The following is a 56,751-nucleotide window of genomic DNA, read 5'->3' on the forward strand; positions in this document are numbered from 1 at the left end:
GCCCGATATTCAGGACGGTTCGATTGTGTTGTATCGCAAGTTTCAGGTTGGCGAAATCATGCAGGTACGGCCGAAAACGGATTCCTTTGAGGTGGATGTCTATATCCGGCCGGAGCACCGCAAGCTATTGACGGATAAAAGCGTTTTCTGGGCTGAAGGCGGCGCCCGCATCCAGTTGAACACCTCCGGGCTAACGGTGCAGGCCTCGCCGCTTAACCGCGCGCTCAGGGGAGCCATCAGCTTCGACAATCTGGCGGGCGCGCCGGAAGTCAAAGGCGGCAAGCGAGTCCTTTACAACAACGAAACCGCGGCACGCGCCGTCGGCAGCCGCATTACCCTGCGAACCTTTGATGCCGGCAAGCTGTCGCCGGGCATGCCAATCCGCTATCTGGGGATCGATATCGGTCAGCTTGAATCCCTGCGGCTTTCCGAGCAACGTAATGAAGTATTGGTACAGGCGGTGCTTTATCCCGAATATGTGCGCGGATTTACTCGCGCGGGAACTCGCTTTTCGGTCGTTACGCCGGAGATTTCAGCAGCCGGGGTTAATCACCTAGATACCCTGTTCCAACCCTATATCAATGTTGAACCCGGCAGCGGCAGCGTAACCCGCAGTTTTGAACTGCAACAGGCCAGCATTTCGGACTCTCGCTATCAGGATGGTTTGAACATCAGCGTGGATGCGCCGGAAGCGGGCGCATTGCAGGTAGGCACGCCGGTGCTGTTCCGGGGAATTGAAGTGGGAACCGTCACCGGCCTGTCGCTGGGCACGCTGTCCGACCGCATATCCGTCGCCCTGCGCATCAGTAAACGCTATCAGCATCTGGTGAGAAACAACTCGGTCTTCTGGCTGGCCTCCGGCTATAACCTGGAGTTCGGCCTGACCGGCGGCGTGATAAAAAGCGGGACATTCCAGCAGTTTATCCGCGGCGGGATTGCATTCGCCACCCCGGCGACTACCCCGCTGGCACCGCGGGCCCAGGAAGGGAAACATTTTCTGTTGCGCAACGAAGAACCCAAAGAGTGGCGGCAATGGGGAACGGCGATCCCCGCGAATTAAGCGCGGCAAAGGGCAGTTTGACTGCCCTCAGACCGTTGACAAACCTATCACCCTTTATCGAACGGTGATAATGGAATGGAAGAGTAAAGCGTCCGCGCCAGGGATGGCGTGGTTCGAGCTTACAGGGACGTACTTGCAGCGTCTTTACGATCCATCCATTACCGCCGCTCACCAGACTTTGTCAGCAAACTCAGGGCAGTTTGACTGCCCTTTTTCTTCCCACGCGGTAAGCCCTGCAAATATGTTACACTCCACCACTTAATCTTTATCGCGGTAACGGAACCTCTTAGCGTGGCTAAACAGACCTCAGCCCATTTACCCCCGGAATTTCTCTCGGCAATCCAGACGATCATGCCCGCCCATCTGACGATGGACGATTTTATCGCCGCCTGTCAGCGCCCCTTGCGCCGCAGTATTCGCGTCAATACGTTAAAAATCAGCACCGCGGAATTCGTAAAGCTGGCGGAGTCCTATCAATGGCGTCTCGAACCGATTCCCTGGTGCAGTGAAGGTTTTTGGCTGCTGAACGGCGATGATGAAACCGTGCGGTTAGGTAATACGCTGGAGCACCTGAGCGGCCTGTTTTACATTCAGGAAGCCAGTTCCATGCTGCCGGTCAGCGCCCTTTTTCATCAGGATACCGCCCCGCGCCAAGTATTGGACATGGCGGCGGCGCCCGGCTCCAAAACCACGCAAATCGCCGCCGGAATGGATAATCAGGGCGCCATCATCGCCAATGAATATTCCGCCAGCCGGGTGAAGGTACTGCACGCCAATATCAGCCGTTGCGGCGTCAGCAATACGGCGTTGACCCACTTTGACGGACGGGTCTTCGGCGCCGCGTTACCCGAATATTTCGATGCGATCCTGCTTGATGCGCCCTGCTCCGGCGAAGGGGTAGTACGTAAAGATCCTACGGCGATGAACCACTGGTCGCCAGAAAGTATCGTCAGCATTGCCGCAGTCCAGCGCGAACTGATCCTCAGCGCCTTTCATGCTTTAAAACCCGGCGGGGTAATGATTTATTCCACCTGCACGCTGAACACGCAGGAAAATCAGCAGGTATGCCGCTGGTTGCAACAGGCTTATCCAGAGGCCTGTGAATTCGAGCCGCTGACCGATCTGTTCCCGGATGCGGCGCTTGCCGCCACGGAAGACGGTTTTTTACACGTCTTCCCACAAATTTACGACAGCGAAGGCTTTTTCGTCGCGCGTTTGCGTAAAACGGCCAGCGTCCCGCCGCTGCCTGCGCCCGGTTACAAAGTCGGGAAATTCCCTTTCTCGCCGCTGAGCGCCAAAGACAGTGCGTCGGTTGTTCAGGCGGCGCATCAACAGGGACTGAGGTGGGAAAACGAACGGTTACAACTGTGGCAACGCGACAATGAAATCTGGCTGTTTCCCGCCGCTCTGGCATCCGCTTTCGGGAAAATCAGATTCTCACGCATTGGCCTTAAACTGGCGGAACGGTTTCCCAAAGGCTATCGTTGGCAGCATGAAGCCGTTGTCGCCCTGGCGAACGCTGATGTCGGCCACGCCTATGCGCTCAGCGATCGACAGGCATGTGAATGGTTTCAGGGCAAGGACAGCTATCCGGAACCCGCGCCCGCGGCCGATGAACTGTTGCTGACCTATCATCGCACGCCGGTGGGACTGACCAAGCGTATTGGCAGCCGGATAAAAAACAATCTGCCGCGCGATCTGGTACGCGACGGCGCCTGTTCCGCGGTACAGATTAATAACCGCTAAACCTCGCATCCGTCTATCCGATGGCGATAAAACCACCTGATAGACGGCATCGCCTCACTTCTCCCTGATTTTCATCTACAATTGCCTACATAGCGACGAGGCAACAGTAGCACGATTTATTACGGAGAGTTGAGAGCATCATGTTTGCACTGGTGATATTTGTTTGTTATCTCGGCAACGGCTGTGATGAATTGATGATCGGTGCTTACAATACGGAACCGCAGTGTCTCAAGGCCATGGATGAGCAACGATTACGTCACGCCGGGTGCTATCCTATCGAAGAATTTATCGATGGTTTTTGGCTGCCCGCTCAGGAATACGCGGACTTTTAACCCGTGCCTGCCCGATACTCAGTTAGCGACACACGCCAAAACCGCGCATCCCCAGATGAAAATGATTGGCATGGGCCGCGTTGTATTCCGGCCCCAGCGAATTGCCAAAAAAACCACAGCTTTGCTCAAACGTGGTTCGCAGATAATCGCCGGTTTCATCCGTCGCTTTCCACTGATTCAACACGCTGATGCGTCGCCCGTCCGCTAGCCGGAAACCGGCTATATCCCAGGCATCCGCCGTGGCGTGTTCGCTTAGCCGGCCTTCGGGACGATGATAGATATTACGACACGCATAGCTGCCGAGATGATCAATGCGCGACAGCGCGGCGCCAAGCCGCTGCGCCTGCGGTATCGCCGATTGCGTGACGAACATCGTGCTGCTGAGCGCCAGCGGGCAACTGGCTAAAAAGCTTGAACCGAGCGTCACGTCGCCAAAACGCTGAACGCGAACAGGAGAAGATAACGGGCATTGCCCGTCAATATCGCCTGGCAAAGAGAACGTAATGCGGCCCTGATCCTGCGCCTGCCTTAATACCGCCAGACAGGCAGCGGGATCGTCCGCCAACTGCTTTAGTTTGATACGGGTAATGAACGTTGGCGGATCGTCGACAGACAACGGCGAGAACGGATCGTAACCGGGCGGAAGGTGCCGTTGGAGTACCGGAAAAAAAGCAATCAACGCCCCTAAAACAACCAGGCACACCAGCAACTTCCACATTTACCCTGTCTCCTCGGTTATCGCGCACCCTTAAACAATACTAGGTTATCGGCGTAAGGGCGTAAAAAACGCGCCTGTTCGGAAACATGGCGGCAACAACGTCACCGGCTTTATAAAGTAAAATCCTCAGCGGACATGCCCAGCGAAACGCCGGCTTCAACGATCTTTTGCCACTCCTGATCGGAAATGACAATCCCGTCGGCCTGCCGCCGCGCGCGGGTTTTTATCTCTGGTTCACCGGCAATCAGAATCGGCTGTTCAGGATCCGGCGCTGTTGAAGAGCGGACATAGTCCAGCATCGCATCATATTCTGTCTGCAACCACGCCATCGACACCATACTGGCCGGGTCAATCACAATAGTGGTCATGTTATTTACGATCGCCCCCCGGCGTGGATTTTCCGGCTGGATCGTCCCACCGCCGGACAACAATCCCGCCAGCAGTTCGGCGGCAATAATCAGTCCACCGCCTTTGTGCCGGGCGATAGGCTTCAATGCGCCGTGTTTTTCCCCTTCCCACATCACCCGCGGGTCGTTGGTGGAGATGCCGTTGGCGTCAAGCATAACCTCTTCATCAAACTTTTTTCCCGCCAGATAGGCTACCCGGGTTTTCCCCAGCGCGACGATGCTGGTGGCGAAATCGAGTACGAAAGCGGCATTGTTTTCACTCCCTGGAAAAGCGATACAAATCGGATTAGTGCCAAACCGCGCTTCGCTGCCGCACCAGGGGGCGACGATCGGGTCGAGGTCATTCACATTAACAAAATGAATCGACACCAGCCCCGCTTTGGCCGCCATTTCGCCATAGGTGCCGATACGGCCCAAATGACAGGTTGACGAAAGCGTCATCAAACATACGCCGGTGGTCTTCACCCGCTCGATCGCCGCCTGCATGGCCTCTTTACCGGTGCGCTGACCAAATCCGCGCTCACCGCTAAACTGCAACACCGCGCCGCCGTCGCGGATTTTACGGGCCGGGGTGTTCGGATGCATCACCCCATCCGCAATAAAACTTACATAATGCGGCAACATCCCCACACCGTGACTGTCATGCCCTTTCAGGTTGGCCGCCACTAAATGTTCGGCCACACAAGCGGCCTCCTGTTCTTCACAGCCCACTTTTTGCAATAGCGCCTGTGCAATACCCGTTAAGCGACTTTCTGAAATCTGCATCTGTTTCCCTTCGCATTTTGCTAACGAATTAAGTTATCTAGCTCTACTTATCCTACTGCTGAATTTATCAGCATGAAAACCTTTAAAATACGCCATCCGCCCGGTGCTTGATCGATAGAACACCACGGATGGATGAATCGATCGCTACAACCGATCGATAACGCAGAATTGATCTGTATAAACGTTTATAAAATACACAAATCCAATGTCATGATAATGCTGAAACTCAAACAATAACGATGACATCAGGGAAAGCAAAGCCCATCCTCTGTAGGTGGGCTTTTTTTATATCGAGCGGTGGCCGGGAGCTCATTGATGAGATCCGCCAACCGTTCATGCGATAGGAAATCTTGCCTGGCGACGCGAAGGGAAGGAGAAAGGGAAAGAGTTTGTCCGGAAGTTACCATATTTATTGCTTTCGATCGGTTTTGCGTCCACACCTGAATCTGCCAGTTGCTATAAAGATGGCGAGAACGTGCTAAGTTTGACCACCGTTTTTCCACAAACATGCCAACATTGTGCTAATGCCTAGCACAACACTGAACTTACCCGCCGAGTCGGCTAATTGGATTGCACAACTGTTAAGACCTGTCATTTTTATCAACATTCAAAGGTGAATGGAGCAACTTATTTACCAAATTATCAATAGATAATTTTCTATGCTGATATAAAGCAAAGGTTTACAATCTTTGCTATAACAATAAAAATCCGGGCAACAGTCTTATATCAAGGCTTACTGAATTGAATAACAAAGGGCTTTCTAAGTCCGATATGACTCGCATCGCAATGAGTGTTAACAGACAATTACTGGTTGGATTAGAACTGGAACAATCAGTAAAACATCCGCATTGGCAGAGGCTAATTGCGTTTCATTCGCATGAATTCGTTGGTGAAAATACCGATGAAGGTTCTGGAGCAAAGTAACGTGAACGGCAGATGCTCAATTTATCTCGTCAGTTTCCGGTGTATATGCGAGATCGCATGATCTATCTGTTTCAAGTGTGACTAAAGGAATAGACGAATGTATCGAGAAATATTTGCGGACAGATTCAAACAGGAAAACAACCAATATTTATTTACTAACAAATAATTACCTCTGTGGGAGGGATGAATGGAAAGTTTTAAGGCTCGGCTCAAAAACCACATTGAGCATGTTAAGAAGGTCTGTGAACACTGTACGACAGAAGAAACGACCAAGCAGGCATTGATTCTACCATTCTTAGATATTTTAGGTTTCAATGCATATGATCCGCAAAAAGTAAGAGCTGAATATGGAGCAGATTTTCCCGGAGTAAAAGCAGGTGAGCGCGTCGACTATGCGCTATTTTGCCAAGGCGTCCCCGTAATGTTTATCGAAGCAAAATCTTATCGCGAGAAGATAGACAACCACTGTCCACAACTCTCTCGATATTTCAATTCAACTCCTGAGGTTACCATCTCAGCCATTACCAACGGTGTAGAATGGCGGTTTTTTACTGACCTGAAAGAAAAAAACATTATGGATCCAACACCGTTTTTGCGGATACGGATGGATGATGTTACTGATTCAGATGCAGAGCAATTATTTCGATTCCGGCATGATAAGTTCAAGCCAGAAGCTTTACGTACTTTAGCCGAAGAGAGTGTTTACATATCGGCATTTGTGAAAGTTATAAGTACAAGCCTTAAAGAAGTTGATACTGAATTTGTACGTTATGTAGCTGGACGAGCAAATATCGGACGACAACTCAATCAGCGATTTATAGATTCGATAACTCCTCTGGTGCGGCAGGCTGTCGAGCGCTCAGTTAGCGCGATGGTTGTATCTGGTTTATCTTCGAAGTCACCAGCTACTGAGGAAGCACCTGGCAGCAAAGTGGAAGAGACGGCCTATGTGGACGAACGATCTGATCTCATCGATCCAAATAATCCAAATATCATCACTACATACAATGAACGGGTGTTATTTGAGAAGATTGCATCAATAGTCGGGCCTGAGTATGAACTGCAACCAAAGGATACTGAATCCTACTACTCTATATTGTTCCAGGGTAAGACGAACCGATGGTTGGTTCGCTACCATGACAAAAAGTCCCGTTCCTCAATTCAACTCCCAATTGATATAACGCCAATTATCAGCAATGAAATCAAGAGAGCAGGACTTGAATGTGATAACAGTAGAATATTCATAGAAAATCCAGAAGATGTTTTAAGGATATCTGGACTAATACTTGATTCCTTACAGTACGCGCAAAACGACGAAAACTTTAGGAAACGCCGATCATAACGTAGTAATAGATACGCTAACGCTTCAAACTGGCGCAAAGCTGGTTTCCTCCAATTCAGCGGAGGTTGCCAGCTGGATTGCGTCAGACGTTTTTTATTAACGCGTTCCGCTTTCAGTACATCATATGGGATGACGTGCCAACCATCACTGACTGGGCATCTTCAAGTCTAAACTCTAGCCTGAAATTACGTCTGGTTATGATGCCACCTGTTTTATATTCTAAGATGGTAATATCACTTCTATTCAAGTGGCCAAATTTACTATGCCACTACAAAATGACAGATAAGTATCTGGATACACGGGCGAAAAGAATCGCCTATTTGTAAAAAGACTGGATATTGAATTTCGGACAAATTTCGGACATTCAAAAATAAAATCATTAAATATCAATAAATTAAAAAAAGACCGAATACGATTCCTATAGCTGAGAAATTATAAATATTTCTTTAAATATCAATTAATTATCATGATTTTTGAGCTTTAGGTACCTATCAACACCGTTCTTTCATGATCAACAATATCAAATAGTTATGAACTATTTCGGAAAAATTCGGGAAATTTTCGTTCAAGCAAAAGGATATTTATGTCATCCACCGCCTTTATTATCTGCCTAATTCTGGCCGCCGTCATGGTCACTATTCATCCCGTTTTTGCTATTCCGTTTGGAGTCGCTGCGCTGGTCATCACCGGAAAGAGCAAAATGCACATGGATAGCGAGGGAAGTATTATCGTCGGGATCGTGGGATTTATTTTGTTCCTGGCGCTAGTTATGTGCGTCAGGAACTGGTTGAAGTGAGTTCCATATTCAGATGGTTAGCGCTTTTTGTTATGACAGTGATAATCCCCCGTTTTGTGATTTGTATGGCAACCGTTGGCATCTGTCCCACCAGAATGAGCGAAAGCACTGCTTGCTGTCATAGCCAGAAAACCAGAAGTAATAATAGCGACAATCAATTTTTTCATTTTGAAGTCCTTGGATTAACCCATCGCGCCCTAACGCGCATAACCAAAATGACACACATTAGGCCTGCGATTATTTAATGCCGGTCATGTTTTTGTTCTTTCAGATGCTGGATCACTCAAAGTACGGATTAACCCTCTCCACTGCCTGGCTATACAACTTATTCCGCTGCGCCATCATGTGATCGATTCTCACCCTTTTCTCATCAGCCGATAGCGTACGATCGATACGTACCATCTCGATACGGTCGTTTAGCTGACGCACCACCTTTTGCGTATTGGTCAGCTTTTTACGTTGCGCCAGGATGCTACGGTTTTCTTCCAGCAGCTCGTTGGCATCATCAACTTGCCCGCGCTTACGGTAGGCATTAATTGTGCTATTGATCTGGTTAGCCTTGGTCATCATCTGGTAGAAGTCATCCGCAAACTGGGTAGACTTCGCCGGGTCGGAGCCGCGCAGGAAAGACTTGATTACCGGCAGTTCGTCCAACCGCAGCGCGGGCGTTTCGCCATTATCTCCGAACTGGCGCGCCATGATATTGGTCGCCCCCAGAACGTACGCGCCCAGCGTACCGGTGTAACCCTGCACTACGTGATCCAGCATCTTCGGTGACATACCGGTGGCTTCACCAATGGCTCGCATCATCAGGCTGGTCTGATCGTTGTAGCGAGCCTCGGCCAGCAGATTCTGGTCTGCCATATTTTCGATCGGCCCACCGCGGAAGAAGTCATAATTCACGTAGGCTTCAGCGATCGGTTTGACAACTTGCGGAATGGGGTTAAATGCCATGGTTTCTGCAAAATTACGCGCCATAACCTTGCCGAATTTTCCTGGCGTCTCCTCACCGCCGAGAGTACGGACAAACCGCTCAGGCAACGTGCCAAACATCAGGCCGATCTCGAATGGTTTCGGGAAGCGGATATGCTGACCACCGGGCAGCCACGCGTGCCAGTATGCGTTTTTATCCCAATCGGGTAATTCTTCATACCGCTCATCGTCCCAGTTCATAGCCAGCAGGCTAAGCGATAGCCCCGCGATATATCCGCCGCGTTTCAAGACTTCTCGTGGATCTTCTGCAATTGCCCGGCCCAACTTGCTCATACCCTGTAACCGCGCATTAAGGAACGGTACAACGTCCGTCAGGCCGATAATAACCTTACTGGCCCCCATCATGCTGAAGTCCATCAAGTCACGCGCTTCAAACGCGGCCTGCGCCCGGCTTTTCCCCGCCTTTATCGCAGCATCATAAGTCGCCACGCGATTGGCGTTTTCCGCGCCCTCGCTCACCTTCCGGTATTTATCCCAACCCGTTTCTAATTTACCCAACACTTCTTTGCTACTGCGAACGATAGTGGATTCGAATTCCCGGATCTGGCTGTCGTTATAACCCTTGCGGCGCAGCACACGGCGAATATTGGCAGCAGTGCCGGCCGGATCATACACGTTGACATACCCGCCACCGAACGTCGCGCCGGCAAACATCATATCGACCAGCGTATCATCGGTTTTCATAGCCTTGCGCAACCCTTCCCACGATGAGCGCACAGCCTTGAAGCCGTCTTTATTGATGGCCCAGGAATGCAGCGAGTCACGCATAAAGTTTCGAATGATGAAATCCGGCATAGACGTGGTGCCGATGGTCAACACCCGTTTGGCCTGCCGTGCAGCTCGCATAAATACTGAATTGCTGCGCTCAAGGTCAATCATGGTGAAAGCAAGGTACAGATCCGGATCATTAACCTGAACCAGTTGTTCCAGCCCATCGACGTATACCTTGACTACATTTTTCCCAATCCGTTGGTAATCCATCTTGTTAGGGCTTTCAATGACTTCCAGCATGCCGGTATCGACCAGATTTACCACCGACCGTCGCATTGCCTCATTCTTCATCGAGGCATCAACAGATTTAGCAACGTAGTTAAACAGGTTTTCGATCGGGTCTTTGATGGTCAACTCAGAGCCTTTCAGTTTGCGCACAGTGCTGCTCTGGTTGGCAATGCCGCGCGTTGTCCAAGGACCATGCGTCTCGCCGTTCTCGGCTTCGCGGAAATACGGCAGATACCAGGCATCCTCCCACGTTGCGCGACTTTCCGGATCAATCAGTCCTGTATCCTGCTGAAAATCCAGAATCGACTTAATGAAGGCGTCATATTTTTTCTTCTGATCGGCGAACAACTTTTCGTTACCCTGATTCAAAGTCTTCATGTAGGCGATTTCATCCGCCGTAAAGTTGTTCTCCCTGCCCTCCGCCATCAGCCGTTCGGAGCGATGACCAGCGATCCATTTGAGGAAGTTTTCACGATGATTGCCGAGTCCATCGAGAATGCCCATCAATGAATCCGCCTTTCCGGTACCGGGAATACGCTCAGTGATGCCCTCGGCTTTGTTGTAACGCACCAACCCATGCTCCAACACCGCCGCGGTGACGGAACCGGAACCCGCAGACATGCGCGCCGCCGTGTAGCCGGAAACCGTCGCATCAGATTTACCGGCGGCATCCTCGGCGTACTTTAACGGTGCCAGACCATCAAATGTTTTAGTATTCAGTTTGCGGAAGGTTTCGCTCCACCACTGCTTAAGCTCCGTCTTGTCCTTGTCGGTCGCTATCTGATAGAAGTCTTTGGCTTTATCAAACCAGCCCTTTTCGACATTGAAGCCCATTTTACGGGAGGTTTCAGCGTCCATTGTCGGGTTGCCGGAGCGGGAGTAGAGCGCCTTGTTCTTGCGGATATCGTCGGAAGAGAGTATATTTTTATCTGAACCGACATCTGGTGAACCACGCTGGGGCAATTGCAGCCCTTGGGTCGTACCAGATGAAGGCTCAGAACCCTGATAAGAACGCTCCTCCTTGGGCAATCGAAGCCCCTGCGAATGAGGGTTATCAGGGTTTTCTTTTTCTCGGCGATACAATGCCAGCCCAGCATCTTCCATTCCCTGAATTTTCACCATCCCCCCAACAGTTCCGTAGACAGATGCTATTCGATTCACATCAATGCGCTTCAAGGTAGCATTCATATGGACAGCGGAAACCACCGGGTTCCCGTTCGCGTCGCTGGCCTCCAGTAGCACCACCACCGCATTATCCTGCGTAGCCGATCGGTACACCGCCACCGGGTCATGCATCAGTTCCGGCAATCGTTCAATCACATCCATCGGAACGTCATGCTTCACGCCATTGGTGGCCTTACGCACCGTGTCGCGCGAGATAACCATATTCAGATTCGGTGCGCCCAGCGCCCGCAGTACCGGCGGCGTCCTGCCGATTTTGATGGACATGTCCCCGGATTTCAGCGACCGCATAGCCTTATCCAGATCGGCGCGATACTGCTCCGCCTCCGCTGTCAGCGGCTTGAGCGGATCAACGTTATCGTTGCTCTGGGAATAAAGCGCATCGGCACGAGAGAAGGTATCTTCATAAGCCCGCGTACCCGGCTGCTCGTTGGCGTACATCGCCGTCTTCTGGAACCGACCGGTGATGGTACGTAGGATACTGCGGATCTCCGTCGGTGTAACATTGATGCCCGCGTTGATAATACCCGAGCGGCGCAGCGCGGCAGTCAGCATCGAGACGAACCGATCCCACACCGCCCCCAGCCCGGTAAGTTCCGTACGTTCAGCCATATGCGCCAGAAACTCATTGGCCTGTGTCTCCAATGACTCCTGTCCATAGGATTGTTCTACCTGGCGCCAAACATCCTGAATGGTTTTATTCTTGCTATCGCGTGTCTGGTGTAGCACCCGCATAATGCGGTCGTACTCCACGTCGCCAATCACTGACGCCAGGCCATGATGAGCAATAATTTCATGTCGCAACTTGGCACGTAATTCGCAGGGATTGGCGATGTTGTCGGCGATGAGGATCACCCGGCTAAGCTCCGGCTGATAGATGGCATGCACCGTGCCGAACTCTGCCGGAATACCGTTGGGCATCATGGCCGCCGCTTCGGCCTGCGTCTGGACGGCCTTCACTTTGATTTTGGCGGCACCGTTAAGGTTGGAGACGAAAAGGTCCGACGCCAGTTGCACCCGATCCCGGGTCATGCCCTGAGCAGGTTTGCTCCCGTCTCTGCTAAAACTGCCATCGTGAATGATATTGCCGCCGCCGATATCGGTGCCAGCGCCACGCACGCCGATGTTGTCACTCTCGCGGGAATAGAAGGCAACGCCTTTATCGGTTTCCCGAGTTTTCAGCGTCTTAAACAGATTGTCGAACGCCTGCCGGATACCGCCGTCCATTTCCGCTTTGGTCGGGTAGGCGTGAGTATCTGGATCGGATGCTTCGGGATCGCGGATGTTTACTAGGTAGTCATTGGTGATGCCTTTCGACGCAGCCTTATCTTTCGCATACGCCTCGAATGCGCGGGCGGCCATTTCAATATCGGTTGACCAGTAGGCCTTGCTTCGCGCCTCATCAAGGACAGAAGCTCGCTTCGTCATTCCGCTGTCGCCGACCGCCTTCATGACGTCACGGAACGCTTCACGGACTTCGATCCGCACGTTGCCGTGAAGGAACCTGTCTCTTGTCTGGTATGCATCGCCACGCCCTGCATTGTCGTGACCATTCCGGTTGGCCTGGCCGAAATAATTGTCCAACGCATGGAACCACTCATGCGCCAGCGTGCCGGAACCTTTCGCTTTGGTGATATTGATCACCACTTCGTCCGGTTCATAATGCGCTTTGGCCGCGCCCTTACCGCCCTTACCACGCGCGCCGAATGCCAGCCCCAGTTCACCATTCAGGGATAGCGCCTGCGCCGGCACATTCACAACGTCGGCCAGATCGCTCAGTGCGTCGTAGGCTTCATTCAGATCGGTCTGCCGGCGCGCGCCCTCAACGTAGTTGCCGAATTGAACGCCGCGGAAACCAAATTTCTCCGTGAACTGTTCGGGAGAAATGTCACCTTTGCGCGGCGACGGCCCAACGCGCTTGCGGTTTTCCGGATTGCGCTGTTCCTCGCGGGAAATCTTGCGCAGTTTTTCCAGCTTTTCTTCCAGTTCAGGGCGGTTATTTTGCAGGTATGCGCGCGCCTCACCTGCGTTTTTAAACCCGGATTTCAGCGGCAAGACACCCGCGCCACCTTTGTACCCTAAGAAGATCTGCCCGTCGGCACGGCGAACGAACGTTTCGATTTTCGACTGTTTGCCACCTGCTTCGCCTTTCGCCCCGATTGCCATCTTGATATAGGTCTGCGCCTTAGGGAGAAATTTATCCATGGAGTCGGCAGTTATGCCAGATGATCGGCCGTCCGGGCGAACCAGCGTGTAGAATTCTTTACCGTCGGGATAGTCCTTGCCTTCAAACTTTGTGAAGCGCCCGTGATCGACTCGATACCTGGACGCTTCACGCATTTCAGACGGAGGGAATTTGGATACCAGATCGATTGAACTCAGAGTACGGGATAAGGCCGGGCGGGACTGCATATGCTGGCGGAAGGTTTCACGCGAAATATTGCCACTCAACAGGTCATTAGCCATACCCTTGATGGTTTTAACGGTACGGCCCCACCCGCCAACCTTATACGGGGAACTGGGTTTGTTGGGGATCTGCCCGCGCAACACCGCCAACGCCGCCAGCGTGTGGTTGTCCACGCCGTCCTCCGCCATTTTCTCGTATTCAGGGTGTGGGAATATCTTGGACAGCGGCTGCGCCTTGATATCATCGTCAGTGTCGGACCTCTCCATCGCGCTGGAGAACTGCCCCCATCGATGTTTAGCCGCACCTTTGATTTCTTCGCCAAAGTCGGTGAGCTTTGGTCCTCGCTTCCCTGTGGCCACGGTATCTGTTGCTGGCAGGCGCACGCCGTAACCATTCCCGACAGGCTCTACTGTTGCCCCCGGCATTTTCGCCCAGCGGGACGCCTTGGCGACTCTTTCATTGGAGTACGGTTGACCAGGCGCGTACAACTTCAACTCACCGGTCAGTGAAGCGTCGCCGTCGGCGGCTGCGCCGACAGGAAGAACATCAGTTCGGCCACCGGCAGCAGGTTGTCCGGCAACGGATGCCATACCGGTTCGCTGTACAGGATCTCCGCCTTCATCTGGTTGAACTGCTTCCGGGTTATCAGTCCCTTGCTGCGCAGGAACTTGAGGCAACGCAGACTGCTCATTTCGTACGTTCGTGGTTTCGGCATTACGGCTTCCTTCAGTTGGTTCCGGTGGCAAGCGGACGCCGTAGCCATCGCCGACCGGTTCGATAGTCGCGCCAGGTACTTTCGCCCATTGCGTGGCGCGTGCCACCCGCTCGCTGGAATAGGGCTTGTTGCCCGCGAACAATTTCAACTGACCGACCGGCTCCCCACGGGCATAGGCTTCCGTCTGTCCATCTACAGGCACACCACCGATGCGATGGCGATTATCTGGTAGACCAGCAGGAGCTTCACTGTCAGCCCCCATCGCTTCGGTAAATTCCCGTGTCTGCCGCTGGGCGCGCGCCTCGCCCTGGCTGAACTGCGGCGGCTGCGCCGTCTGCCCTTCGTCGATCGTCGGCGCGCCAGCGAAGATGATGTTTTTGTCTTCAATGGCATTCGTTGGCACCGTTTCGCCCTCGATGGTACGGGCGGCCCGGCCGACTTCGTTACCGCCTGCGGCGGCGCGCTCCGCGGGGATGTACTGCTGTCCGCGCACCTGTTCGCCAGCATCAAATTGCGGTCCATCACCAGCCTGAACCTCATCGACTACCTGGCGCACCTCTCCCGGCATGGCAATAACGAAGGTTTGCCCCGGCGATGGCAGACGCGGGTGACGCGCGGCGATAATCTGCTCTGCGCGCTCCAGCGCCGCCAACTCTTCCGGCGTGTAACCCTGGTCGCCCTGATCTATTTGCTGGCGAATTAGCTCGTCGGCGGTCGGTGCTGGCTGCTGCTCGGCCAATGCCTGCTGAACTTCATTATCTTCAGCAAACCCCTGAATGCGCGGATCCTGGCGGAGATAGGCGGGAGTATCACGGAATTCATCGATACGACTTTGCGGCGTGCCGGCAACATTCTCCGGAGCGAACTGCTCGCCCGCTGGCTCGGCCACCCCGGCGACAGTCCCGTTTCCCGCCAGGGAGTCACTTGTCGCAGGCTCTGGCACCTCGCCACCGACAAGTTGCTGCCCATCTGTGGGCTGATTGGCATCACTAGATTGCGGGGTTTCTTGCTGCTGACCGGATCGCCCGCGCGCGCCGCCCACCGCACCAATTGCACCGCCCATACCGGCGCCAACCACCGCGTTGTTCGCCCCGATTTCAATCACGTCCTTCATCGGGTCAATATTCTGCCCGACCGTATCAATGAGCTGCTGGTTTTGGGCGTAGCGTTGGCCGGCCCCCTGCGCAAACTCCGTTGCCCCCTCCACCGCAGCGCCGGTTGCCATTCCAGACAGAACACCGGATGCAGTCCCCTTGCTGGTCAATAATTTGAGTAATGTATGGTCACCCAATGTTGATGCGGCGATATTGATAGCCAGCAGACGAGGATCGCCGGTTACTGCGCTGGCCGCCTGATCTGCTACCTGATTACGGGCTAAAGCCAGCTTTTGGCTATCGGATAAGGCTACATTGTTGGGATCGGCATCAATACCATTAAACGCCGTCTGGAAAGTCGGACTCTGCATGAGTTCGTTAAATGACAGGCCATTAATCTGCTCACGCATATCAATACCGCCAGATCCTTGAGCGGTGCCAGCCATTGCGCTAACAAATGTTGTTTTGCCTGCAACGGCGGCGGCGCGATCGGCTGTCTCTTTTGCAATCTGCCGGGCGGCTTCTTCCGGCATCGTCTTGCTCAGTCGATTAAAGACGGAATGCTCAGCCATTTCTCTGGCGGCACTGGCACCCAACTTCGATAGCGCACCGCCTGTAATAATCTGAGCAACCGGAGGAACCGCATTCATAAACCAGGCGTCTTTATCAAAGAGCCCAGCACCTGCTTTAAGATTGCCATCCTTATCGCGTTCAACAAACGGCATTGCCGCCGCTTCTTTGGCGCCGTCACTGTAGGTATCTTTGATTACTTTTGAGGCGCCGCCGGCCAGTTCGCCAACTTTCCCAATCACAGCATTACCAACAGAAGATAACGGGTTACCCGCATTATCGCGCATGACCTGTACCATTTCGTTGCTCAGGCCAAGAGGATTAGGGTTATCCGCCGCCGCTTCAGATACTTTTTGATCGATAGCCTGATTACCCGCGCGAAACATCTCACTTCCCGCATTAATCATATCCAGCGGAACTGTTACGATGGCTTTACCGATATCACCCAGCGTCACGCCCGGGTCTTTCTGCACAGTTTTGCGGCCATAGGCTTCGCGGGCTGCCCTGACCTGTTCCCAGTCAAAACCCGAACTGCCAGACTCGCCTGGTTGCCGGATGTTAAGCGTTTCTCTATTACCGTTGTTTTGTTGGTCTTCCGGGCGTTGCTGCTGCGGATCATAGGCCATTGCTGACTCCAGAATGTGGGCATAAAAAAACCGAGTCAGCCCTTTAGGGCGTAACTCGGTATCTTTGGGGAATTTAGCGCGTTATAAATAGGGATGGAAGCGTCACCGCTGATTAAAATCTTTCATCTGCCTCAACTGGTTGGCAATAGCAGAATCACCACTTTGTGCTGCTGGCTGCTGCACCTGTTGCTGCTTATTCCCCGATGCTGATTGCTTATACTGCGCAAAAAACGCCATATCGTCGGGATTATTTGGATCGGGAGCCTCGCCAAACTGCTGTTGATACTGCTGGGCGAACATCTGGAATTCCGGATCTTGCGTAGCACTCTGCGGCTGAACTTGTCCGTATGATTCCCTTACTTGCTGCTCCAGTTGGTCATATTGCGCATTGATCGCCGCCATAGCCTGCGGATCTTGCGCTAATGGGTCTGCCAGTGCTTTGGCTCTTGCCTTTCCAACATCCAGCAAATCTTTACGCAGCCCTTTCGCTTCTTCACGCACTGCGGCTTTATCTGGCGGATTGACCATGTTATTGATGAACTGTGCGCGGCCGCCATGATTTAGCTGACCGACCATCTGTCCGTAACCGCGAACTTCATCCATCAATCGTGTGACAGGGATTGGCGCTATAGTATCCTGCGGGTCAGATGAACCATATCGAGTCATAGGCTTGAGCGCTGCCGAGCCGTCGCTGTATGTGACTTTCAAGGTTGGGATTACGCGCTGACCATCTTCAGTTAGACCTATGTGAGCAAGCTCCTTGCCCTTGATGGTTAAACCAGTAGCCGGATCTTTATCACCGATACCACGTTGAATATGAGGCGATAACACTTCATTGACGGCGCGGATCGCTGCTGGATCGTTGTAATCCATATTACCATTAATAACCGCAGGCATAATTCGGTTGATTTCCATGACGTTCTTGATGGCCTTTTCGCCAAAGAAGCGCTTGGGATGAAGAGAGTTATCCGGTGAAATTTGCTTGTAGAGATCGGGATCAATGTTTCCCGTTTTTTCAAGTTGATCATATAGCATTTTTACTGCCGGCATTTCATCTTTAAGGCGCTGATCCCTCTGCTCCTGGTTCATTTTGTAGTTGTATTCATCTTTGCGCATCTTCAGCTCTTGGGCGCGCATACCCAAACCGGCCCGTTGAATGCCCAACTGTTGCTGTTCCAGTGTTTGCCGTAAACCAAAACGGCGAGCATCTTCTTTGTCCAGATTCGTCTGTCTCTCAAAATTACGACTATCAGTTTCCTTACCATGATCGAACTGCTCACGCGCTAAACCAAACCGCCGATCTGAATCCTGCTGTTGCTGCTGAACCTGCAAGCGCCGTAACTCCGATTCTTCTCGACGGTTAATGGCCGCATCTGTGGTATTGAATCCCGCCAAGAATCCATCAGCCAATCCTCTTAAATCTGCCATAATGCCCCCTTAAAAAAACCGGCTGGCCAGCAGGCCGATAGCCGCGCCGATACCCATACCGATAGGCCCGCCCCATGAACCGGCTGTTGCTCCGGTCGCCGCACCCGCGCTCGCTCCACCGGCTGCGGCTGCCGTCCCTGCTCCGGCGGCTGCACCGGCCCCCGCACCTGCTGCTGTACCTGCGGCGGCACTCCCCGCGCCTGCGGCCGCACCATACCCGGCGCCAATGGCTGCACCAGTGCCGGCACCCATGCCAACCATTTGCATCTGCCCCTGCTTTTGAGCTGCCTTAATTTGCTCATTGGCGGCCTCTCGCTGTTGTTCCAGCTCGGATGCCTGTTGCATGCCCTGTAACGCCTGCTGGCGTGTCTGTGCCGCGATATCAATTAACCCGTATGCCATTATGAATCACTCCCAATGTCCAGAAGGCTACGCAACGACGTCGAACCGCCGGTCAAAATGCTCATTTGCCGATCGGTTTCAGCCTCACGAACGCCATTTTTCGCGCCAGCCGTTGCCAGTGCTGACTTCAACCCCAGGCTGTTATCCTCACTATTAGTCTGTGACGAGGCGCCATAACGAGCCTGCTGATTTGCAGCGCCAACCGTTGCCGTATTGAGTGCCTGCGTCTGGGTGGCGTCAGTACGGGCAAGTTGGTTGTTCATCAGTTCCCCGCTGGTTGACATCTCCATCAACTCTTGCAGTTTGGGATAATATCGATTCACCCAGTCCGCATATTGCTGCCGGGTAATACCGGCAAACGTATCTGATGCATAGCCCATGAATTACCTCAATATTTCAAGTTGGAATAGTTGTTTCCATTCCATGAATTGTTACCGCTTAGCCCGCCATATACACCGCTTGATGATGCTGTCGGCGTAGTCGTTTTTGCATCTGACAAGCCATACGTCCTCGCTGCTGCGCCGCCCAGCGCGCCAACCAATCCTTGCGTCGCTTGCGTCTTGGCTAATGAGTTTTGCGCGTCAGATATCGCCTTTTGCTGAGAAGCGGCCGCAATGCTCTGATACCCTTGCAAGGCTTCGGCCTTCTGACCTGCTCCCATAGCTTGAATATCCTGCAATCCGGCGACATATTTATTCTGCTGATCGGTCTGCGCCCGGCTGGTTGCGTCAATAGTTCCTGATACCTGGTCTTCCGTCAGATCGCTTAACGCCGACTGGAACTTACCGCTGCTGGGATCAACGCCGGCAGACGCTAATCCGGATGCAGCCTGCTGTCTGGCGTGGGAGAATTCCTGCTGATAGCCCAGATTGACATCACCCGCGATGTTGTCGTATTTCTGTTCGTCATTCAGCGCATCGACCTTTTCCATGAACAGGTTTTCGTAAGGTTTCAGTTCGCTCTGATAGAGATCCCACTGTTGCCTTGCTACATCCGCAGCGGCATGCTGCTGGGATGTTTCCTTAATCTCGTTACTACCCTTGCTACCGCCCATTGTTCACCTCATACCGGTATCTTGAATGTCATTGATCCCTCTTCATCAGGTAATCGCTCAAAGCCTAATTTCTCCGCAATCCGAATGAAGCCCTTTCGCGCAGTATTAAATTCAATCCATCGTCCGCCAGCCATCCGGGTAAGTGTTTTCACCTCATCCAAATAGCGGGAAATACTTTCCGGTTCCTCACTGACCGCCAGCCAGATAAAAACATAGGGAACCCCGTTCCTCATTTGTGGGCGTAACACTATTCGCCCCCGATCAGTACCAAAGCAAAACGCCTGCTTTTTACGGCAGGCGCTTTGGATTTTGGTAAGCAACTCAGGTTCTCCGACATCGGCAGATACCTGATTTATTAACTGTTCGATAGACATTTACGCTTCCAGGTCATACGGTACGGGGTAATTGGTGGTGTCGATCAGATAAAGCAACGTAGTTCCGGTGTTATTGTAGATATATGGATAACGTTCCCATCCTCCTGTTAAATCAATCCCAACAGGCACACCAGTCAATGTTACTGTGCTGCCTTTCATCCATGCGCAAACTTGAAAGTGATAACCCATGACCTCCCCGGTATTCTCTTGTCCGTCATTAAGATATTCCGAAGCCATCTGCCGATGAGTAGATTGCGCAACAGCATATTTAGAATCTGTATAGGCCGTTGATATTTGATAAGGAGTAAAACCTACAGATGGACTATATGCTGGTTTGCCTGCCGGTATCTCAATAACATCAGTGATATTCAATATGTGCCATGAGCTATCGAATATTAGCCCGTAGTTGGGTTTAAATAACTGTAATCCTGACTTCCCTTGCCAGTTCGGTGTAACACGAGCAAACACATAAACTTCGATATACTGACCAGACTGAATAGACAGGTCATGCCACATGCAGAGATTTCCCGACAGATCTACCGTACATCTGGCGTCCCATCCTTCAGTGTGAATGGCGAAAAGCAAATCTCCGTATTCCCCAATACGTTTTTGAAAATTGAATAGCCGCCGGCTACTTATCGCTTTCATGCCCCTCGTATAATAAATCCAACTATCAGCAGATGTGATCTTTATGCTTTTAAGCAATACGTAAGGTTTGTCTTCATTGGTAATTTGCAATGTTCTGCTGTTATTAAAAAGCTGGACACCCGCCGGCATTACACCACCCCATAAACAATTCTATGTCCGCCAATAAAAATCCATGAATAATCGCCTAATACATTATCTCTCCATCCTGACAGATAACGATAGCTGAGCGTCGTGCCTTCTATTACAACATCCGGTTCACAAAAACTGCGAAATGGGCCTGGAAAGTCACTTGGCCCAGCATCAAAACTCATTGTTGCACCATTGGAGTAATATCTTATGCCCTCCTTTATTGCACACTCTGCGGCATTAATACCTTGAGAATTTAGCCATTGATAAGCGGCATTTTGGGTAGATATAGCATTATTGAGATAGTTATATTCATTAAGAGAAATATTGTAAAAAGGCTTTCCATAGGCGAATTCCGGTACAATTATGCTGCGCCAACTAAAAATATCATCACTGTTGTATCCCTGTCCGGCCAATTCGCTCGGCATTTTGTCCCATGAATTAGGAGCCATCCATACCCCCGTTTCAATTTCTCCCAAAATATTCAAGCAGCGATTAGTTATGTCGATCACCGCTTCGCTGGGATCTATCGCGTCAGGGCTCCAGATTTGCAGACCAGCAGGCATTTTTAATCCCAGATACCAAATCGTGCGATCATAAAATTATCCGCATCAAAAACCTGTATTATTCCGTTATTCCAGATCATTCGCTGACCACTCAAAGCTGATTTTATTTCTATCTGCCCCGTCGCCGAAATACTCACCAACTCCCCAAACGTCGCATTCCCATGTTCATCAACGGTAAATCCACCGCTCTCAATTGTGGAAGTTTTGATATTGACAGCGGTCAGCGTGGCGCCGACCTTTACGGTATCGGCCGTAATGGTCTGGGCTGCCAAGATCTTGACTACCGCGTCCTGCGCGATCAACTGATCCAGAACCACTTTGCCATCGACCACAGCAAACGGAATGGCATAGGTGCTGTCATCATTCGGATTGTTGGGATCAAAGATAAAAAACTGGTTGGCCGCCACGGCCACCTGTGACGTGCCATCGCTGTTTGCCACGATGCCGATTCCGGCGGAAATTTGGCCTGCCTGGGTCTTGGCCGTCCACATGGCCTTAACGCCATCAAGAGTGGCAATGGCCTGAGTGTTTTCTTGGACTGCTGCCTCGTTAGTGGCAGTTCGTTCTGTTAATTCCTCAATCAGCGGCGACTGATTCAACTGCTCCTGCACCATTTCAACTATTGCTGCCGGATCAACATGAGTTTCCGCGTAACTGCCGGCCGAATCGTTATACGGGCCGGGTTTACCGAGGATGTTGACGTGCCGAATCCAATAGTAATAGCCCGTCGCCGGATCAACCGGGTCGCCGTATACGCCCGCCGCAGTGGTGGCGATCAGCACGGCATTAGCCAGATTATCTTCCGAGTAGCGGTAGATTTCCGTCAGCGAGCGTCCCGAATACTGTGGCATATCCCATTCCAGCAGGATGTAGGCAAAACCGCCTGTCGTCTTAAACCCCGTTGGACGCGTGGGCGTCTGCACCTTGCTGTTTGAAGATTCGCCACTGTCGCTGGTTCCGGGCGTCAATTTTGCTTTGCCACCCAGCATCCGCAGGTTCGCCAGCCCGAGCGAAGCTAACTCCGCATATGTCACCGCACGCTGGCTGCCGTCGCCACGTTGGCCTGTCATGGTCTGAATGTTTTCGGCTACCGCATCTATGTCAGTGCCGGAACGCCACTTACTGCTCACGCCGGCATCTCCTGCATTGATGTAGACAACGTGATGCGTTCCACCTGCGCACTGCCGAACACTTCAACCTGCCAGCGCTTGCCACGCAGCGGCGGGAGTTTCAACAACGGTTCCCGCAGGCTTCCCGGCGGCAAGCTCACTACCATTCGACCATCTACGTATAAAATCAGCCCAACGGCGACCGGCGCATCGGTCATCACCCGTAGACAGGAAAAGGACGTATTCGATGGAGCCAGGTAGATCTTTGAACGCCAGCGGAAATTAAGCGGCAACGCGCCATCGCCCAGCGTGTGGAGAGCCTTTCCTTTGACGATATACAGCGTATCCCCTGCTTCATCGTTATAGGCTGCGTCAAACGTAGTGGAAATGCGCCGTATGTCCATATTGACCGGATCGAAAATAAACCCGGCGACGCCGGTATCCGTGTCATAGAGCGCCAGATATTCGTTTTCAACACGCCATGCCCGGATGGATGACGGGTTGAAATCACTGCGCCACTGTTTCGCCTCGATGATGTTTGCCGTGGCGATCTCTGCGGCGCCGGCGGCACTGATCGACACCAGTCCGTTAGGTGAGGCGTACAGCGCGAAACCGTCCATTGTGACCATGCTCTGCCGCGATACACACGACAGGGCTATGATCGGGTGATTGCTGGTAATGTTAGACGGTGCGATGCCGGAGAAAATATAAGGTATGCCCTTGGTGCCCACCACCAGAGTAGTGCCGACCGGGGTAATGGCGACGATTTCATCCTGCGTGGTCTGCTTATTGCTGTCTTTCCACGCATACGGAAGGTAGGCCTCGCTAAACATCACCTGATTGCCCATGAAACCGGCTGCTATGCCATTGCTCATCATGCACAGCCCAATCATTCCGTCCGGCGGCATGTAGTAATCGTAGGTTTCCAGCGACGCACTCAGATCAGCATCGCTCTGATCATCAACAAACGAGGCAACGGCAATTTCCAGTTCCGCGACCAGCAGAAAATCAGCGGATTCGGTGCTGGTCGCCGAGCGATAAATGCGCCGATGTGTGATGTTGTTGTTCTGCGATCCAGGCGGTTGCAGCGTCAACGTCACAGTGCTGTCGGGGTAAACAATGGTTATCTCTGCCGATGCCGGGCCGGGTGGTCCCTCTTCGCCGTACGCAGTGACATAGGTTTCCGTGTAATAGCGAGTCTCATCGTCTGTGGCATCATCTTCCCCTGCATCCGCTGGCGGCGTGATTGATGCAATGACGATCGGGTTTTCCGGAGCAGGAATGCCGAGCCGGAAATAAGCGGCTGGATAGTTGTCGTTGCCCGCAGTCGCTATCTCTGCGCTGGTAACCTTTGGAAATTCGCCGTCGGTATAGTACACCCGGTCATAGTCGTCATTCGCCACCGGACTACGGATGGCGTCGACAATCTTGTTCCATGCGAACCAGAAATTATCCCGGTAGTGGAATATGGTTTGCGGCGCGATAGAGAATGCCTTTTCCCGATCGGTATCATCCGACGTCGGCGTGATAACGCCGTGCCGAAAATGACAGCCCTGCGCCAGCGTCGCGTTGGATTCAGGCAAAAGATGCCCGACGACACGCGGCATCTCGCCACGCATCGTGGTGATATCAATGGTCGCCATGGGGATCCTGATGATGGTATAAAAAGGGCATAAAAAAAGCCCCGCGGTTTAAGGCGAGGCTTGGTATCTTTGGGAAATTTAGCGCGTATTGTGGATCATGGTAAGACTTAACAGATAATGGATAAGTTGATCGTTTCGGTGTTCAGCCGCTCGCGAATTTTATTCTCCAGTTGATCCACCTGCCTTTTAATTGCTTTATCGCGCATTTTATTCGGCAAAAATTTTGTCCACCAGCTTTCACCAATATCATCAATGTACGCCCATTCAGTAATACGAATATCGATTATCCTTATTAACTGTCTATCCGTTCCGGCCGGTATATAACAACGCCATGGCATTTCATCTATAACTACAGAAGGATCGCACTCCAACGTTAACATTGCACCATAACCACCAAAGATCTGCTCCTCATTCGTTTTACGAAGTGTTGGGCTATCGAAGCAATTTAATCCCTGATCTCCACTCACTGTCGAACAACTATAGATTCCAGACTCAACGATGGATAGTGCTGACGACGGGGATGTAACATGGTAAAGCCTCATTCATAATTCCTTATTTACTGGAAAATGTTTGTAAATCGTTTTTGTTGTCACGCCGCAAACATTTGCGACTTGGTAACGTGTTGATCCATTCTCAAGCATCTGACGTGCATGTTCAATAACGGTTCCCCTCATGACGCGCTTGCGGCCACCAATGCGACCTTGCTTGCTCGCAGCGGCCAGTCCGGCGCGTGTGCGCTCGACTATCAGTTCGCGTTCCATTCCTGCCAATGCCGACATAACGTGGAAAAAGAATCGGCCCGCCGGTGTTGATGTATCAATGCTGTCTGTAAGGCTGCGAAAATGAATGCCACGATTTTGCAGATCGGAAACCATCGTGATCAAGCCACGCACACTGCGTCCCAGCCGGTCGAGTTTCCAAACCACCAACGTATCGCCGCGTTTCAACCGCCGAATTGCTCGGCGCAGTCCGGGCCAGCCGATTGATATCCCCACTGGCCGCTGGATTGATATTCGTGTTCAAATGCCAGTCTCTGACGAATCGGAATTACTGCCTGATGAATCATCAGACAAACCGTCAGACTCAGATTGATCTGGCTCCGGTGTATCTGGCATAGACAGACGTAGGTCTATCCACCGGCCAGCCGGTGTGTCCATTGGCTCTCCAGTTACAGTATTTCCTGTTTCAATATCAAATTTGCGCGAACTAACACGCACAGTGATGTCGCCGTTCTCCGCTGTTTCTGTATCAACAAAACAGAGACGGTTGCCGTTCACGTCTTGGGGAATTTCGATCGTCCAACCTGTCTTTGCAAGACCAAGTGAACCGCTGACGAGATACATTCCAATGTCTTGACGTTCCGCTGTAGCTCCGCCCGCTTCATCATTTACTGCGCCGCATCCTGCCAGGACAAAATTATCGGATAACCAATTGTCCGGCATTTCATCTGAATTATTTACCAGTCTCATAATCGGTGATGCGGTTTTCCAGAACCCATTTGTATCCGCCACAATCCCTGCCCCATTAATTTTGGGGCTACCGGTTAGTGCGGGGCTGTTCAGCGTTTTGTTGTTCAGCGTTTCAGTACGGGCCAATGTTGCAACGCTTGTAGATGTGTCAAGTGGGATACCCAATACAATTTGACCCGTTGCGTCACTACGTACAGTTCGGCAAAAGATCTGCATAAGGTTAGCAGATGAGCTGTAAATCGCTTTCCACTTTCCTACAACACCATCTGCAACATTACCAAGCGTCATTTCTGGCCCTGGGTATGATGGCGTAGATATCGACGGATTCGATGTGAATGTTTTTACGCCTGCAACAGTCTGTTCGCCGGTTAGCATCACTGCTGTACCGGAAGTCGCTACATTTACACCGTTGAGACTAAAGGTGCCTGCAACAACATTAAGTGTACCTGACCCCGGGGCGCCCGTTCCGCCGCTGGTAATTAGCCGTGCCGCATATACAGAATTACCATAACTGTAGAAATCGACATATGGCGTGTTTGCCACACCGTCGATTCGTCCGATCGAAACACCGCTATTCCCCACTGCACGTAGTGATATTTGCTGTGTAAACGTTTTAGCCCCAGAAATCGTCTGATTAGTATCCGTCAGAACAGCATTACCCAAACCCAGGTTTTCGCGACTTTCAGCCGCATCGGCCAAATCAGACAAATTTGCAGACTTTTTCATCGCGCCGTCGAGCGTATTCTGTGCGCTCGCCGCGGCGGTCTCGGCGGCATTTTTCGCGTCCGTTGCGCTATTGGCGGCAGCGGTCGCCGATGCGCTGGCGTTCTGTGCCGCAGTGACGGCGGCGCTGAGATTCTGGGCGTATTGTGCCGCGGCATCCCGCGCTGAAACAGCAGTCGCAGCAGCATTCGTTGCGCTGGTAGACAAGGTCTGCATCTCTGCCAGCTTGGTCGTGACGTCTGCCTGGATCTCTTGAAAATAGACGATTATCTGCGGCGTTACGGATTGCTCCAGCGCAGCTTGCGCCAGCAGGTCGTTTATCGTTGAAGGCGTGGTGTCTTTAGTGATCGATACAGAGCCGTAAAGCATGTTCTGACCGTTGGCCTGGATCGAAATTGAGTATGAACACAATTCCAAAGGAATCGAATACGCGCCGGCGTCATTGGTGATTACCGACGCAGAAAACCCGTTCAGCACGCTGTCGCCGTTGGTTAATGCGGTAAATGTGACCTCCGCATTGGGCACAGGGACGCCGTCCGGCGTCACCAACACGCCGCTGATCAATACGCTCATTGTGCGCTACCTCCCTGCTGTTGCGGCGGGGGAGCACCGGCACCAGGCGCATTATCAGTCTGGGATTTCACACCCAGCAGATCAACAAAGGTTTGATAGTGCTGCGAGGATAATTGCGCATTGGCGCCGTTCTCTGCATCTTTGCCGAAGGCGCGGAACAAAATCCACTCAAGAACGGGGTTGATATACAAGTCGTCAAGCGGAAACGCCTGGTTTGTCGCCGAGTTGAGATCAGAAATAGTGGCAGTTGACGGGAGCCGGGAAACATTGATTTCCAGTTGTGTCCCCTCTTCTGCACCGGGGAAAACAAAGAAAGTACGCGGCGTTTTCCAATCGTAGCAATAGCGCTCTACAGGGCCAATCATGCTATGCCAGTCAGGGAACTGGTAATCGAGAGATTCGCGTGGGAATGGAAGCACGGCTTTGCCGCCAGCAACTCGGACAACGTCGAGTAATCGAATAGCGCCTTCCGGCAGTTCCTGCCGTGTACCTGCGGCGCATGTGAACGTTTCTTCCGATAACCCGGCATCCGGACGAATGATGATGACGGCATTGATCGCGTCGTTGAAATAATCCAGCAGCTCAGATTTAGTCCAGCGCAACCATTGGGGATCAATTAATTGCGCATTCGCTCGTCCAATCACATCATTGATTGTTGTCATATTGGGTATCAGTAGAATTCATGTCGACGTACCGGATTATGAAAACCGGTTTCATGAGAGTTATTGAGGGCGTCGCGGTAGGCACGACGATAGCCATCAATGAATAGGGTGCGGAAATACTGCGCCCGCTGAGGATCGCTCCACGGCCTTCCTGGCATCAGATACAAATCTTCTAGCGCGCCAGCGACGATTACGTCCATATAATCGTCTGCCAGCACATCCGGCACTACGCTGGCATTGCGTCGTGGTTCAACGGCGAAGATAATTTCAACCTGGGCGAAAGCGTGGTTAAACGCCAGATGATTGGCCGATATCACAGTAAAGTCGATACCGGACACCAATGTATGCCCTTTCGCGTTGGCGTTGCTCACGCTGTAGTCTTTCACGCGCAAACGCTTGACGCATTTCACCTGTTCGCTTTCCGTTAGCACATGCGTAACGCCTGGCACAACATCTGTCAAAGTCAGACTATCCCGGCAAAATAATGACTCACGACAGAATGTTATCGCAGCCTCCAGCACAGACTGCCGCATCATCAGATCCAGCGGGCCGCTGATATGCTTGCGGATCGCAGGCAGAAACACGTCAAGCGCAGCCATGATTTACGCCTCCGCTGCGGCTTTGGCTTTAACGGCCTCACGGACGCGAGCACGGAAATCATCAACCTTTTCCTGCGCACCCTTGGTCAGATCCAGATCTTCCGATTCAACCAGCGTTGCCAATTGCGCAGACGTGAGCTTCGCCAGGTCAATATCTTCGCCGCCGATAGTCACCACCCAACTGTTGGTTACGGCTTCCGCCTGCAAACGCGCTAATTCTGCGGCGGCCGCTGCGGCTTTGGCTTCTTCATCGGATACCTGTTGATTCAGCGCGGCGTCTGCCCGGGCGGACTCAACCCACACAGAGGGAAACGCCAGCAGTTGATGCGCGATGTCGCTGTCAACATCGACGGGTTTCAGACGCGGAAAAATAAGACGACTACCGGTTACGGTATCGCGTTTCTGCTTCTTCCCGCCGATATAAGTAATTGAGATTTTCTCAGCCATGACTCTGATCCTTAAAAAGATGAAGCCCGCACAATGGCGGGCCTCATAGGGTTAACAGGAACGGCGGTTAGTAGCCGACGGCGGTGTATTTAACCAGCACCACCAGTTCGCCGGTCGCCGCGCCTCCGGCAATCGTTGCGGTAATTTTTTCACCTGCAACAACTGTGCTGTACGGTGCAACCGGAACAGACTTAGCGACAGCCGCGGCGTGAGAAGCAGCAGCAACCAGCACATGATCGCCACTCTTGATTTCAACGGTGACGTCAGCGCCCAGCGCAGAACTGATAACGTCCACGCCGTAGATACGCATACCGATCGGCAACTCAAGCAGTTCGACGACATCGTTAACCGCCGCTGCCGCCAGAGTAATGCGGCCCTCAGCAATCGACAGATTGCCCTGTGGACCCTGATAAACCGCGTCACGAATGGACGGGGCTAAAATGGTAGCCATAGTGTTTTTCTCCAGAATTCGGTTTATAAAGCGGGCCGGAGCCCGCAAGAGGTGACAGGGGTTAGATGTTGATCGCCGAGTCTACAGCGATGATGCCGTGGTCATTCAGGCGGCCATCTTTCTGCTTGAACTGGATCTTTTTCAGACCGTTCACCCAGCGAATGGACACTTCCGTACCGTTGCCATGATCGACTTTCTCTTCGTGATAACCGAAGTGACCACCACCTTCACCCGAACCGTAAGCATTCGCCAGCGCCTGGCCGCCCAAAAGCAATGCGCGGTCAATCGTCGTACCGGCTTCTTTCTGGGATACCGTGCCCGCCAAATCATTGTTGGACACGCTCACAGTCGAACCCGCATTAAAGCGGATCGGCATCCCGGTGTACTTACGCACCAGAATATTTCGCCACATTGCGCACTCGCCTTTGAACAGCGGATGATCAAAGCCTTTGGAGCGTTGAACTGCACGGGACAGCATAGCCTGCCAGTCCTTGCCAGATGTGGATGTGTACCAGTCATTCCACTGGCGCGGCGTAACGTTCAGGATGTAGTACGGATCCTCATTCGCCAGTTCGTCTTTCGACATTTTGACCGGCTGAAGCGGATGCGCCATTTCATCAATGAACAACGACAGGTTATCAACTACCGACAACGAGAACAGATCGGCAGCGTCCAAACCTTCAAACGTGGTCGCATCACCGGCATAGAAATGGCGGTCATATGTTGGCGGCAACACATCATTGATCATGATTTTGCCAAACTCGTTGTGGCTAGCCAGTGGCAGAATGGTGTCGTCAGCAATAAAATCGCCACGCGCACCGGCCAGATGAACTGTTGCACACTGATCCTGAAGGTCATTGAAGTACGTTCCCAGCAGGGTACGCGCCGTTTTGTTCAGGTTATGCTTGAAGCGCTGTTCCGACATTTTCCCGCCGGCATCCACCAGGTGACGCCCCTGATTGATTTTGAGCGCGAAGTCGGCGAACGCCAGATTTTCACCGCGTCCCGCCAGCTTCTCATCCCCCATCGTCGGGCGCTTAGACAGTTTGTGGACGATCTGCATATCCACTTCATCACCTTTGTTCTTTTGCAGATCGGTGATGCGCACCACCGGTGCGGTATAACTGGTTTGTTTAACGCCTTTTTTATCCGGCGTAACCGCCTTTGGCGCTTCCTGCTGCTCGGTCAGGATGTTGACGAAAGAGCGGTTGCGGTTGGCTGCGGTAAACAGCGCAACCTGCATCAACTTATTCGCCTGGGCAGTGGTAATCGTAGTCATGGTGACTCCCTAGAAATGAAAAAACCCGCACGGCGGCGGGTTTATGGGGTTTCGGTATTTCGTCAGAGTTGTTCGAGCAACGCCTCAATCTGCGCATCGGTCATACCGGCGAACATTGCCTGTAACTGCTCAGGATCGGCATTCGCGGCCTGTTCGAGTGGTGACGCGGCGCTGGTGCTGGTTGTTGAACCGATATCTGACGGTGAAGCGGGTAATTGTGCGGCCGCGGCTGCTGTTGCCAGCGCGGCGGCGGCCTTTTGCTGAATCTCTTCGGCTGTCGGTTGCTTGGCATCCTGCGCCGGCGGCGTCTGCTGCTGAGTCGCGCTCTCAACAGTCTCTCCATAAGCGGCGCGAGTGCGCTTAGCAACTTCGCCAAATCGTTCAGCGAGTGGTTTGTCTTTCCATGCAGGGTCATTTTTGAGTGTTTCATCAATGTGGACAGCCAACGTAAAGCGATCCGGATCATCGGTTTGCCAGGCTTTTAAATCCGGAGTTGCGTCCAGAGCGGACATAATCGGATCTGCACTGGCTGCCTGCTGCACCGGTGCTGGCTGCGCGGATTGCAGATATTCCACTTTCTGGACCAGCGAATCTAACACGCCGGCCAATTCAGGAAATGAATCACGTACGCTGGCTATCTGCTCCGGCGTAATCTGGGTTTTCTCGGGTAACTGCGCAGGCTGTAATCCAGCGGCATTGATCTGGCGCGTAAGAACCTCAAGCTGACGCCTCGTTTCGGCCAGTTCAGCGGCGGTGCGCTGGCTGGATTCCGCGACGCGGCGTTTCTCTGCGCGTTCCGCTTCCAGCACGTCGTACGGAATGACGTGTTTACCGTCTTTACTCAGAATGCTTTTCGGCTGTTCTGCCTGCTGGCCCTGCCCCGCATCTTGCTGTTGCTCGGTAGTCGCGCCCGGCGTCGGCGTGTCGGTCTTGGTATCGCCCGTATTCGACTGCGTTGCATCAGCCTGTCCGGCAGTTCCCTGCGTTCCGGTACTCTCTGGAGCGGTCGCTGTATTGCCTGGTGCTGGCGTTGCGTCATCACTGACGTTGACATCACCGAGTTTATCCAGCAGCGCTTCCAGTTCTTCCGGGGTTTCATCACCCGTTAAATTCAGTTCCACGTTGTCCACTTATGACTCCTGCATGTCTATTTGTCGGATAGATCCGAAGGTGTTGAGGCGTATCGCTGCCCATGCGAATAAGCGCTCTTGTCAAAGAACACTTATCGGCACAAACAAAAACGCCCACCGTAATTGGCGGGCGCTGATTTTGTGGTATAAAAAAACCGGAGCTGCTTTTGGGGCATACTCCGGTATCTTTCTGGAATTTAGCGCGTATTAACTTCAAGCGCAAGATGAACGTTGGTTATCTTATATAACCGTTACCATTTATCACGGTAATCAAATGCCACCTGATAGATGTGGTTTTTTAAATCAATTTTATGTGTGATATATGGTTGAAGGATTGGAACCCAATCTTCAGTAACATTAAAGAAGCCATTATTCATGGTGTCATCTAACGGAAGTCCACACTGTTCAATAATTGCATCGTCATCACCAAAGTCTTGTGAGTACTCATCGCCAACAAAATCTTCTGTAACCTTATCGAACCAATTCAATTGCAGCTTTAAGCCCATGATATTCTCCTCAAAGATATTTTTTAATATTGCGTTTAGGTTCAGCTGGTTTCAATTGATTCCCGGTTTTTGGATCAAAGGCTCCCAAATGCTGCCCATCACTGGCGCGATACCCCTCCAGCTCACCATGCTGAGAGTCCCATTCGTAAACCTTGCGCCCTTTATCACCAATCCAGCGCGGCCGCATTCCACCACCACCCTGTTTAGGCGTTTTGGGATTTCCTTTTTTCAATTCACCTAAGCCACCAATCTCTTCTGTTTTTGGTGCAGGATGATATTTATGGCCTTGTTCTGCGACACCTTTGCGTTTTTTCTCATTTTCATCCTTGGCTTTTTTCTCCGCATCTTTTCTGCGTTGTTCTGCATACGTGATGGCTTCTTCTGCCTTGGCGAGTTTGACCTTTTCCTGCTCGATTTTACCGGAAAGCTTGTTTATGTACCCCGCTCCCGCAGAGAGAATATCTAATATTTCCTCTTCTGGCATTGCATGTGATGGCGTGGTTGTCGCTAACGAGCGTTTAAAGTCCTCAATTTGTCTCTTAGCGTCTAATATATCTTCATTCAGAGAAGCTATTTGAGCGTTTATATTATCTCTATTTGTTTTTGCTCCGTTGAGATCCTTGACTCTTTCTGCCAACTCCCGTTCAGCCACCGCTTCAGGATGTTGTTTCAGCCATTCCTGTTCACGCTTTTTCGCCTCTGCAATCTGTTTCTTTTCTTCTTGTGCCGCAATCACTTTGGAAACAGATACATAAATCGGTTCATGACTTCCACCAAAATCAACGAAAGCGTGGTGTGTATCTGGCGCCGGGGTGGAAAGAAATGATGATACTGCCGGATTATCTTTCACTTTTGGAGGGTTCTTAGCCAAGACTGTCGGGGTATTTTCCACCTTGATCTGGAAAGCTGGTTCTCCGTCGATAATTTTGGCAGAAAACACGCCGGATACTTTTGTCTTTTCCGCTTTAACTACCGGAATATTGGCAACAAGTGCATTTGTTGCTGGTTGGGTAAGGGTAAGTTGACGTTTGGAGAGAGCGGGATCGATCACTGCTTGAGCCAGAAGATTCGATGGCACAGTAGGTTGTTTGCCAATTTGATTGACAGGTAAACCAGTTACCAACTTAGCAGGCAACGCAGTAACATTATACCCTTTATTCATTACGCCCTGTTTAGCCGCCAACTGAGCCAGCTTTTCCTGCTGCATTTTGTTGAATGCCGGATCGATACTATCCGCTGCAATACTGGAAGGCCACAACGCCCCGGCGGTAAAACCAATAAGACGACCAGCAACCGGAAGAGCCTGGCTAAGCAATGCGCTGATTTTGTTAAGACCTGTGTCGATTACCGCTGTATTAATCGTGAATCCCCACGTGCTATTGATGGGGTAAACCGTCATGGGTACTGCGACCGCCAGATAAGGATTTACAACAGCTTGCTTTTCAGGATTTTTACCAAAATCGACCGACGAACTGTTGCTACCTTTATCACCCCCGCCACCACCTTTACGATCATCACCGACTGGCGTACTCCAACCGCCTCCGCCACTTACCGTCATCGTATCTCCATTATTAGGAGCGCATAAGCTGTATTTTATCATTGAAATTCTCCATGTGAATAAACACTAAAAATACTGTATATAAATACAGTATTTTTAATGATAAAAATTTTCACAGCTCAAGTCAAAGCTCTTTTGAAAGTTTTTAAATATATATAATTAATTGATAATTATATATTTATCTAATCAAACCGGAATCGCATCAATCTGTCCCTGAATAGTCTGCATCATCTGCGCACTCAGCGCGTCTATTTCCCGCGTCGTGTTCTCCATATCCTGAAGAATACGACCGGTTTCTGCCTGCGTCTTAGCATCATCAAAGCGCTGGCTGTTAGTCAGCGTCTGTTCTCGTTGCGCAGCGGCTGCAATACGTTGCGCCTCTGCTTCCAGTTTCGCCACCTTCCCGGCAATTTCGCGCATCGCCAATTCCTGCTGTTGCGCCTGCATCTGCTGTTGCTGCTGGGCGGCCTGTTGCTCTTCCGGCGTCATCTCATCCGGCGCCTTCGGCGTACCAAGCGCGCTGCGGATCCGCTCGATAAACTCGGCTTTCTTCGGTACATCCAGCAGTTCTACCCACATATCCAATACAGTGGCCTGCACCTGTGGCGGAAGACCGGTAATAACCTGAGACATACGTTCGGCCAATTGTGATTTGTATGCCGGCGTCTGCTGAATCGGCGCCAGCGCGATATGCGCGCGCAGGCGGGAAATATCGTTAGTCATCCCGCTTTCAGTTTCTTCATTGATGGTGACGGACTTGCGGCGGCGTGGATCGTCACGGTTAACCACCACGGCATAATTACGGCGGCGTTTGAGGTCGTCCAGCAGATAGGAAAGCAGCAATTGCCCCACCTGCTGGCAGGCAAACTGATAGTTATCGTTGATTTCCGCCAACGTCGTCGCACCCTGCTCCACCAGGTTACTGATTGCTACACCAGAGGATGCGTTTGATTCCTGTCCCAGAAAAGCGGAGTACACGCCCATGCCGTCCTGAATCAGCTTCATGCTTTCCTGCATGACCTGGAACTGTTGCTGGGCAACCTGAAAATCCTGCTCAATTTTCAGCGCATCTGATGCGGTAGTTTTGTTGGCTCGTTTGGGATTGAGATTGATCACCCCGTCCGGGCGCTCAGCTTCCTCTACCAACTGCTTGTCTGTCATATTGGTAGCGTCTTCGTCTTTGATAATCCGCTTGGCCTGCAACAGCCAGGTCAATTTAATGCGGCGGAAATTCACTTCATCCTGCGCCGGGATTGCACGGCAGGCCAGCCCATAGGGTGCACCCGTTTTATCTTTGCGATATCCCCAGAATGGGATCAGCGGAAACATGCCCTGCGGCGCTTCACACGGACGATCGGCAATAAAATGCGGACCGACAAACCACGCCTCGCGGATCCGGCTGACTCGCGCCATTGACACGGAAACTCTGCCCGTCGCCAGCGCCACCGCGTGCATCACATTGTTTTTATCGAACTGGATAACGCGCCCGCTCTGTAACTCCATCACCGGCATACGCTGATAGGTACGATAATAAACCACCTGCAACAGCACTCGCTTACGGTTCGATGATATCCATTCGCTATCCTGACGGCTCCATGAATGATATTCCTCATAGCCGCTGATCAGATCGGATTCCTGCCCTTCAGCCAGATCAGACTCAACAAACCCTTTCCACTCATGTACCGAGTAATCAATCACATCAGCTTTATGCGGGAACGTGCCTTTTACTTCATCAACATCCATCCAGCGTTTGCGCATCATCCAGCGGCAATCACTCAGATCCGCCTCACGGCTGAACCAGTCCCAGAACACTTCGTTACGGTGAACCGTGCCGACCTTGTAACGGTTGCCGAACGGATCGCTGTTCCGACGCACTTCAACCCATGATAGCCCGGCTTTAATCTGCTCGGCATAGGCATCAGAACGTGCTTTGTTCAGCCCTGACAATCGACAGGCATCAGAGAATTCGGCATTCACCGCTTCGGCCAGTTGTTCCATTTCTTCATTAGGATCGTCAGCAATAACCATCAAATCGGTACGGGTCTTGGCCTCCATCCCCAATACACCGTCAATGGTCGGCGCAATCAGGTTATGCATGGTCAGCGGCTGCCCGCGCTCACGCAGTTTCGCCACCAACTCAGGCGCCAGTTGATCGCCATCGTAATAAGCACAGGCGGTATTCGCCGTGGTGCGCCAGTCTGGTTGGGCGTCAATGTCCGATGAAATATCCAGTAATTGACGCTGCGTAAAACGATCGCGATTATCCTGCTGCTGTGGCCGGGCCTCAGCTTCAATAATGGCTGTATTCATCAATGTGACATCCAGTGAGAGGGTTTAGATCGGTCGATGGGTTTTGGTTTCGGGCGCGCTGGCATACGGGCGCGCATTTCCTGTGCAATCGCGTAGCTCATTACCTGGTCGTCGAAACAGTCAGTCTGCGCATTCATCCGACCTTTCGGGTCATAAACATAGGTGTTCAGTTCGTTGATGGTGCCGATCCAACGAATGCCGGAAGCAGTTTCACGCAAAAGCGTTTTCAATCCCTCAATCACAATAGGTTTGCTTTGCTTCGTGGTGAGCCAGCCGAGTTTAGGCGTCTCATCATCGTTATCGCGATCAAGGTATTGCTCGGCGTAAATAGCGCGCACCGGATAAATATCACGCAGCTTTTGCAGGACAGCATGGCCGTGATTGTTGCGCTCCGGGCCAATGAACGCGGTGTTGTAACAGGTGCCAATGTGCGCCAGCAGTTGGGCGAACAACTCCGCATCCAGATGACCGAACCAGTGCGCCACTTGCTCGCCGGTGGATTTCTTCACTACGTCAAATGAAGATCGGTCACCGTTTTCCAGCCCCTCGGCCACGTCCGCGCCGATCGCGTAATCCTCATCCGGATCCGGTAGTTCCCAGACCAGCAGATGATTTAGCAGCGTGCGCTGGAGTTCGTCTTTGCTGCCGTCGCGCAACGCTTGCACTTTGGTGCGCTTGCCGGTTATAGGGTCCATATCGTAGACAATGCGGGGCGGTCGGGTTGCTCCCTCGGCTTTCATTACTGTAATGGCCGTGAACACGCGGCGGCCAGAGGTCAGAAAGGCTTCCTGCGGCGTGGACGGGAATTCCTGCTTCATTTCCTCGCCCTGCTCAACCTCTTTCCTGATATACCACTGCTTTTGCTGATCCGTCAGTGTGATGCGCATGGCGGCTTCCACCGCGGCGAAATATTCCTGATGATATTTGCTCAGGCGTGGGCCGCCGGCCGGAACGGATGCGACATATTTCGGATCGTCAAACCACGGATAGAAATGAAACTTGTAATCCTGCGTCGTCAGCTCAATGCCGGATTGCGACAGTTCAAGTGCGCGGGTGCTCATGGTGTAGAAATCCCCACCGACACCCTCGGCGGTTGATTCATCAAAGATGATACAACCGTCGTGAATGGCGTTGAGCGTACCGGTGCGCAGTTCTTTCGCCTTTGCCGGGTACTTAGCGCAGATCTTACCGTGCTCGGAAATATGCAACCGTTGAACCGTGCCGGAGCGGAAAGACGTCGCCACCTGGATTGAGCTACCGTGCGAAAACAGGATGTACCCGCCGTTGGCGCCGCTACGTCGCTCGCTGATCTTGAATGTCGAACGCAACCAACCAGGCAGATTATCGAAAGGTATCGATATCTTGGTACGGAAGATTTCGCCGGCGGCAACTTTGTCCTGCGCGATAATCCCGCATTTCAGATTGCGGTTGAACAGCGCCTGGTCAAGCAGGTAGATATCAATCGCCGTGGAAAATCCCAACTGGCGCGCCTTGAGAATGATGTTCCGGTAATGCATGTTCTGGAACAGCCGACGCTGCGCCGGACGCATCCGAAACGTAACCAGTTGGCCTTTCTCGTTCTCAATCTTGTACAGATTGTTGAGCCGCCACCACGGATTGCTCAACTTCGATAAAACAAAAAGGCGCTGCTGCGCCTCGGTCATGCTGTCCAGTTCGTCTTCAACCAAACCGGTGTCGTAATGTGGTGTGGTCATTGCGCCAGCATCCCATCATCAGGCATGTCGTGAATATCCCTGACAACATCGGTCAACGGCGTAGTCACGTCTTTGCTTTCCGCCGTAAGTTTCTCCGTCTCTGCTTTCAGCTTGGCGGTGGCCGCCTTGATACGGAAGGTGTCGGCTGCCAGCCGGGGAACATTCACCGCATCAAGCTGTAATCTACTCAGACTGTTTTCCAACGATTCGATGCGGGCAATATTGCGATCAAGCCCCTGTTCGGCCTTGAGCATTTTGTCATACAGATCGATACGAGTTTCAACGTCCGGCGCGTTCTGCAAATCCTCCATGATTTTGTTCAGCGTCTTGGTGACAGACAGCGCGCGGGCGCGGGTGAAAATCAGTTCATCGCGCAAATCGGACTCTTTGGCAGCGTCGAAAAGCTCGTCGGCGTGGAGGTATTGGGCGTAGGCACCGTGCTTTGTGGCGTATTGATGACCTTTCACAAACGGGCTGACGGCATTGGGATTGCCGGGATTGCCTTCAGTAAACCGGCCCGCTGAGTCCCTGCCGTTTAATTTCGCGTCTGGTTGTGAAGACTCGCTGCCGTGATCGTCTGTATCTGCCGCTCCATCATCTTCTTCATCATCATAGTTATCAGGCTTTTTCGCTTGTTTGCGATTCGCACCTTTCTCTTTGCGAATCTGCGAATCCTCTTTTTGCGAACTGCGAATTTGCGAATTCTGCTCAATGACGTCAGTTGCAGCCTTTATCGTGATGTAACGCTTCGCAGAACTATATGGCACGTCATTCTGAACACACCAATCCGCTGGGGAGATTCCCGTCGCTGAATATGCAGAGGCATAATCGGCCAGCAGCTTTTTCCAATCGTACTTTGCCATAACGTCCTACTGAATAAGCATTATCGAACCACCTCTGGGAAGTGGTTCTGTAATGCCTTACTCCGAGTATTCTGGTTGAGGTTCGAACGCCAGGGCGATATTACCTTTGCTGCCGCTATAGGCTTGTACATCACCCAACAGGAAGAACGGGATGCCGTTGATGCTTACCAGTTGGTCGCGATAAAGAGTAACGGGCTCCGCATTTGAGGGCATGGTTGCGGATTGCTCATAAAGACGCTGCTTCAGCAGATAACCTTCCAACTCCCAAATTTTATTGATGGCTTTCTCCCGGGCATACTTCCGGCCAAGCTCCGCATTGAAATTATCGGGGCTGACGCAGGCGCTTTCGCCAGTGACGGTGAAGCCGTTGCGCAGCACCAACACGCAGGTAGTTAACTGATTGAGGCTTTTGGCGATACCTGCCGGTGACGTCCCCATATGAGACTCGCCACGTACGCCGTCACCTGCCGTGAAATAGAATTCGCTACGGATAACACTCGCAATATGCTCCGGCGTGACGCGTGGCGCGGTTAAACCTTTGGTCTGAATTTCCTGTTCAATCTGTTGATCGTTGGTCGGTGTCATGGGGATAACCTTTGTTTGTGGGCATAAAAAAGCCCCGGCGAATGCCAGGGCAATGGTTCGGTTAATGACATTACTATAGGTCTACCTATGGTGATGGCGAGAAAAAACCGCCCGAAGGCGGTTTCCATTAACTTTCAATCTCGGCATCTAAAAAACCTCTGATTGATGTTTCATCAATCAGATTCAGTTCCCGCTGCAAGAAGGCGGTCTTCTCACCTTCGGCTGTTTGATTTACGAACTTTAGCCCAATGTCCCATATTTCCACTCGTGTGTGTCCCTTCGGAAAGTAATCGTGAGCGATGGAATAAATTTTTTCGATTGTGATTAAATTTTCTTTCACTTCCCCCCCTTACATAATTTTGTTGGTTACAGGTTACCCCTGAAACTTATTGGGTGACAGCATTATCACTGGCGCTCAGTGAAGCCGACTTACCCCATAGAACTACTCCTCATAACTTTGCACGCTGACGTCAGCTTACCCGTTATTTAAGTGCTATCCTATCTTTGCACTTTACATAGATGCATGGAGAAAATGAATGACTACACCAATCGATTTAGAACAACGTATTTCGGATCTTGAAACGTCCAATGAAACTCTTAAGTTTGAACTACATGCCGCTTATGTCGCCATAATAGCGATTTCTGTCGCTATGAATGGAACGTCAGGTAAGCCAGGAATGTTAGCCACAGCATATGAAGAGGCAATTAAATTACCCCATCAGCAGAAAGTAACTGATGAGAATCCTGAATACTTCAATAAACTTCACGACCAAGTAGCAAAACTACTTGCCAGAGCCAATTAATATTTTATCTGTGTTTATAGGGAGAGGGAACTCTCTCTATTTCAAAACCTATTTCTGATATATTTTTGTAACCCGCTTATTTGCCTTTTCTAGCTGATTCAACATCACTAATACTGACCAGTTGGCTATTTGCCAGGTCAATCGTCGTCAGCAATGGTTCAATCCAATAAACCGCCTGCCCGTATGTCAATCGGCAGCCGGCGGCAGCGGTACCAGTACCGGCTGCATCAGCTCCGCTGGCAACGGTACGCATTGCGCTGGCACGTAGACTGTGCGCGTAGTCGAGCAGGCGCTTAGCAACATCATCAGGCACACACTGACGGCCAGCCGGATCACGTTTGATGATTGTCCGGTAGATAATTTGTTTTTCATCGGATTGACCTTTGATGGTGATCGCGTCCTGATTGGCCTGCCTGGCGATTTCGTTGTATCGCTGAAACTGGAACGCCTGCCCGGCGATGATCGACTTCTGACCGGCGCTAATATCATCGGCCTGGACTTTACCGCGCTCGGCAATATCCGCATCCCAACGCAATCCCTGCACATACCACCCGGCGCCGAACGCAGCCGCCAGCGTGCCGCCGATCAGCAGCGCTTTCATTTTCGTGGATAACATGGTTTGCCTGTTAAAAAGTGAAGAGATTGATGATGGTGAGTGATTCAGATTTTACGTAACGCTGCCAAATCACGGTTAATTTGAACATTTACTAACCAAACTGGAGCAATATTCAGAAGTTTAAGCAAAGTGCCTTTTCTTTCTCCCGCCGAATAACCAGCCCTGCCAGGATTTCTTTTCCCGCATAAACCCATCGAGGTAATTGGTTGCAGGCCGCCGTGTATGCCTGGTTAATCAAGTGGCGATACATCGTAGACCTGAGAAATTTCGTGCATCCGATATTAAAAATAAAACTCCCAATCCCATCGAACACACCTTGCGGCAATTGCTTTCCCAGCTTTCGCTCTATATTGGCCTCTATACAATTCTGTGCATCCAGTTGGTCCTCAGCAAACCACTGCGCGATTTGCTGATCGCTGGCCTGGGCCACTAGGCCTGAACCTTTACCTGTGTGGCCGATGCCTTGCGTAACGATTTTTGCCGGACACAAATACGGTTCCCGGCGGCAACCTTCAGCATTGCCCATCACTTCCATTGCAGCCAGGCTGAAACGTAAGCTGTTTCCCGTCGCCGATTTATATTGATCGGCATTGTTCAATACAATGCCAATAATCACGCTGACGGAACAGACAATGGCCGCCGCGATTTTACGCTTAGCCATTGGCTTATCCCCCAACCTTCAGATTAAATTCCTTGCGTTTGTAATACCAATTCAACGCAAATGTACCGATGGTGCATATCATGCCGACGATTATTGCCCAATCACTCAGCGTTAATACTGAAATAGCATCAAATAACTGCCACGATGGTTGATTCGTTACTGATGAATATGCCTTTTCTGATACGCCTGCACCTGTTAATGCGGTCCCGGATCCATATGATAGCTTGCTATATATCGCGCTCATTCGCCTCATAGCCTCACCCCCGATTGTTCGGATGGCGCTGTGGTAGGAAATAAAAAAGCCTGCTGGGCGAACCATGCAGGCTTGAGGACTGACCAATAAAAAACCGGAGCTGCTTTTGGGGCATACTCCGGTATCTTTCTGGAATTTAGCGCGTATAGCGGGACAGGTCAATCGAGTTTATATCACGTCTTCTATTTCATTATGAATTTGATTGCTCAGAACATTAGCCGCTTGGGATTCTTCGATATACAGCCATCGCATACACCGTTTCGCCAGATCCAGATACTCCGACCACTCGCCCGCTGGTATCACAGCCCCTGAGATAAGCATCGATTTTCGCAGATGCTCAAACGTTGCCGTAATCCGCCCATGCCCGCCGCATTCATTGCATAGCACAACGGCTGGCCGTAACGTTTTTCCGGTACCACTACAGCGAGGACAAATATTGTTCTGTGCCGCCTGATGCTTCGCCCATGCACGCAATGCTACACGTTCAGCTTCAATCCTGGCCGATAATTGATCTATCTGCTGGCCGATACGTTGATATTCATCGTCGCTAACGCGATCCCGACTGCGCTGTTTTTCCTGTTGCTTAATTTCAGCCTGAAGCACATCAGTATTCTTACGTGTTTGTGATGATCGGGAGCTGTATCTGCGCAATAACTTGGCGATATGATCAATTTGCGCGGGTAAATTTCGCTCCAGCACCATACTTAACGCAATCTGGCAGGCGGTTATGGCATGTTCTGGATGAGGTCGGGCATTTACCCAATCGGTAATAGCTGTCCGAATCCGTTGTTCTGCCTGACTATCGTGCCGATACTTTGCCATTAGTAAATCAAAACCAACAGAATGATGGTGCTGGGCGGTGGCGAATGCCCCTAATATTTGCTCTTTGGTAAGGATTGCACGCCCGCGCCCGATGTTCAGTGATTCAATACTCATGCAGCGCGGATCGTGCATCTTGATAAGTTGTTCTATAGCTATGGTCATTTGGTCAATCCTGCGCGGTGGTCACTGGACTGATTGTATTAATTAAGGGCTGACACACAAGGAAATAAACAGATCATTCTATTTCTGCTTTGGTGAAAGCCTTTCCTTGCCTAATTAATGTTCTCAATGCTGTTTTCGCTGCATTAATTTCTTTCATGCCATTCAAAAATATTGTTTCTGTTTTCCCATTCCCAAGTACAACAACCTCATTATCTGAACAAATATATTCAGCAGCATAAATGACACCATCCTTTTCAACCTCTATGTAACTCATATCTCCCTCACAAATTTAAATATCTCTCTAACACGTTAACTGCCTGAGTAAAACCGAAGCAGTAAACAGCATAATATCCCACTGATTCCAACCTGCTCAGCCATATCACTTGCTGTGTTGTCAACTTACCATCCCTCGCTTTCATCTCGATCCACAGACAAGCATAACCACCGCGTGGGAGTGCCAGAAGCAGATCTGGCACACCAGAACGAACACCAAGCCGTTTTGCATCACGCGCAGCTTTCGGCCCACGCTTTCCCTCGTTTGGGATATGCGGCAGATAATCCCCGATCTTTATTCAATCAATCACTGTCTTATCTGCCCACTCAATCAATGACGCTTGCTCTTCAAGCTCGGCCTGGTGATAGACTTTGCGCACCTTTCCGTTGCGAGTTTCCAGTTTGGCTTTGGTCTTAATGGCGGTTAGGGCGTTAATTGAGTTGAATAGTATCATTATTTTTTAGCTGCAATGATCTTTCCAGCAAGTTCAGCTATAGTTTCTACACCATCAAGCACTGCGGGGATCTTATCTTCGTTAGCTTGAATGGGGCTAAATATTAACGACTCAAAAGCTTTCCAAGCACTATCTGTTTTTTCGCTACCATCCCTTTTTTCCACATAATCATGGATAAACTCACATAGGCTAAGTCGCATATCTATTTGTAGCAGCTGAGATTTAATATTTTTTAGTTCCCCATAAAATAACCGCATGAAATAGAATAACAATATTTCCAATGTAAGCAATGGGCCGAAAATAAACACATCCTTTAACGCCGGGTCTCCTTTGTCATAACGAAAAAAAATAGAAACCAAGGGGATTAAAACCATAAATAGAGTGGGGATAAAAAATCTAACATAAGAATAAAAGAGTTCTTTCTGTTTTTTCTTCCCTATTTTATTAAAGGCATCAGACAATAGTGCAAAATTTAAATTTGAATTATATTCCTTTAATTTACCAATCTTACCATCAACATCTTTCAATAATTTATCCTGATTTGCTAATTCTTCATCCACAGTTAAATTCATATTTATAAAATCATTTATTTTTACCCATACTTCATTTTTCTTTATATTATCAATATTCATTCTAATTGCCGAAAGCTCGCTATTAAAATCATCAACCATCCCGGACTTCAATTTATATGGGATACTATATTCTAAAGAACTTAGGCAATGGTATTGAGTCTGGTTAAGCTCTACAGTTATTTCATCGATCTTTCCTAACAAAGATTTGACCTTCCCAACTGCATAAAGTGAACCATCTATTGCTCCTAAACTACGAGTTACATCACTCCGAGAGAAAAACTCCATTAAAGATAAAACAATATAAAACAAAGCGCTATTAGGCCTCTCTTTGAATAAATTAACATCAAGGTATATATTATTTTCTTTCATTCTGCTGTATGTGTATGGCAGCATTGATAACGTAGCATTACCCTTATCCAAAAGATTAACCCGCAGAATTCTCCAGCAATACATGAAATATGAAAAATAGATTTCTTCATTGGAAAAACCTGCCCCATCACAAAGTAAAACTTTTACAATATATTTGTTGTCATAATTTTTTGGTAAAAAAGCTGAACACCATTTTTCCAAATAATTATCTATCTCTTTTATATCACCAACATATCCAGCAGAATTATCCATATTCTCATCCTCTAATAACTATTTAGTTTTATTGTCAAATACAACGCCTGAAGCAAAACCTCTTCTTTTTCCCCAGTCAGCCAGTCATACGACACTCGCCCATCAATCACATCATGACAAGACGAACAGCCATAGACAGCCCAGAAGTCATCCCCTTTATATCCCATGCCGTGCGTAGGGCTCGGAAGATGGCACAACACCGTTGTTTCGGGATTGCCATTGCATATGCCCGGTATCTGCAAAGTGCACATCTGCCCACGAGCAGACTCACGTAATTTTTTTGAACGGTATGCAGGTGATTTAAGCATTTTCCTTTCCCCTCATCAACTTAATATCGCCCACCCTTTTCAGTACAAATTGAAGTTCCTGATTCGCTGTATGGATCTGCCCATTAATCTCATTGAGCCGATTCTGAGCATTTCGCACCCGCCCTTTGCAATTGGTCTCTTCGCGCCTTAACTTCTCCAGCCCTTCGCGGTGCGATTTAATTTCCATTCGCAAAGAGCGCAGTTCCCATTCAACCTTTGTTTCCTGTTTAGCCAGCGCCAGCAGGTGATCGAACGGTTCCAGAATTGCGCCGCATAGACGGCATTTCACTGAACGCTCATGTTCCGAGACAATAACCCGCTCATGGCGGCACGTTCTCCCTTCCGGCTTCGGCGCCTCAACGAAATTCCGCATTTCTTTGATGTCGGCGTTGTCATCAAAGCGTTTGGTAAACTGCAAAACGTTATCGCTGTCGTCTGGAAAATCCACATTATCGGTCATTGGTCAGCCCTCAAAAATTCATCAACTGGTTAACGGCCTGCTCCATTTCGGCCTCATCAGCAAAATAGCAGCTCAGCGTTTCAGCCCAGATCACCCCGGCCACGCCGCGGTAAACGCCATCAAACGCCGCCTGATCCATATTGGCAAACGCGATGCTCCAGCGTTGTTTCAACGTTCCGCCGTCCGGGTTGGGCACCAGATCATAAAATTCCGCCTTGATCATTACGTGGTTCAGATATGATGCTTTGGTCTTGACCGTTTCCGGATCGAACCGGCGGCGGCGCTGGGCAGCCACTTTATTCAACACGCGCGCGGCAATGCCCTTTGTCACGTTGTCATACAGCGAGGGATCGCCAGCTTCCTGCGCCACCTCGCGCGCCACCTCCTCCGCTATCCACACTTCTGGCACGCTGACGAACGTCCATTCCGGCTCCCAATATTGAAAGCCAAGATCCAAAAGCGCCCAGAATTTGCGGTGATGCTTGATGTTGCGGCGGTCACCTAATGGAGAAAGCGAGATCGGAGTGCCGACTGGCACCCCTTTCATTACATCGCGATCGTGATCGGTACAGTATTTAATGCCACCGCCGGGCAGCAGCACGCCCAACGCTTCGGTTTTGTGCTTTTTCGGGGATTTGGTGCGCGTTGCTGTGGTCATGCTGAATTCTCCCCAGGCAGTGGTTCGTTACCATCGGCGATAGTGCGTTCGAGATAACGAAAAAGGTTACGAAAACGCTGAATTTCTCTGTCACTGGCCAGCCTGTTACGCGCTTCATAAATCGCCCGGGTTAACTGGGATATAGTGGCATTCTCAGGCAGCCCGAGCGCCGACGCCAATTCCATCTGAGCATCATTCAATCGCCCGGTGGACCGCTCCAGCGCTTCCCATCTCCGTTTTTTCTCCTCTTCAGTCTCGCGGAAGATTTCTTCCCGCGCCGCCTCCCGTTTGGCGGTAGCATCACGGAGCCGTTCGGACGAAAGAAGTGCCTCCCTTACCAGATGTGCGACCTCTTCACCATGGCGCTTCGCTAGTTCCCGCTCCGTCACCCAGATGCTTCCGTAGCGCACTTTCAGCTCAGTGCGTTTGCTTTCACGCTGGATGCCGTCAATCAACAGCTTTATCCAGGCGTCCCGCGGCAGATTGTCGACAGCGTTCAACGTAGGCCCTTTGACTGTCCGCCAGCCGTTTTCACCACGGACCATCAGCCCGCAGCCCGCAGGCAAGTCAGACTTTTTGATCAACCCTTCGGGCACGGCGAATACGATCCCGCTAGCGAAGGGCATATAGCTGGTGTACTTGCCCTTCGTCACGTCCGCACGGAAATCGGATACGCTGATTTTGCACTCGTAGGCGATGGGGCAGAACTTGCTGAAGCTGAATGGTACGGCATACACATCGGGGCGTGGGCTGCCCGCCGGCCCCAGTTGCATGTCTTCCCAGACAAATCGAGATGTGTTCTGGCGGAGATGTTCCGCCAGGTCATGGGCAAGGCCATTGTGGGTCCACTTGGTCATGCTGCCACCTCCTGCCGTTCTGCACATAACTCAGGCAGATTGGCGCGGACCAGCGCCTCGGCGAACGGCGGCGGCACGGCGTTCCCGCAACGGGCCACCTGCTTATCTTTCGCGTATTTCACGCCCCGATAATCCTGATCGATGATGTACCAGGACGGAAAGCCCTGCGCGGCGTAGAGCTCATGCGGCTGCAACATGCGCATGCCGATATCGACGATCTGATAGTCAACGCCCTCGACCGTGACCAGTCCGAACCTGTCTCGGCTGGTTACAGTGTGGAGCGGGTCATTGATGTTTAGTCCTTCCTTCTCGTTGCCGTAATATTTAAGCAAGAAAGCACGTACTTCCCCAATGTGCAGCCCGCCAGCGGTAATAGTCGGCATTGGCTCAGTTACAGGTTGGCCGTCTTTGCATGTTCCACGTAGCTTCACAAGATGGGACGTGACCATAGCGTGTTTTTTCGCCGCTACGACTGTACCCAGAGGCTTCTCGATGTCCTGCACGCGCGCTTGCTGTCCCGGGCGTTCGCCGTAGCCGATAGTTAGGAGGTTCGCAGCGACAACAGCATGATGATCGACGGTTGTCACCGAATGCACTGGTTCATCCATCCCTACTCCGGGACCGGTATAATTACCTCCGTAATGTTTCGCCAGAAACGCGGACACCAACTGCGATTTCCCACCACCGCCCGCCGTGATCGTACCGTTTGGCTCATCGGCGCCATGGCCTACGCTGTTACCGAACTGCCGAGCGATTACCGGTGCCACCAGCAGATGCTCAGCTTTGCTTGTTACCGTTGTAAGCGGATCCGTTGCATCGTATGCCATGCGATCGCCACCGAAACCGGTTTGGCCGATACGCGCTATCACGGGCGCCACAACACATGCATGGTTCGTATTGACCAACGTATGCATGGGTTGTTCAACGCTGCGAGGTTTGGCTGAATACTTTGGCCCACCAGCTCCAGCAATGAACGGTGCCAGTTTCGCTTCGACCATGCCCAGAGCGTGGCCGTTCCCGCCGGGACGATTGGACGAACCAGCAGTAACTGTTGGTATAGGTTCCGTCACTTCCTGCCCGGTGGCACCAGTACGAAATTTCGTTAGATGAGGTGTAACAACGGCAAAGCCATGCGTACGGGTAATCGTCTGCAACGGTTCATCCAGTGGTTGTCCACGAAAGCAATCGTATTTCGTCTGGTTGCTGGTGTGGTTGCACTTCACAATAAACGGCGTCGGGTTATCCAGCACGAACCGCTGAATGCCGCGGGCGATACGCTTCAATGTGTTTTCCGCCAGCGGCTTCTTTCGCTCGAAAATCGATGGGCATGGAATTGACCAGTCTATGCACTCGGCGGCGGTTCTCCACGGCTTAAGTTTACCCGCCTGCACTGCTGGGGATTTTGGATCGCCGTGCGTCGCCTCCGGCCACACCACCGGCTGATCGTCGCAGCGCATCACCATGAAGAGCCGCTTGCGCCGCTGCGGCGTTCCGTAGTTATCAGCGCGTAATTCACGATAATCGACAGCATATCCCAGTCCGTGTACCAGAAGCCGGGCCTGATCGCTGGCCGTCTCAATACCAAGGAACTCGCACACCTCGGCCAGTGCCGGGTGATCTGCCGGTACGCCGGTGCCCAACATACCGACGAATGCCGCGAACGTCTCGCCGGCGCGCACCGGGTCCGGCCGTTGTGTGCCGTCGGCATCAGTCAACAATGGCCCCCAGGTTTTGAACTCCTCGACGTTCTCCAACATCATCACACGCGGGCGTACCGCCAGCGCCCAGCGCAGGACAATCCAGGCCAAGCCGCGAATCTCCTTTTTCACCGGTTTGCTGCCCTTCGCTTTTGAAAAATGCCGACAATCGGGACTAAACCATGCCAGACCCACCGGCTTGCCGGCGGTGGCGGCCACCGGGTCGATATCGAAAACGCTCTCGCAGTAGTGAAGCGTGTCCGGGTGATTCGTCGTGTGCATAGCAATTGCATTCGGGTCGTGATTAATCGCAATGTCCACACTTCGACCGATCGCCATTTCAATACCGGTACTTGCCCCGCCGCCGCCGGCAAAATTATCGACGATGATTTCCCTCATGATGCCGTTCCTTCTTCTGCGGTTACGGACGAGCCCATCTTCTCGGCCAGCGACGTGGCGATGGTGATGATCTCGGAGTCCTGCGTCCCTTCCAGGCGCAGGCGGTTAATGTGGCTACGGAGTTTGTGTTGCTGCGCGGCAGGCAACGTGTCCGCTGCCGGAATCTTCCCGAACAGGAACTTGACCTCCGCCGGCCAAACGGCGTTGCCGGTGTCCGGCACTGGAATAATTTCTGGAATATTTTGTTGTCGGATTTGTGGTATAAGCCGTTCGGCCTCGCGTCGAATCTGTGCCAGAAATGCCTCTCCCTGCGCCAGTAGCCGATCTCGCTCGATATACGCCATCGCCGCACCGCTCCAGGTCTTGTCGAACACAGCGATCGCTGCGGCGAATCCGGCGGAACTGGCGACCTGTCGGGCATCTTTCGGGATAAACCACGCCGGCAGCTCGAATCCGACGCGACCGCGAATAAACGCGACGTGATCCGCCTGCTCCGGCCACCACACTTCGGATGTCGCCGCTTTGATGAGAAACACGTACCGCCCGCCGCGCTCGCGTTGCTGGGCTGCGTAGTCCATGATGTGCCGCATGCCGGTGATGTACTGGCAGTCATGCTGACTGGCACGGGAGTATGGCGGGTTGGCAAATGCGGCACCGTTCAGCTCAGCTAGGCGCGAGGACCAGTCCTGCGCCAGCGCATTATCACGCGCCGTGTAATAGGACCGGCATTTTGCGTTATCCGGTTCCGCGAACAAATCCAGAACAAGCGGACCAAAAGCAGCGTTAATACCCCAGAACAATGCATCGGGCGTCTGCCACTGATCGCCAACGTGTTTTAGTTCGTGACCAGGCTGACGTTTGTAGCTATCCAGCGCCAAGACGTATTCAGATTGGGAGAAATCGGTCATGCCACACCCTCCCCGGCCAACACTTTACGAATGCCGTTATGCTTGGGCGCGGAGATTACGCCTTCACTCTCCAGTGCTTCGATAAGTCTGGCCGCACGGTTGTAACCGATGCGGAAATGGCGCTGTAGCTGGGAAATGGAGGCTTCGGATTTTCCAGTGAGAAATTTAGCGGCATCAGCATAGAGCGGATCTTTATCCAGATCGTCGCTATCGGTGGTAATGACCGTCACCGCGTCACTACGTTTAGATTCCCCGCCCAGTGCCAACACCAGTTCGCGGATCAGCGCGGCCAGTTCCCCGGTCAGCAGCACAAAATCAGCATCGAAACGCGCCGCCACGTCTTCGGCGTCAGCGTTCTGGTCCAGCAACACATCGGCGAATTTCAGCTTTTTCAGGCTACCGTCATCGCCCAAAACGAACGAGATCCGCTCCCGCCACTCCAGCTCCAACTTGGTGACCAGCTTTCCAGCACGGATGTGATTGGTAATTTCGTCAGCGGTCAGATCTTGGTGTTTGCTGCGCAGTACGCCGCCCTCTTCCAGAACCCCTTTCAATTCAGCCTCATCCTGTAACGCAAACCCAACTGGTGCGGCACCGTTTCGTACCCACTCGGTCAGCGTCAGCTCGATCGGCGTTTCCAGTGTCAACGGCACCACCGGCAACGAGCCGAGGCTTTTACGCAGCAGCGCCAGCGCGTCTTCGGCTTTTTTGCCGCTGGCGGCATCCACGACGATCAACCCGGCCCCTGCGTTAATCCAGATGTTGGTGATATGGTACTTACTGAACGCGCGCGGCAGCAGGGTCTGAATAACTTCGTCTTTCAGCGCGTCTTTCTCGGTCTTTTTCAGGCTGCGCCGCTGTTCGGCTTCCAGCTTGTCGATTTTGTCCTGGAGGGCTTTTTTGATAACCGGCGCCGGCAGGATTTTCTCTTCACGCTGCAACGTGAGAAGAATCTGCCCGTTCGCCTGGTGCGCCAGCACATCCAGCAGCGGATCTATCGGCGAAACCCATCCGGTTTTTGCCCAGTCATTGCTGCCGCATGGCGTGAATGCAAACGCCGTCAACTTCTGTTCCAGATCAGCCCAGTCCAGCTCGCGCGACAGGCGATAAATCAGTGCGTTTTTGAAAGTGATGCTCATTGGTCAGTCCTTAAATTGGTTTTCATCTGCCGCGCTGTGGTCAGCAGCCCGGCGTAATTCATCTTGATAACGCTTTTCTATTGCCTCGTTGAGTTGCGCTTGTCGTTCCCCCCATTCGTGTCTTTTCTGTGCTTCCTGTTGAGTTCTCCGATCCAGTAACGCCCCGGAAAACGCCTGTATCTTTGCCAGCATCTGGTCCCGCTTTCCGCGATCCACTTTCGGCGGCGGCAGGCTGGCAGGCGGCGCTAAGTATTTTTTCACCTCCGGCGCCAGCAACAATCCAGCACTCACCGCATGCTCAACCGCTCCCTTCACGGTCCCTTTGTTCCACCCCTCCGAAACCGTCCACTCAGGCAAAGATCCGGTAGCCTGAGCCGCAGCCACTAACCGCTCATAGGCGGCGATGAATGCCATTCGCGCCCCTACCCGATCGCCATCGGTGAAAATGGGCTCGGCAATACTCCATGCCTGCGCAATTTCGGTCGTCCAGACCACCGTATTCGCTTCGTCCTGCGCAGGCTGCGCGATAGCCCACGCCTCGTTGGGACTGAGCCATGACGGTCGGCCTATGATGTTCTGAATGTTGCGAATGATATCGGCCGGCTTCGGTGCAAACCGGCCCTGATCCGGATCGGTAATCCACAAACTTAATGCTTTGCGAATCAGTGAAATATCGAACGAACCGATAGCGTTCCAATACAGCCGGATCACCGGTTTAGACGAGTCTTTGCCATACACCGAAAGCGTTGCTTTCATCAGTTCGGCAAATTCGCGCTTTACGGCCAGTTCGGTGGATTTGTCAATGGTGACCATCAGAATTCCCCCGGCAGTCCAGTGCCTGCGCTTCTTCCTGCAACCATTCTTCAAAAATTTGCGCGTTCCTGGCCTCCAGCGCTTCCTGCCGGTTCAGCGTGCCGGCACTGCGCACAGGATTATTTCGGTTCGCCAGCCACTCAAACTTCAGCCCTTGCCACCCCGCCGCCATCGCCTCGCCCAGCGCCTGATCGACCGTCCATCCAGCGTTAACCGCTTTCGTCAGTTCCTGGCCGAGAATATTCACCACGGTTTGCGTGATCGGCGCCCGTTTGGCCTTTCGGTGTTTCACGTAATCGCCCCAGACCTGATCGCTGGGTAGCGTCGGGAATGACGAGAAATCAAATTCAGCCACAGGTGATTTCAGTGCGGTTTTACGCCTTCGCTTTTTCTCAGAAACAGCATCTGTTGAATTTTCCGGCGGCGCACTCGCGCGGTAATCTCCTGTGTAATCTTCTGTGTAATCTCCTGTAAGAAACAATGCTGGATCCCCGCCATACTGTTGGTTGGATTCCCGCAATCTTGTTGGCGGGTTTTCCACATTGTTGGATTCCCGCATTGTGGGATTTTCACTTTGTGGAGGTTCAGCACTTTCCGGCGACTCATCATCCGGTTCTTCTGACTGCCCCTCGTCGCCATACAAAAGCAGATGTTCCAAACGTTCAGCATTCACACGGTAATGAATTTTGCCGGGAACACCTTTGCGTTGTTCTTCCAGTACACCAAGTGCAACCAGACGCTTACGTGCGGTTTCCTGCTCATTGCGGGAAAGAAAAGTTTCCGCTGTTATCTCTTCGCGGGTTTTGTAAAACCAATTGCCGCCCATTTTGTTGTGCCAGTAAACCATTTGGGACAGGAATACTGCGCCTACCGTGCCAGATCTGATCTTTCCTTCCTGCAAATCTGCAAATGCGGGTTGATAAGCTATTGGACGGCTAAGTAATTGAATTAATTTACTCATCGTTTAGCCGCCTCGTTTGGTGATGTAGATACAAACTGCTCAAGACGTGAAACATTCAGGTAATACAGATTTGCAGCGTTACGATTACCAGCACGGCAATCCTTACGTAATAACCATCCCGTTTTTTCAAGTTCGGCAATGGCACCGTAAATTGTGCTGTCACCTGCCCCAATCTGCCTGGAGAGCGTATCAATACTGAGCTGGCTGACGCCGTCATCGTTTGAATAATCCGCCAGGCGCGCCATTATCATGAGTTTTGTACCCTTAATGCCTGAAGCGGCACACGCTTCCCATACGTGGCCGAGTAGTTTGCTGCTCATTTGACCTCCGTATAATATTTCTGAAATTTCCACACTGGCTGGCAGCAGGGATGCTCATACCCGGAACGCATAAAAATCACCTGCTGGTTAGCTTTGTCATACCCGATGACGTGGACTATCACGCCGCGCCGATCCCGGTAACGACGATCAAGCGTTCTGATGTTTTCCGTCATGTTGGGCCGCCTTTACTGTTTCCGAGGGACTCTGTTGGCGGGAATAAAACGCGGTCACCGTGCCAGACAAAGCCCCTGTGATAGCCAAACGCCGGGCTTCATCCCCGGCGATATCCAGCTTCTTACCGACAATGCTGGATATCAGATCAACGCTCTGCGTCTGGTTCATCGCGTAGCCCCTCCCGGCACCGGCGGCAACCAATCGGGGATCGGTAGCCCCGCCGCTTTCAGTTCGGCATGGACGTGGGCCAGCATTTCCGGCGATTCGGCAAACATCGCCAGAAATCCCCGGATAGCGGCAGTGTTGGTTTCAACAGCGGGATTGGATGACATGGCGCCGGCCACGCTTTTGATGGTTGCGGCTTCGCTTTCAGTCCAGCGGGTTTTGATCTGGTCTTCGCGCACGATGTGGAACGGCAGGCCATTCTTGCCGACCTTCTTGCGGGAAAGTAATTCCTTGCGAACGGCAGAGGCGATCGCGGCCCCTGCCGTTTCACTGGCAGGTTGATGTATTGTGGTCATTGGTCAGTCCTCGGTATTATTGTTTTTCTGAGTCCTGCACCTGGTCAGGGTGCGGGAACAGGTGAGGCAAGTCAGGGCGTAACTGATACCCTTTCACTACACCATTAGTTGCATTAACAACTGCTTGTACATTTTCTGGTGCCACTTTCGCCTTGTCGTACAGCCACTTTTGTACGGCAGCCTGGGTTAGCCCACAGGCTTTGCCCAGTTTCCGTTGTGAGCCGACAACTGCAATAGCGGTTTTAATGACTTCGTTCATAAAACCTCCGTGAGTTCGACCACATATTACAACTATGGTTTTTAAAAAGTCAAAACTATATTCGTTTGATGAATGACAACTGAGGTTGTAGATTGAGAGAATGAAAACAACACTCGCAGAAAGACTAAAAATAGCTAGAACGTCTCAGGGTCTGAGCCAAAAAGCCCTTGGCGATCTCATTGGCGTATCTCAGGCAGCCATACAGAAAATCGAGGTTGGCAAAGCCTCCCAGACAACAAAGATTTTTGATCTTTCTACCGTATTAAAAGTTCGCCCCGAATGGCTGGCCAGCGGTGAAGGACCAATGCGTGCAGAAGGTTCAACAGCACCGCAAGCAGAATCATCCATACCTCCGCAGTCAGCATGGGGTACGGTAGCGTCCTGGGATGATAAAACACCACTATCAGAGGATGAAGTTGAGGTGCCATTCTTAAAGGATATCGAATTTGCGTGCGGTGACGGGCGAATTCAAAGCGAGGATCACAACGGATTCAAGCTAAGATTTTCTAAATCTACACTTCGGAAAGTTGGGGCTAATACTGACGGCTCTGGCGTTCTGTGCTTCCCCGCCACTGGCGACAGCATGGAGCCCATCATTCCGCATGGAACAACGGTTGCTGTCGATACAAATAACAAACGTATTATTGATGGCAAACTATATGCTATTGCTCAGGAAGGCAGTGGCAACGATAAGTTGAAGCGAATTAAGCAACTTTACCGTAAACCAGGTGGTGTGCTGGTGATTCACAGCTTCAACCGTGATGTGGATGAAGAAGCCTATGAATCAGAAGTAGAGATTATTGGGCGGGTGTTCTGGTATTCGGTGTTGTTGTAATAGCAGAAAAAGATAAAGTAGTGGTGTGAAATCAGTGCCTAGCCTAGTAGCAGAAATCAAGACATCTATGGGTAAAGGCGAAGCTGTGTCTGTATGAAAGTGAATTATCATAGTTGATGGTGAGTGTTTGGATAAAATGAGAAAATATAAATGACCAGTATTAATAAAATATGTTTTGCCTATCCCACGCTCTTGCAACCAGATATGTCAAATGACGATGGTTATATACCGGATCCATTGATAGCCGGGGTTGAAAAAGGTTCTGAACATACAGTAGTCGTAACTGCTGGACTGATGATGTCCATTGAGGACTCCATTTTTACATTCATTGATATATTGTTGGATGGTGAGGTTGTCAATCCTGATGACGGCGATCTAGATGGTCACTTTGAAAACCTAAAGACAAATTATATTCATGATAATCAATTGGTTATTTTATCATCAATGCATGTAAAAGGCGTTAATTTTCATAGGTCAGGAACATACGAAGTAAGAATGAGACTTTGTAAAGTTGACGATAACGGTGTTAAAAAAGACGACTTAATTGATTGTTATAGCTGTTATTTCCATGTTCTAGTCAAAGAAGAGAAGAAATAGTATGGGGCAGGTATTTAAACTCACACCAAAAGAAAGTCAGAGAGTTGATTCTAGTGTCTATGGCCCCCATAATCATTCTCATGATGGTGGAAATGGCGGAGGTGATGGCATGTTAGAAAAACGCGTGGAAAAACTCGAAAACACTATGTCAGACCTGCGCACCGACATCGCCGTAATCAAATCGAATTACGCAACTAAAGCAGATTTACACGAAGAAATCGGTAAACAAACTAAGTGGTTAGCAGCAACAATTATTGCTACTGCTGCCATAGCCTTAGCTGTTGCAAGATTTATCTTTTGAGTTAACCTCAAGGTTCCCAACCATCCCGCCCCGGCGGGATTTTTTGTGCCCTGCCTGACTTATCTACCATTCACGCAGCCGACATAATCGAGCCGAACCTCAATAGTATGATTTAGCCGCGTCTTTGTTTGCCTTCTTGTAGATCGGAGTTATTGCTGGCAATTTTGCTTCAACCGCATTCAAAAACTCATTGTAATCCTCCGACGACGATCGGACTTGGCAAGCCCTATTTTTCTCTGTAACGATGAAATCAGGAAACATCCGCAAAGCAGCAAGATTCTGCGCTGGCAGTTTGCCGTTTGCGTTCGTCACCACGGTAACCAGACATTGTTCCGCTGCTCTTGCTTGGTCACCATAAAGCGCCTTAGTGACTTCGTAGGAACGGCGAAATCTGTAGTCCATTGGTGCTTTCTGCCATCCCGGATTACTTTTCAAGAGTTCGTCAACTTCCACCGCTACATCGAACTTGGGCGATCCGGTTTCGTGCCAAGAGTTCAGTTCTGGGACTGATTTTAAGGCATCACTGACAGCCTTTGGCATCTCCGGTTCCGTAGGTGGTGAGGATGGCGGCGGCGGCATAGTTTTTTTATCATGAAGTACCCACCCGTATCCCATCATACAGTCACTGAAAATTCGATCTCTTTCCGCAGCGGCACCTATTGCGCTCCCCATATTCCAGCCTTGCGAAAAACCAGAGGAGAAGTTTCCAGGGCCGATTGTAGTCGGAGTGTAGATCTGCGGATTGGATACCCCTTGAGACATAGAATTGCATGTGGCGCGATCGGCGTAAAAATCTTGCATCGTTTTGCTGTAGTTCACCCAGATCTTCTCTCCTGCGCATCCTGATATAACAGACATAAATATAAGAATCGTTATTTTTTTCATGACGTTAGCTTCCTGCTAGAACAGAATATTAAGATAAATCTTATATCACCAATCAAAAGAAAAATAAATCACTCATAAAAACAACCGAATATGCAATTAAAATCAATAAAAACAACTTTAGTATTGACATTAAAAACAACTAAAGTTTTAATTACTTCATCCCACCCGGGACACGCTCTTTAACAGTCAGGTTAAGTTTCACACACCAACGGTCCGCATGTACCGGTGAGACGGCTACGGCTAAACATGTCAGTGTTTTTACTCAGCATCCGATCTGGGTGCTGCAATAAGGCCACTGAACAGGGGTAAGAGGATGAAACTCGTTAAAGGATACCGACTCGCAGCAAAGAATATCAGTGATAAACGCCGTCAACGCAGGCGTCAACGCCAGTCGACAAAGGCGTATCTGGAAGGGTGGCGCATAACTATTACGTAGCCAGCGTAATAACTGCGAAAAGGGGAAATTAATGAAGAGACGCAGTTTTCTTAAAGGATTGATCGGTGTTTCGCTTGTAGGGATTGTAA

The 56,751-nt window shown here is 51.3% G+C and carries 58 protein-coding genes and 4 pseudogenes (2 of these 62 only partly in view); 10 read left to right on the top strand and 52 right to left on the bottom strand.

Annotation, left to right across the window (positions count from 1 at the left end):
• From HOY33_RS01315 to HOY33_RS01325, 3 genes are all read left to right on the top strand, one after another.
• Positions 1-1,060, top strand: partial view of a PqiB family protein gene (locus HOY33_RS01315; protein WP_172287875.1) — the 3' portion only. 1,574 nt of this gene lie to the left of the window's left edge; only the last 1,060 of its 2,634 coding nucleotides appear in the window; its start codon lies beyond the left edge, outside the window; the stop codon is at positions 1,058-1,060.
• Positions 1,061-1,351: 291 nt separating this feature from the next.
• Positions 1,352-2,806, top strand: coding sequence for a 16S rRNA (cytosine(1407)-C(5))-methyltransferase RsmF (rsmF, locus tag HOY33_RS01320; RefSeq protein ID WP_172287877.1), 1,455 nt, complete (start codon positions 1,352-1,354; stop codon positions 2,804-2,806).
• A 140-nt stretch (positions 2,807-2,946) separates the two neighbouring features.
• A complete protein-coding gene (locus HOY33_RS01325) occupies positions 2,947-3,138 on the top strand; it encodes a YebW family protein (protein ID WP_172287879.1) in 192 nt (63 codons plus the stop codon).
• A 22-nt stretch (positions 3,139-3,160) separates the two neighbouring features.
• Here the strand turns inward: HOY33_RS01325 and HOY33_RS01330 are convergent, their stop codons facing one another.
• Both HOY33_RS01330 and HOY33_RS01335 read right to left on the bottom strand, forming a co-directional pair.
• Entirely contained in the window at positions 3,161-3,856 is a 696-nt protein-coding gene (locus HOY33_RS01330; RefSeq protein ID WP_172287881.1) for an extensin family protein, read from the bottom strand.
• 110 nt (positions 3,857-3,966) lie between these two features.
• Positions 3,967-5,028, bottom strand: a complete 1,062-nt coding sequence (locus tag HOY33_RS01335) for a malate/lactate/ureidoglycolate dehydrogenase (protein WP_172287883.1) — start codon at positions 5,026-5,028, stop codon at positions 3,967-3,969.
• Positions 5,029-6,139: 1,111 nt separating this feature from the next.
• Between HOY33_RS01335 and HOY33_RS01340 the strand changes: the two genes are divergently transcribed.
• Positions 6,140-7,294: a type I restriction endonuclease gene (locus HOY33_RS01340; protein ID WP_172287885.1), complete on the top strand. Its 1,155-nt coding sequence runs from the start codon at positions 6,140-6,142 to the stop codon at positions 7,292-7,294.
• A gap of 583 nt (positions 7,295-7,877) precedes the next feature.
• Entirely contained in the window at positions 7,878-8,090 is a 213-nt protein-coding gene (locus HOY33_RS01345) for a hypothetical protein (protein WP_172287493.1), read from the top strand.
• Between the two features lie 17 nt (positions 8,091-8,107).
• On the opposite strand, the gene HOY33_RS01350 is transcribed toward HOY33_RS01345, so the two are convergent.
• From HOY33_RS01350 to HOY33_RS01490, 27 genes and pseudogenes are all read right to left on the bottom strand, one after another.
• On the bottom strand, positions 8,108-8,257 hold the full coding sequence (locus tag HOY33_RS01350; RefSeq protein WP_172287887.1) for a YHYH domain-containing protein: 150 nt from the start codon (positions 8,255-8,257) through the stop codon (positions 8,108-8,110).
• Between the two features lie 112 nt (positions 8,258-8,369).
• Positions 8,370-16,676: an LPD38 domain-containing protein gene (locus HOY33_RS01355; RefSeq protein ID WP_172287889.1), complete on the bottom strand. Its 8,307-nt coding sequence runs from the start codon at positions 16,674-16,676 to the stop codon at positions 8,370-8,372.
• Positions 16,677-16,778: 102 nt separating this feature from the next.
• Positions 16,779-18,104: a hypothetical protein gene (locus tag HOY33_RS01360; RefSeq protein WP_253906904.1), complete on the bottom strand. Its 1,326-nt coding sequence runs from the start codon at positions 18,102-18,104 to the stop codon at positions 16,779-16,781.
• Between the two features lie 9 nt (positions 18,105-18,113).
• Complete coding sequence (locus HOY33_RS20480) at positions 18,114-18,506, bottom strand: hypothetical protein (RefSeq protein ID WP_216660360.1); 393 nt, start codon at positions 18,504-18,506, stop codon at positions 18,114-18,116.
• Positions 18,506-18,886 (bottom strand): hypothetical protein, encoded by a 381-nt coding sequence (locus HOY33_RS01375; RefSeq protein ID WP_172287891.1) that lies wholly within the window; start codon positions 18,884-18,886, stop codon positions 18,506-18,508. Before HOY33_RS01375 ends, HOY33_RS20480 begins: the two co-directional genes overlap by 1 nt.
• Before the next feature lie 8 nt (positions 18,887-18,894).
• Positions 18,895-19,560, bottom strand: a complete 666-nt coding sequence (locus tag HOY33_RS01380) for a hypothetical protein (RefSeq protein ID WP_172287893.1) — start codon at positions 19,558-19,560, stop codon at positions 18,895-18,897.
• Positions 19,561-19,568: 8 nt separating this feature from the next.
• Positions 19,569-19,934 (bottom strand): hypothetical protein, encoded by a 366-nt coding sequence (locus tag HOY33_RS01385; protein ID WP_172287894.1) that lies wholly within the window; start codon positions 19,932-19,934, stop codon positions 19,569-19,571.
• A complete protein-coding gene (locus HOY33_RS01390) occupies positions 19,935-20,711 on the bottom strand; it encodes a hypothetical protein (protein WP_172287896.1) in 777 nt (258 codons plus the stop codon).
• Positions 20,711-21,274 carry a hypothetical protein gene (locus HOY33_RS01395; protein ID WP_172287897.1) on the bottom strand — a complete coding sequence of 188 codons (564 nt, stop codon included), beginning with the start codon at positions 21,272-21,274 and terminating at the stop codon, positions 20,711-20,713. Before HOY33_RS01395 ends, HOY33_RS01390 begins: the two co-directional genes overlap by 1 nt.
• Positions 21,275-21,276: 2 nt before the next feature.
• Positions 21,277-22,404: a DUF1983 domain-containing protein gene (locus tag HOY33_RS20765; protein ID WP_172287899.1), complete on the bottom strand. Its 1,128-nt coding sequence runs from the start codon at positions 22,402-22,404 to the stop codon at positions 21,277-21,279.
• Positions 22,401-24,026 (bottom strand): hypothetical protein, encoded by a 1,626-nt coding sequence (locus tag HOY33_RS01405; protein ID WP_172287900.1) that lies wholly within the window; start codon positions 24,024-24,026, stop codon positions 22,401-22,403. Before HOY33_RS01405 ends, HOY33_RS20765 begins: the two co-directional genes overlap by 4 nt.
• Before the next feature lie 107 nt (positions 24,027-24,133).
• On the bottom strand, positions 24,134-24,568 hold the full coding sequence (locus tag HOY33_RS01410) for a hypothetical protein (RefSeq protein ID WP_172287902.1): 435 nt from the start codon (positions 24,566-24,568) through the stop codon (positions 24,134-24,136).
• A pseudogene (locus HOY33_RS01415) lies at positions 24,569-25,000 on the bottom strand (recombinase family protein); the annotation flags it as partial.
• Between the two features lie 45 nt (positions 25,001-25,045).
• Positions 25,046-26,791: a prophage tail fiber N-terminal domain-containing protein gene (locus tag HOY33_RS01420; protein WP_172287904.1), complete on the bottom strand. Its 1,746-nt coding sequence runs from the start codon at positions 26,789-26,791 to the stop codon at positions 25,046-25,048.
• On the bottom strand, positions 26,788-27,453 hold the full coding sequence (locus tag HOY33_RS01425; protein WP_172287905.1) for a DUF6682 family protein: 666 nt from the start codon (positions 27,451-27,453) through the stop codon (positions 26,788-26,790). Before HOY33_RS01425 ends, HOY33_RS01420 begins: the two co-directional genes overlap by 4 nt.
• A gap of 8 nt (positions 27,454-27,461) precedes the next feature.
• Positions 27,462-28,052: a hypothetical protein gene (locus tag HOY33_RS01430; RefSeq protein WP_172287907.1), complete on the bottom strand. Its 591-nt coding sequence runs from the start codon at positions 28,050-28,052 to the stop codon at positions 27,462-27,464.
• 3 nt (positions 28,053-28,055) lie between these two features.
• Complete coding sequence (locus tag HOY33_RS01435; RefSeq protein WP_172287908.1) at positions 28,056-28,499, bottom strand: hypothetical protein; 444 nt, start codon at positions 28,497-28,499, stop codon at positions 28,056-28,058.
• A 67-nt stretch (positions 28,500-28,566) separates the two neighbouring features.
• Positions 28,567-28,950 (bottom strand): hypothetical protein, encoded by a 384-nt coding sequence (locus HOY33_RS01440; RefSeq protein WP_172287910.1) that lies wholly within the window; start codon positions 28,948-28,950, stop codon positions 28,567-28,569.
• A gap of 61 nt (positions 28,951-29,011) precedes the next feature.
• Positions 29,012-30,229 carry a N4-gp56 family major capsid protein gene (locus HOY33_RS01445; protein ID WP_172287911.1) on the bottom strand — a complete coding sequence of 406 codons (1,218 nt, stop codon included), beginning with the start codon at positions 30,227-30,229 and terminating at the stop codon, positions 29,012-29,014.
• 62 nt (positions 30,230-30,291) lie between these two features.
• A complete protein-coding gene (locus tag HOY33_RS01450) occupies positions 30,292-31,359 on the bottom strand; it encodes a hypothetical protein (RefSeq protein WP_330527007.1) in 1,068 nt (355 codons plus the stop codon).
• 251 nt (positions 31,360-31,610) lie between these two features.
• Entirely contained in the window at positions 31,611-31,865 is a 255-nt protein-coding gene (locus HOY33_RS01455) for a colicin E3-like toxin immunity protein (protein WP_172287913.1), read from the bottom strand.
• Between the two features lie 10 nt (positions 31,866-31,875).
• Entirely contained in the window at positions 31,876-33,423 is a 1,548-nt protein-coding gene (locus HOY33_RS20560) for a colicin-like bacteriocin tRNase domain-containing protein (protein ID WP_253906905.1), read from the bottom strand.
• A gap of 186 nt (positions 33,424-33,609) precedes the next feature.
• Positions 33,610-35,733, bottom strand: a complete 2,124-nt coding sequence (locus HOY33_RS01470) for a portal protein (protein WP_172287914.1) — start codon at positions 35,731-35,733, stop codon at positions 33,610-33,612.
• Entirely contained in the window at positions 35,733-37,397 is a 1,665-nt protein-coding gene (locus tag HOY33_RS01475; protein WP_172288784.1) for a terminase, read from the bottom strand. The genes HOY33_RS01470 and HOY33_RS01475 overlap by 1 nt, the downstream gene beginning before the upstream one ends.
• A 47-nt stretch (positions 37,398-37,444) precedes the next feature.
• Positions 37,445-38,311, bottom strand: coding sequence for a terminase (locus tag HOY33_RS20565; RefSeq protein ID WP_172287916.1), 867 nt, complete (start codon positions 38,309-38,311; stop codon positions 37,445-37,447).
• A gap of 222 nt (positions 38,312-38,533) precedes the next feature.
• Positions 38,534-38,896: pseudogene (locus tag HOY33_RS01485) on the bottom strand (Gp49 family protein); the annotation flags it as partial.
• 127 nt (positions 38,897-39,023) lie between these two features.
• Positions 39,024-39,236 (bottom strand): hypothetical protein, encoded by a 213-nt coding sequence (locus HOY33_RS01490; RefSeq protein ID WP_172287919.1) that lies wholly within the window; start codon positions 39,234-39,236, stop codon positions 39,024-39,026.
• 196 nt (positions 39,237-39,432) lie between these two features.
• Between HOY33_RS01490 and HOY33_RS01495 the strand changes: the two genes are divergently transcribed.
• Positions 39,433-39,699, top strand: coding sequence for a hypothetical protein (locus HOY33_RS01495; protein WP_172287921.1), 267 nt, complete (start codon positions 39,433-39,435; stop codon positions 39,697-39,699).
• Between the two features lie 76 nt (positions 39,700-39,775).
• On the opposite strand, the gene HOY33_RS01500 is transcribed toward HOY33_RS01495, so the two are convergent.
• The 22 genes and pseudogenes from HOY33_RS01500 to HOY33_RS01600 all read right to left on the bottom strand — a co-directional run bounded on the left by HOY33_RS01500 (position 39,776) and on the right by HOY33_RS01600 (position 53,608).
• Entirely contained in the window at positions 39,776-40,300 is a 525-nt protein-coding gene (locus HOY33_RS01500) for a hypothetical protein (RefSeq protein WP_253906906.1), read from the bottom strand.
• 127 nt (positions 40,301-40,427) lie between these two features.
• Positions 40,428-40,976, bottom strand: a complete 549-nt coding sequence (locus tag HOY33_RS01505) for a lysozyme (protein WP_172287924.1) — start codon at positions 40,974-40,976, stop codon at positions 40,428-40,430.
• 4 nt (positions 40,977-40,980) lie between these two features.
• The gene (locus HOY33_RS20770) at positions 40,981-41,295 is read right to left on the bottom strand and encodes an HP1 family phage holin (RefSeq protein ID WP_371734374.1); all 315 of its coding nucleotides are present in this window, start codon (positions 41,293-41,295) and stop codon (positions 40,981-40,983) included.
• Positions 41,296-41,397: 102 nt separating this feature from the next.
• Positions 41,398-42,213 carry a TIGR02642 family protein gene (locus tag HOY33_RS01515; protein WP_172287927.1) on the bottom strand — a complete coding sequence of 272 codons (816 nt, stop codon included), beginning with the start codon at positions 42,211-42,213 and terminating at the stop codon, positions 41,398-41,400.
• Between the two features lie 73 nt (positions 42,214-42,286).
• Entirely contained in the window at positions 42,287-42,487 is a 201-nt protein-coding gene (locus HOY33_RS01520; protein WP_172287928.1) for a hypothetical protein, read from the bottom strand.
• A gap of 7 nt (positions 42,488-42,494) precedes the next feature.
• Complete coding sequence (locus HOY33_RS20575) at positions 42,495-42,689, bottom strand: VRR-NUC domain-containing protein (protein WP_371734372.1); 195 nt, start codon at positions 42,687-42,689, stop codon at positions 42,495-42,497.
• Between the two features lie 251 nt (positions 42,690-42,940).
• Positions 42,941-44,134, bottom strand: a complete 1,194-nt coding sequence (locus HOY33_RS01530; RefSeq protein WP_172287930.1) for a hypothetical protein — start codon at positions 44,132-44,134, stop codon at positions 42,941-42,943.
• Between the two features lie 11 nt (positions 44,135-44,145).
• Positions 44,146-44,442 carry a DUF1364 domain-containing protein gene (locus HOY33_RS01535; RefSeq protein ID WP_172287931.1) on the bottom strand — a complete coding sequence of 99 codons (297 nt, stop codon included), beginning with the start codon at positions 44,440-44,442 and terminating at the stop codon, positions 44,146-44,148.
• A complete protein-coding gene (locus HOY33_RS01540; protein ID WP_172287933.1) occupies positions 44,435-44,902 on the bottom strand; it encodes a hypothetical protein in 468 nt (155 codons plus the stop codon). Before HOY33_RS01540 ends, HOY33_RS01535 begins: the two co-directional genes overlap by 8 nt.
• A gap of 10 nt (positions 44,903-44,912) precedes the next feature.
• On the bottom strand, positions 44,913-45,560 hold the full coding sequence (locus HOY33_RS01545) for a DUF1367 family protein (protein WP_172287934.1): 648 nt from the start codon (positions 45,558-45,560) through the stop codon (positions 44,913-44,915).
• Entirely contained in the window at positions 45,557-46,417 is an 861-nt protein-coding gene (locus HOY33_RS01550; protein WP_172287936.1) for a hypothetical protein, read from the bottom strand. Before HOY33_RS01550 ends, HOY33_RS01545 begins: the two co-directional genes overlap by 4 nt.
• Entirely contained in the window at positions 46,414-48,513 is a 2,100-nt protein-coding gene (locus HOY33_RS01555) for a DNA cytosine methyltransferase (RefSeq protein ID WP_172287937.1), read from the bottom strand. Before HOY33_RS01555 ends, HOY33_RS01550 begins: the two co-directional genes overlap by 4 nt.
• Positions 48,510-49,421 (bottom strand): phage N-6-adenine-methyltransferase, encoded by a 912-nt coding sequence (locus HOY33_RS01560; RefSeq protein ID WP_172287939.1) that lies wholly within the window; start codon positions 49,419-49,421, stop codon positions 48,510-48,512. Before HOY33_RS01560 ends, HOY33_RS01555 begins: the two co-directional genes overlap by 4 nt.
• Positions 49,418-49,651: a DNA translocase FtsK gene (locus tag HOY33_RS20580; RefSeq protein WP_330527293.1), complete on the bottom strand. Its 234-nt coding sequence runs from the start codon at positions 49,649-49,651 to the stop codon at positions 49,418-49,420. Before HOY33_RS20580 ends, HOY33_RS01560 begins: the two co-directional genes overlap by 4 nt.
• 9 nt (positions 49,652-49,660) lie before the next feature.
• Positions 49,661-50,560, bottom strand: a pseudogene (gene rdgC / locus HOY33_RS01565) (recombination-associated protein RdgC); the annotation flags it as partial.
• Positions 50,561-50,563: 3 nt separating this feature from the next.
• Positions 50,564-51,373: a hypothetical protein gene (locus HOY33_RS01570; protein WP_172287942.1), complete on the bottom strand. Its 810-nt coding sequence runs from the start codon at positions 51,371-51,373 to the stop codon at positions 50,564-50,566.
• A complete protein-coding gene (locus tag HOY33_RS01575) occupies positions 51,360-52,334 on the bottom strand; it encodes a hypothetical protein (RefSeq protein ID WP_172287943.1) in 975 nt (324 codons plus the stop codon). Before HOY33_RS01575 ends, HOY33_RS01570 begins: the two co-directional genes overlap by 14 nt.
• A 35-nt stretch (positions 52,335-52,369) precedes the next feature.
• Positions 52,370-52,654 (bottom strand): annotated as a pseudogene (locus HOY33_RS01580) (helix-turn-helix domain-containing protein); the annotation flags it as partial.
• Positions 52,651-52,827, bottom strand: coding sequence for a DUF4222 domain-containing protein (locus HOY33_RS01585; RefSeq protein ID WP_172287946.1), 177 nt, complete (start codon positions 52,825-52,827; stop codon positions 52,651-52,653). The gene HOY33_RS01585 and the pseudogene HOY33_RS01580, both read right to left, overlap by 4 nt.
• Positions 52,802-52,996: a hypothetical protein gene (locus HOY33_RS01590; protein WP_172287948.1), complete on the bottom strand. Its 195-nt coding sequence runs from the start codon at positions 52,994-52,996 to the stop codon at positions 52,802-52,804. Before HOY33_RS01590 ends, HOY33_RS01585 begins: the two co-directional genes overlap by 26 nt.
• Complete coding sequence (locus HOY33_RS01595; RefSeq protein ID WP_172287949.1) at positions 52,993-53,349, bottom strand: hypothetical protein; 357 nt, start codon at positions 53,347-53,349, stop codon at positions 52,993-52,995. The genes HOY33_RS01590 and HOY33_RS01595 overlap by 4 nt, the downstream gene beginning before the upstream one ends.
• Before the next feature lie 16 nt (positions 53,350-53,365).
• Positions 53,366-53,608, bottom strand: a complete 243-nt coding sequence (locus HOY33_RS01600) for a YdaS family helix-turn-helix protein (protein WP_172287951.1) — start codon at positions 53,606-53,608, stop codon at positions 53,366-53,368.
• Positions 53,609-53,708: 100 nt separating this feature from the next.
• Here HOY33_RS01600 and HOY33_RS01605 point away from each other — a divergent pair, with 100 nt between their 5' ends.
• The 3 genes from HOY33_RS01605 to HOY33_RS20585 all read left to right on the top strand — a co-directional run bounded on the left by HOY33_RS01605 (position 53,709) and on the right by HOY33_RS20585 (position 55,341).
• Positions 53,709-54,443, top strand: a complete 735-nt coding sequence (locus HOY33_RS01605; protein ID WP_172287952.1) for a helix-turn-helix transcriptional regulator — start codon at positions 53,709-53,711, stop codon at positions 54,441-54,443.
• 150 nt (positions 54,444-54,593) lie between these two features.
• Positions 54,594-55,040: a hypothetical protein gene (locus HOY33_RS01610; protein WP_172287954.1), complete on the top strand. Its 447-nt coding sequence runs from the start codon at positions 54,594-54,596 to the stop codon at positions 55,038-55,040.
• 1 nt (position 55,041) lies between these two features.
• Positions 55,042-55,341, top strand: coding sequence for a hemolysin XhlA (locus tag HOY33_RS20585; protein ID WP_253906907.1), 300 nt, complete (start codon positions 55,042-55,044; stop codon positions 55,339-55,341).
• A gap of 99 nt (positions 55,342-55,440) precedes the next feature.
• On the opposite strand, the gene HOY33_RS01620 is transcribed toward HOY33_RS20585, so the two are convergent.
• Positions 55,441-56,226, bottom strand: coding sequence for a hypothetical protein (locus tag HOY33_RS01620; protein ID WP_172287955.1), 786 nt, complete (start codon positions 56,224-56,226; stop codon positions 55,441-55,443).
• Between the two features lie 467 nt (positions 56,227-56,693).
• Here HOY33_RS01620 and HOY33_RS01625 point away from each other — a divergent pair, with 467 nt between their 5' ends.
• Positions 56,694-56,751 carry the start of a hypothetical protein gene (locus HOY33_RS01625; RefSeq protein ID WP_172287957.1) on the top strand. Its footprint extends 164 nt past the window's final position, so 58 of the gene's 222 nt are visible here — the first part of the coding sequence; it begins with the start codon at positions 56,694-56,696; its stop codon lies off the right edge, out of view.

The organism is Brenneria sp. hezel4-2-4, assembly GCF_013155275.1.
Taxonomy (GTDB): domain Bacteria; phylum Pseudomonadota; class Gammaproteobacteria; order Enterobacterales; family Enterobacteriaceae; genus Brenneria.

Bases quoted from the DNA above. Each gene is read 5' to 3' on its own strand.
- HOY33_RS01325 (WP_172287879.1), top strand. From the start codon at position 2,947: ATGTTTGCACTGGTGATATTTGTTTGTTATCTCGGCAACGGCTGTGAT.
- HOY33_RS01330 (WP_172287881.1), bottom strand. From the start codon at position 3,856: ATGTGGAAGTTGCTGGTGTGCCTGGTTGTTTTAGGGGCGTTGATTGCT.
- HOY33_RS01335 (WP_172287883.1), bottom strand. From the start codon at position 5,028: ATGCAGATTTCAGAAAGTCGCTTAACGGGTATTGCACAGGCGCTATTG.
- HOY33_RS01340 (WP_172287885.1), top strand. From the start codon at position 6,140: ATGGAAAGTTTTAAGGCTCGGCTCAAAAACCACATTGAGCATGTTAAG.
- HOY33_RS01345 (WP_172287493.1), top strand. From the start codon at position 7,878: ATGTCATCCACCGCCTTTATTATCTGCCTAATTCTGGCCGCCGTCATG.
- HOY33_RS01350 (WP_172287887.1), bottom strand. From the start codon at position 8,257: ATGAAAAAATTGATTGTCGCTATTATTACTTCTGGTTTTCTGGCTATG.
- HOY33_RS01355 (WP_172287889.1), bottom strand. From the start codon at position 16,676: ATGGCCTATGATCCGCAGCAGCAACGCCCGGAAGACCAACAAAACAAC.
- HOY33_RS01360 (WP_253906904.1), bottom strand. From the start codon at position 18,104: ATGGCAGATTTAAGAGGATTGGCTGATGGATTCTTGGCGGGATTCAAT.
- HOY33_RS20480 (WP_216660360.1), bottom strand. From the start codon at position 18,506: ATGGCATACGGGTTAATTGATATCGCGGCACAGACACGCCAGCAGGCG.
- HOY33_RS01375 (WP_172287891.1), bottom strand. From the start codon at position 18,886: ATGGGCTATGCATCAGATACGTTTGCCGGTATTACCCGGCAGCAATAT.
- HOY33_RS01380 (WP_172287893.1), bottom strand. From the start codon at position 19,560: ATGGGCGGTAGCAAGGGTAGTAACGAGATTAAGGAAACATCCCAGCAG.
- HOY33_RS01385 (WP_172287894.1), bottom strand. From the start codon at position 19,934: ATGTCTATCGAACAGTTAATAAATCAGGTATCTGCCGATGTCGGAGAA.
- HOY33_RS01390 (WP_172287896.1), bottom strand. From the start codon at position 20,711: ATGCCGGCGGGTGTCCAGCTTTTTAATAACAGCAGAACATTGCAAATT.
- HOY33_RS01395 (WP_172287897.1), bottom strand. From the start codon at position 21,274: ATGCCTGCTGGTCTGCAAATCTGGAGCCCTGACGCGATAGATCCCAGC.
- HOY33_RS01405 (WP_172287900.1), bottom strand. From the start codon at position 24,026: ATGGCGACCATTGATATCACCACGATGCGTGGCGAGATGCCGCGTGTC.
- HOY33_RS01410 (WP_172287902.1), bottom strand. From the start codon at position 24,568: ATGAGGCTTTACCATGTTACATCCCCGTCGTCAGCACTATCCATCGTT.
- HOY33_RS01420 (WP_172287904.1), bottom strand. From the start codon at position 26,791: ATGAGCGTATTGATCAGCGGCGTGTTGGTGACGCCGGACGGCGTCCCT.
- HOY33_RS01425 (WP_172287905.1), bottom strand. From the start codon at position 27,453: ATGACAACAATCAATGATGTGATTGGACGAGCGAATGCGCAATTAATT.
- HOY33_RS01430 (WP_172287907.1), bottom strand. From the start codon at position 28,052: ATGGCTGCGCTTGACGTGTTTCTGCCTGCGATCCGCAAGCATATCAGC.
- HOY33_RS01435 (WP_172287908.1), bottom strand. From the start codon at position 28,499: ATGGCTGAGAAAATCTCAATTACTTATATCGGCGGGAAGAAGCAGAAA.
- HOY33_RS01440 (WP_172287910.1), bottom strand. From the start codon at position 28,950: ATGGCTACCATTTTAGCCCCGTCCATTCGTGACGCGGTTTATCAGGGT.
- HOY33_RS01445 (WP_172287911.1), bottom strand. From the start codon at position 30,229: ATGACTACGATTACCACTGCCCAGGCGAATAAGTTGATGCAGGTTGCG.
- HOY33_RS01455 (WP_172287913.1), bottom strand. From the start codon at position 31,865: ATGGGCTTAAAGCTGCAATTGAATTGGTTCGATAAGGTTACAGAAGAT.
- HOY33_RS20560 (WP_253906905.1), bottom strand. From the start codon at position 33,423: ATGACGGTAAGTGGCGGAGGCGGTTGGAGTACGCCAGTCGGTGATGAT.
- HOY33_RS01470 (WP_172287914.1), bottom strand. From the start codon at position 35,733: ATGAATACAGCCATTATTGAAGCTGAGGCCCGGCCACAGCAGCAGGAT.
- HOY33_RS01475 (WP_172288784.1), bottom strand. From the start codon at position 37,397: ATGACCGAGGCGCAGCAGCGCCTTTTTGTTTTATCGAAGTTGAGCAAT.
- HOY33_RS20565 (WP_172287916.1), bottom strand. From the start codon at position 38,311: ATGGCAAAGTACGATTGGAAAAAGCTGCTGGCCGATTATGCCTCTGCA.
- HOY33_RS01495 (WP_172287921.1), top strand. From the start codon at position 39,433: ATGACTACACCAATCGATTTAGAACAACGTATTTCGGATCTTGAAACG.
- HOY33_RS01500 (WP_253906906.1), bottom strand. From the start codon at position 40,300: ATGAAAGCGCTGCTGATCGGCGGCACGCTGGCGGCTGCGTTCGGCGCC.
- HOY33_RS01505 (WP_172287924.1), bottom strand. From the start codon at position 40,976: ATGGCTAAGCGTAAAATCGCGGCGGCCATTGTCTGTTCCGTCAGCGTG.
- HOY33_RS20770 (WP_371734374.1), bottom strand. From the start codon at position 41,295: ATGGTTCGCCCAGCAGGCTTTTTTATTTCCTACCACAGCGCCATCCGA.
- HOY33_RS01515 (WP_172287927.1), bottom strand. From the start codon at position 42,213: ATGACCATAGCTATAGAACAACTTATCAAGATGCACGATCCGCGCTGC.
- HOY33_RS01520 (WP_172287928.1), bottom strand. From the start codon at position 42,487: ATGAGTTACATAGAGGTTGAAAAGGATGGTGTCATTTATGCTGCTGAA.
- HOY33_RS01530 (WP_172287930.1), bottom strand. From the start codon at position 44,134: ATGGATAATTCTGCTGGATATGTTGGTGATATAAAAGAGATAGATAAT.
- HOY33_RS01535 (WP_172287931.1), bottom strand. From the start codon at position 44,442: ATGCTTAAATCACCTGCATACCGTTCAAAAAAATTACGTGAGTCTGCT.
- HOY33_RS01540 (WP_172287933.1), bottom strand. From the start codon at position 44,902: ATGACCGATAATGTGGATTTTCCAGACGACAGCGATAACGTTTTGCAG.
- HOY33_RS01545 (WP_172287934.1), bottom strand. From the start codon at position 45,560: ATGACCACAGCAACGCGCACCAAATCCCCGAAAAAGCACAAAACCGAA.
- HOY33_RS01550 (WP_172287936.1), bottom strand. From the start codon at position 46,417: ATGACCAAGTGGACCCACAATGGCCTTGCCCATGACCTGGCGGAACAT.
- HOY33_RS01555 (WP_172287937.1), bottom strand. From the start codon at position 48,513: ATGAGGGAAATCATCGTCGATAATTTTGCCGGCGGCGGCGGGGCAAGT.
- HOY33_RS01560 (WP_172287939.1), bottom strand. From the start codon at position 49,421: ATGACCGATTTCTCCCAATCTGAATACGTCTTGGCGCTGGATAGCTAC.
- HOY33_RS01570 (WP_172287942.1), bottom strand. From the start codon at position 51,373: ATGGTCACCATTGACAAATCCACCGAACTGGCCGTAAAGCGCGAATTT.
- HOY33_RS01575 (WP_172287943.1), bottom strand. From the start codon at position 52,334: ATGAGTAAATTAATTCAATTACTTAGCCGTCCAATAGCTTATCAACCC.
- HOY33_RS01585 (WP_172287946.1), bottom strand. From the start codon at position 52,827: ATGACGGAAAACATCAGAACGCTTGATCGTCGTTACCGGGATCGGCGC.
- HOY33_RS01590 (WP_172287948.1), bottom strand. From the start codon at position 52,996: ATGAACCAGACGCAGAGCGTTGATCTGATATCCAGCATTGTCGGTAAG.
- HOY33_RS01595 (WP_172287949.1), bottom strand. From the start codon at position 53,349: ATGACCACAATACATCAACCTGCCAGTGAAACGGCAGGGGCCGCGATC.
- HOY33_RS01600 (WP_172287951.1), bottom strand. From the start codon at position 53,608: ATGAACGAAGTCATTAAAACCGCTATTGCAGTTGTCGGCTCACAACGG.
- HOY33_RS01605 (WP_172287952.1), top strand. From the start codon at position 53,709: ATGAAAACAACACTCGCAGAAAGACTAAAAATAGCTAGAACGTCTCAG.
- HOY33_RS01610 (WP_172287954.1), top strand. From the start codon at position 54,594: ATGACCAGTATTAATAAAATATGTTTTGCCTATCCCACGCTCTTGCAA.
- HOY33_RS20585 (WP_253906907.1), top strand. From the start codon at position 55,042: ATGGGGCAGGTATTTAAACTCACACCAAAAGAAAGTCAGAGAGTTGAT.
- HOY33_RS01620 (WP_172287955.1), bottom strand. From the start codon at position 56,226: ATGAAAAAAATAACGATTCTTATATTTATGTCTGTTATATCAGGATGC.